Annotated in this window: 33 protein-coding genes and 1 pseudogene (1 of these 34 only partly in view); 28 read left to right on the forward strand and 6 right to left on the reverse strand. The window is 60.5% G+C overall.

Features of this window, described 5'->3' with window-relative positions:
* The 3 genes from DWX63_RS03265 to larD all read left to right on the forward strand — a co-directional run.
* Positions 1-848, forward strand: partial view of a phosphoenolpyruvate carboxylase gene (locus DWX63_RS03265; RefSeq protein WP_370445868.1) — the 3' end only. It extends 1,966 nt beyond the left edge of the window; only the last 848 of its 2,814 coding nucleotides appear in the window; its start codon lies beyond the left edge, outside the window; its stop codon occupies positions 846-848.
* 991 nt (positions 849-1,839) lie between these two features.
* On the forward strand, positions 1,840-3,117 hold the full coding sequence (gene larA / locus DWX63_RS03270) for a nickel-dependent lactate racemase (protein ID WP_117647964.1): 1,278 nt from the start codon (positions 1,840-1,842) through the stop codon (positions 3,115-3,117).
* Between the two features lie 49 nt (positions 3,118-3,166).
* Positions 3,167-3,898 (forward strand): D/L-lactic acid transporter LarD, encoded by a 732-nt coding sequence (larD, locus tag DWX63_RS03275; RefSeq protein ID WP_117758233.1) that lies wholly within the window; start codon positions 3,167-3,169, stop codon positions 3,896-3,898.
* A gap of 301 nt (positions 3,899-4,199) precedes the next feature.
* Here larD and DWX63_RS03280 read toward each other — a convergent pair whose 3' ends face one another.
* The 4 genes from DWX63_RS03280 to serB all read right to left on the reverse strand — a co-directional run bounded on the left by DWX63_RS03280 (position 4,200) and on the right by serB (position 7,202).
* Positions 4,200-4,739 carry a TetR/AcrR family transcriptional regulator gene (locus tag DWX63_RS03280; RefSeq protein ID WP_117842802.1) on the reverse strand — a complete coding sequence of 180 codons (540 nt, stop codon included), beginning with the start codon at positions 4,737-4,739 and terminating at the stop codon, positions 4,200-4,202.
* A gap of 2 nt (positions 4,740-4,741) precedes the next feature.
* The gene (locus DWX63_RS03285; protein WP_117842803.1) at positions 4,742-5,659 is read right to left on the reverse strand and encodes a LarC family nickel insertion protein; all 918 of its coding nucleotides are present in this window, start codon (positions 5,657-5,659) and stop codon (positions 4,742-4,744) included.
* Positions 5,660-5,669: 10 nt separating this feature from the next.
* The gene (larB, locus tag DWX63_RS03290) at positions 5,670-6,452 is read right to left on the reverse strand and encodes a nickel pincer cofactor biosynthesis protein LarB (RefSeq protein WP_117842804.1); all 783 of its coding nucleotides are present in this window, start codon (positions 6,450-6,452) and stop codon (positions 5,670-5,672) included.
* Positions 6,453-6,566: 114 nt separating this feature from the next.
* The gene (gene serB, locus DWX63_RS03295) at positions 6,567-7,202 is read right to left on the reverse strand and encodes a phosphoserine phosphatase SerB (RefSeq protein ID WP_117842805.1); all 636 of its coding nucleotides are present in this window, start codon (positions 7,200-7,202) and stop codon (positions 6,567-6,569) included.
* Between the two features lie 256 nt (positions 7,203-7,458).
* On the opposite strand from serB, the gene aspS reads away from it, so the two are divergent.
* The gene (gene aspS, locus DWX63_RS03300; RefSeq protein WP_117842806.1) at positions 7,459-9,246 is read left to right on the forward strand and encodes an aspartate--tRNA ligase; all 1,788 of its coding nucleotides are present in this window, start codon (positions 7,459-7,461) and stop codon (positions 9,244-9,246) included.
* Between the two features lie 305 nt (positions 9,247-9,551).
* On the opposite strand, the gene DWX63_RS03305 is transcribed toward aspS, so the two are convergent.
* On the reverse strand, positions 9,552-10,568 hold the full coding sequence (locus tag DWX63_RS03305) for a LacI family DNA-binding transcriptional regulator (protein WP_117817674.1): 1,017 nt from the start codon (positions 10,566-10,568) through the stop codon (positions 9,552-9,554).
* Positions 10,569-10,944: 376 nt separating this feature from the next.
* On the opposite strand from DWX63_RS03305, the gene DWX63_RS03310 reads away from it, so the two are divergent.
* The 18 genes from DWX63_RS03310 (at position 10,945) to ligA (ending at position 33,529) form a co-directional block, all read left to right on the forward strand.
* Positions 10,945-13,953: a glycoside hydrolase family 2 TIM barrel-domain containing protein gene (locus DWX63_RS03310; protein ID WP_117842807.1), complete on the forward strand. Its 3,009-nt coding sequence runs from the start codon at positions 10,945-10,947 to the stop codon at positions 13,951-13,953.
* 3 nt (positions 13,954-13,956) lie between these two features.
* Entirely contained in the window at positions 13,957-14,412 is a 456-nt protein-coding gene (locus DWX63_RS03315; RefSeq protein ID WP_117842808.1) for a hypothetical protein, read from the forward strand.
* A gap of 153 nt (positions 14,413-14,565) precedes the next feature.
* A complete protein-coding gene (locus DWX63_RS03320) occupies positions 14,566-16,029 on the forward strand; it encodes an amino acid permease (RefSeq protein ID WP_117842809.1) in 1,464 nt (487 codons plus the stop codon).
* 421 nt (positions 16,030-16,450) lie between these two features.
* Positions 16,451-16,699, forward strand: coding sequence for an HPr family phosphocarrier protein (locus tag DWX63_RS03325; RefSeq protein WP_158559602.1), 249 nt, complete (start codon positions 16,451-16,453; stop codon positions 16,697-16,699).
* A gap of 188 nt (positions 16,700-16,887) precedes the next feature.
* Positions 16,888-17,130 (forward strand): FeoA family protein, encoded by a 243-nt coding sequence (locus tag DWX63_RS03330; protein WP_233514447.1) that lies wholly within the window; start codon positions 16,888-16,890, stop codon positions 17,128-17,130.
* 38 nt (positions 17,131-17,168) lie between these two features.
* The gene (locus DWX63_RS03335) at positions 17,169-17,390 is read left to right on the forward strand and encodes a FeoA family protein (RefSeq protein ID WP_006234774.1); all 222 of its coding nucleotides are present in this window, start codon (positions 17,169-17,171) and stop codon (positions 17,388-17,390) included.
* 123 nt (positions 17,391-17,513) lie between these two features.
* Entirely contained in the window at positions 17,514-19,841 is a 2,328-nt protein-coding gene (locus tag DWX63_RS03340; protein ID WP_117842810.1) for a ferrous iron transporter B, read from the forward strand.
* Positions 19,842-20,016: 175 nt separating this feature from the next.
* A complete protein-coding gene (locus DWX63_RS03345; protein WP_035136858.1) occupies positions 20,017-20,217 on the forward strand; it encodes a hypothetical protein in 201 nt (66 codons plus the stop codon).
* Between the two features lie 135 nt (positions 20,218-20,352).
* Positions 20,353-22,302, forward strand: a complete 1,950-nt coding sequence (locus DWX63_RS03350) for an NAD(P)/FAD-dependent oxidoreductase (protein WP_117842811.1) — start codon at positions 20,353-20,355, stop codon at positions 22,300-22,302.
* Between the two features lie 367 nt (positions 22,303-22,669).
* Positions 22,670-23,923, forward strand: a complete 1,254-nt coding sequence (locus DWX63_RS03355; protein WP_158550928.1) for an ATP-binding protein — start codon at positions 22,670-22,672, stop codon at positions 23,921-23,923.
* Between the two features lie 540 nt (positions 23,924-24,463).
* Positions 24,464-25,156, forward strand: a complete 693-nt coding sequence (locus DWX63_RS03360) for a GntR family transcriptional regulator (protein ID WP_117583366.1) — start codon at positions 24,464-24,466, stop codon at positions 25,154-25,156.
* Positions 25,157-25,280: 124 nt separating this feature from the next.
* Positions 25,281-26,303, forward strand: a complete 1,023-nt coding sequence (locus tag DWX63_RS03365) for a LacI family DNA-binding transcriptional regulator (protein WP_158559603.1) — start codon at positions 25,281-25,283, stop codon at positions 26,301-26,303.
* Between the two features lie 42 nt (positions 26,304-26,345).
* Positions 26,346-26,840, forward strand: a complete 495-nt coding sequence (locus DWX63_RS03370) for a type II toxin-antitoxin system RelB/DinJ family antitoxin (RefSeq protein ID WP_117842813.1) — start codon at positions 26,346-26,348, stop codon at positions 26,838-26,840.
* Complete coding sequence (locus DWX63_RS03375) at positions 26,827-27,198, forward strand: DUF86 domain-containing protein (protein WP_117842814.1); 372 nt, start codon at positions 26,827-26,829, stop codon at positions 27,196-27,198. The genes DWX63_RS03370 and DWX63_RS03375 overlap by 14 nt, the downstream gene beginning before the upstream one ends.
* Positions 27,199-27,331: 133 nt before the next feature.
* Positions 27,332-28,669: a glutamine synthetase family protein gene (locus DWX63_RS03380; RefSeq protein WP_117817726.1), complete on the forward strand. Its 1,338-nt coding sequence runs from the start codon at positions 27,332-27,334 to the stop codon at positions 28,667-28,669.
* Between the two features lie 50 nt (positions 28,670-28,719).
* On the forward strand, positions 28,720-29,382 hold the full coding sequence (locus tag DWX63_RS03385; RefSeq protein ID WP_006234733.1) for a response regulator transcription factor: 663 nt from the start codon (positions 28,720-28,722) through the stop codon (positions 29,380-29,382).
* 208 nt (positions 29,383-29,590) lie between these two features.
* Positions 29,591-31,051 (forward strand): S1C family serine protease, encoded by a 1,461-nt coding sequence (locus tag DWX63_RS03390; RefSeq protein ID WP_117842815.1) that lies wholly within the window; start codon positions 29,591-29,593, stop codon positions 31,049-31,051.
* 249 nt (positions 31,052-31,300) lie between these two features.
* The gene (gene ligA, locus DWX63_RS03395) at positions 31,301-33,529 is read left to right on the forward strand and encodes an NAD-dependent DNA ligase LigA (RefSeq protein WP_117842816.1); all 2,229 of its coding nucleotides are present in this window, start codon (positions 31,301-31,303) and stop codon (positions 33,527-33,529) included.
* A gap of 155 nt (positions 33,530-33,684) precedes the next feature.
* Here ligA and DWX63_RS03400 read toward each other — a convergent pair whose 3' ends face one another.
* Positions 33,685-35,031 (reverse strand): MATE family efflux transporter, encoded by a 1,347-nt coding sequence (locus DWX63_RS03400; RefSeq protein WP_117842817.1) that lies wholly within the window; start codon positions 35,029-35,031, stop codon positions 33,685-33,687.
* Positions 35,032-35,292: 261 nt separating this feature from the next.
* Here DWX63_RS03400 and DWX63_RS03405 point away from each other — a divergent pair, with 261 nt between their 5' ends.
* The 6 genes and pseudogenes from DWX63_RS03405 to DWX63_RS11470 form a co-directional block, all read left to right on the forward strand.
* Positions 35,293-37,122 carry an ABC transporter ATP-binding protein gene (locus tag DWX63_RS03405; RefSeq protein WP_117842818.1) on the forward strand — a complete coding sequence of 610 codons (1,830 nt, stop codon included), beginning with the start codon at positions 35,293-35,295 and terminating at the stop codon, positions 37,120-37,122.
* Positions 37,115-39,013, forward strand: coding sequence for an ABC transporter ATP-binding protein (locus DWX63_RS03410; protein ID WP_117842819.1), 1,899 nt, complete (start codon positions 37,115-37,117; stop codon positions 39,011-39,013). The genes DWX63_RS03405 and DWX63_RS03410 overlap by 8 nt, the downstream gene beginning before the upstream one ends.
* Before the next feature lie 215 nt (positions 39,014-39,228).
* Complete coding sequence (locus tag DWX63_RS03415) at positions 39,229-40,266, forward strand: hypothetical protein (protein ID WP_117842820.1); 1,038 nt, start codon at positions 39,229-39,231, stop codon at positions 40,264-40,266.
* 235 nt (positions 40,267-40,501) lie between these two features.
* Positions 40,502-41,557: a GTP 3',8-cyclase MoaA gene (moaA, locus tag DWX63_RS03420; RefSeq protein WP_233514448.1), complete on the forward strand. Its 1,056-nt coding sequence runs from the start codon at positions 40,502-40,504 to the stop codon at positions 41,555-41,557.
* 4 nt (positions 41,558-41,561) lie between these two features.
* Positions 41,562-42,863, forward strand: coding sequence for a molybdopterin-guanine dinucleotide biosynthesis protein B (mobB, locus tag DWX63_RS11635; protein WP_117842821.1), 1,302 nt, complete (start codon positions 41,562-41,564; stop codon positions 42,861-42,863).
* 262 nt (positions 42,864-43,125) lie between these two features.
* Positions 43,126-43,318, forward strand: a pseudogene (locus tag DWX63_RS11470) (IS110 family transposase); the annotation flags it as partial.

The raw sequence follows: 43,318 nt of genomic DNA on the forward strand, positions 1-43,318 counted from the left end.
AGGGTTCGGTCAACTGCTTCTTTAAGCTCACCGAGCAGGGCGAGGTCATCTTTGCCCGTTACGGTAACCGCACGCTGGCTCAGCGCCATGTTGAGTCCGTTGCCGCCGCAACGCTTTTGCAGTCGGCCCCGAGCGTCGAGAAGACCAACACCGAGACCACGCAGAAGTTTTGGGATATGGCCGAGAAGCTCAACGCAGTAAGCCATGAGCGCTATCTGGACCTGCTGAACACCGAGGACTTTACACCGTGGTTCTCGACTGTGACGCCGCTGACCGAGGTCGGTCTGCTGCCGATCGGCTCGCGTCCCGCCAAGCGCGGCCTGGGCGCCAAGTCGCTCGACGACCTGCGTACCATTCCGTGGATCTTCAGCTGGAGCCAGGCGCGCATCAACCTGGCCGCTTGGTACGGCCTGGGTACTGCCTGCGAGCAGCTGGGCGACCTTGATCAGCTCAAGGCTGCCTACCAGGAGTGGCCGTTCTTCCGCACCTTTATCGACAACATCGAGATGTCGATCGCCAAGACCGACCAGCGCATCGCCAAGATGTATCTGCACCTGGGCGATCGCCAGGATCTGTCCGAGAAGGTCTTTACCGAGATGCAGCTCACCCGTAAGTGGGTCCTTGCCATCGTCGGTGACGAGTGGCCGCTGCAGCGCCGTCGCGTGCTTGGCTGCGCTGTCCGCGTGCGCAACCCCTACGTCGACGCCCTGTCCATCGCCCAGGTTCGCGCCCTTCGCGAGGTGCGTATGAACCAGGACGAGATGGCCGAGGAGAAGAAGGCCGAGTACATGAGCCTGATTCTTTCGACTGTGACCGGCGTCTCGGCAGGTTTGCAGAACACGGGGTAATCGATAGCCCTGTGGCTCTCACCGGGACCCGATGGGATTCCCTCTGAATGCGTCCTCGCACTTGAAGCCCCCTTATCCTGCTCCTTCGGAGCTGCGGATAAGGGGGCTTCGTGCTGCGGAATGCATTCAGAGGGAAACCCATCGGGTCCCTTCGTCCTCGGTCTTCGGGGATTACAGCTGAGGGGAGAATGGCGCGCTTCGCGCTTAATGTGGGGTGCGGCGAGGGCTTCTTGCGTCCTGCGGAGTGTGCCTAAAAGTAAACTGATGGCGGGCCCTGCGATGTCCGGTCTTCGGCGGATTACTGGCTGGTGGAATAATGGCGCGCTCCGCGCACTTTGATGGGGCTTCGTGCTGCGGAATGCATTCAGAGGGAAACCCGTCGGGTCCCTTCGTCCTAGGTCTTCGGTGAATCAGCCGCTGGGTGAGGGTGGTGCTTGGGGTGACGTGCAAAAAACGGAGTTTTCAGCAGCTAAAGATTGATGCATAGGACCATAGGTGACGTTCGCGGTCCCTGTTGATGCTTTTGCACGACAATTGGGCCTTGGCGATGCTCATATATGACTGGTTTCTTGCCGCATGCTGCCTAGAAGGCAAGAGCCATGGAGGCTTCCTAGCTTTCGATAGGCTTTTAGCCCTATAGACTTATCTCGCGATGCTGAATACTCCCAAAAATGCACGCTCCGGATGGGGCTACCCTGTTACGGTTCGAAACCCGTGCGTCATTCTATGCATTATATTGACGTATTTATGCAAGATAGCTTACGCGCGCATGCCACAGGATTGATGTGTGTCTCTGCGCTGTGTAAGCCATCCTGTCCATAGTGCCATTGACAGGCGGCCGCGGTCCCGTTTGGGATCGCGGCCGTTTTGGTGTGGGTCAAATATGAACGTTGTGTTAATGAGTCGGTGGACGGTGGTGTTTTTCGGTGAGCGGCGTATCCTTCCAACGGTTTATCTAGTGTGTCAGTTGAAAGGAAGAGGGCGCTCGTCATTGTTTGAATGTGAACTGCCGTTTGACCACAAGACGTTGCATCTGGAACTCGAGGATAAGAACTTCGCGGGTGTGATGGAAGGTCATCAAAACGAGTTTAAGACCACGAAATCGCAGGAAGAGCTGGTGGAGGAGTCGCTTGCCAACCCTTACGGCTCGCCTTCGCTCGAGGAGCTTTGTGCTGGCAAGAAGGATATTGTCATCATTAGCTCAGATCATACGCGTCCCGTTCCCTCGCGTGTGACGATGCCTATTCTGCTGCATCACATCCACTCCGCTGCGCCTGAGGCGCGCGTTCGCATTCTGGTTGCTACGGGTATGCATCGTCCGTCGACGCACGAGGAGCTCGTCAACAAGTACGGCGAGGAGATCGTTGCCAACGAGGAAATCGTTATGCACGTCGCGACTGACGACAGCATGATGAAAAAGATCGGCACCCTGCCTTCTGGTGGCGAGTGCATCATCAACAAGATTGCGGCCGATTGCGATCTGCTGCTTGCCGAGGGCTTTATTGAGCCGCACTTCTTTGCCGGTTTCTCTGGTAGCCGCAAGTCCGTCCTGCCTGGCATCGCCAGCTACAAGACCATCATGTACAACCACAACGGTCAGTTTGTGAACGATTCCCACTCGCGTGCCGGCAACCTGTGCCACAACCACGTGAGCGAGGACATGTTTGCCGCCGCCGAGATGGCTCACCTTGCCTTTGTGCTCAACGTGGTGCTCAACGGCAAGCACGAGGTCATTGGCTCCTTTGCCGGCGACATCCACAAGGCGCACGAGGCTGGCTGCGAGTTCGTGAAGAGCCTTGCCGGCGTTGAGCCCGTCGAGTGCGAGATCGCCATTACCACTAACGGCGGCTACCCCCTCGATCAGAACATCTATCAGGCTGTGAAGGGCATGTGCGCTGCCGAGGCCACGCTTCCCGAGGGCGGTGTGATCATCGACGTCGCCGGTTGTGCCGACGGTCACGGCGGCGAGGGCTTCTATCACAACATCGCCGACAACGATCCGGCAGAGTTTGAGCGCGCCTGCATCGATCGTCCTAAGGACGAGACCCTGCCCGATCAGTGGACGAGCCAGATCTTTGCCCGCATCCTGGCGCATCACCCTGTGATCATGGTTACCGACCTGTGCGATCACCAGATGCTCAAGGATATGCACATGACGCCGGTCAACACTATCGAGGAAGCGCTCAAGCTCGCCTTTGAGATGAAGGGTGCCGATGCCAAGGTCGCCGTCATCCCCGATGGCCTGGGTGTTGTTGTCGCACAGCACTAGTGCGCGGCTTAAACGAATCGTTTATAACCGACAAGAAAGATAAGGTTTTATGCTTACCAAACTCCTCTGCGAATTCGGCGCAACGGCCCTCATGATCGTCTTTGGCGTGGGCGTTCACTGCGATACCGTGCTCAAGGGCACCAAGTATCAGGGCTCCGGCCATATGTTTGCCATCACCACCTGGTCCTTTGGCATCTCGGTCTGCCTGTTTGTCTTTGGTGGCGCTGTGTGCATGAACCCCGCCATGGTGCTTGCCCAGTGCATCGTCGGCCTGGTGCCGTGGGGCAACTGCATCCCCTTCATGCTTGCCGATATGCTCGGCGGCTTTGTGGGTGCCGTGATCGCTTGGTTTATGTATGCCGATGAGTTCAAGGCTTCCGAGGGCGTCGTCGACCCCATTGCCCAGCGCAACATCTTCTCGACCAACCCCACCACCGAGGGCACGAACTATGCTCGTAACTTCTTCTGCGAGGCTATCTGCACCTTCGTGTTCATCAGCGCCATCCTTGCTGCCGCTAGCCGCGCCGGCGAGAACGTTCTGTTGCTCGCCATCTGCGTCGGCCTGATTGTCTGGGCCGTTGGCATGGGCATGGGCGGCATCACCGGCTTCGCCATGAACCAGGCACGTGACCTTGGTCCTCGCATGGCCTATCAGGTGCTGCCGATTAAGAACAAGGCTGACAACAACTGGAAGTATGGTCTGCTTGTTCCTGGCATCGCGCCGTTTGTCGGTGCTATTGTCGCCGCGCTGTTTGTGCATGGCTTCTTGGGCATGTTCTAGTCGAAGGCTACATAGTTGTCCGCTGGCCGCATGGGGCAACTTCCCAGCGCGTCCTCGGACATGAAAGAACCCCCGCTGCGCACTTCGTGCGGCGGGGGTTCTTTCGTCCTGCGGAATGCGCTGGGAAGTTACCCCAAGCGGCCAGCTGCGGGATCTTAGTCGCGTTGGAAAAGCAACCCAACATATATATCTGAATATGGATGGGAGGGGCTTGTTGCTGGTAGGGGCGTTGGGCTGTTGTTGACACTTTGGGATGCGTGGCGCCCTGGGTTGGGGTGATGCTTTGGGATGGGCTTCTTACTTAGCCGAAGAGGGGTTTTATGGCTGATAGGTAGTCTTTGGCTACTTCGGCCTTATCTGCTTGGAAGTTGTGCCAGGCCCACCATTGGACCATTCCTACGAAGCTTGAAGCTATGTGGTGTAGTAGGAAGCTTCGGTCCATGGTGGCTGCTGGGCCTGCGGGGTCGACGGGGACGGTTTCGGCTGCTCGTGACATGATGGTCTTGCGTAAGCAGTCGGCGAAGACGCGTGAGCCGGCGCCGGCTACGAGGGCTCGTACGCCCTGGCGGCGTTCCCAGAGGTTGTTGAGGATATGCTCGACTTGTACGAGCGGATCATCGAGCGGTGTGCCATCGTCGTCGAGGACGTGGGTGCAGATGTCGCTCACGAGTTCGGACAGTAGGTCATCTTTGCTTTTGAAGAGGCCGTAGAACGTGGCCCGACCCACATGGGCGCGAGCGATAATGTCGCCGACGGTGATCTTGCCGTAGTCCTCTTCGCGCAGCAGCTCGGAGAACGCCGCAACGATGGCAGCGCGGCTTTTTGCCTTGCGGGCATCCATGGCTATGCGTCCGCGTGAACGAGCAGGCAGCGGAGCGTACCGGAGCAGCCCTCGTAGGGGCGCTTACCGGCGCCGTAGCCGACGGCCTCGATGCGGTAGCGGGCCGGCAGGTGCTCGGACGTGCGCAGCGCGGCGATGATGGCGGCACCCGTGGGCGTGACGAGCTCGCCGGCGACCGGTGCGGGCGTGAGGGCGATATTGCCCGCCTGGCACAGGTTGACGACAGCGGGGACGGGAATGGGCATGAGACCGTGGGCACAACGGATGGTACCGTGACCCTCGGAGAGCGACTCGACCACGATGTCCTCAATACCCAGGGCATCGAGGCAGATGGCGACAGAGCAGACGTCGACGATGGAATCGACGGCGCCCACCTCGTGGAACATGACGGTCTCGGGCGTTTTGCCGTGGGCCTTGGCCTCGGCGGCGGCGAGCGCGGTAAAGATGGCGAGCGCGCGACGCTTGGCGCCATCGCTTAGCTGCGAGCCATCTATGATGGCGGTGACGTCCGCCAAAGAACGGTGGTGATGGTGGTGGGCGTGATGGTGACCCTCGTGGCCATGACCGTGGCCCTCATGGTCATGCTCGTGGCAGTGCTCGTGTTCGTGCTCGCCATGATCATGATGGTGGTGCTCATGCTCGTGCGTGTGCTCGGCAGCTGCTTCGTTGCCGTAGAGCCAGGCCATATCGTGATCGTGGTTCTCGAGCTCCTCTGCAAGCTGGACGTCGAAATCGCAGGCGTTGATGCCATGCTTGCTTACGCGTGTGACGGCGATCGTAAAGCCGTCGACCGGCAGCGTGGCGAGCTGCTCGCGCAGGTGCTCCTCGCTGGCGCCTAGGTCGAGCAGGGCCGCGACGGTCATATCGCCGCTGATGCCCGAGGTGCCGTCGATGATAAGCGTGTGCTGATGATTGGACATGGAATGCTCCTTAACGGGCGCAGGGCGTGCCGGCGCTCAGATGATTGATAAGACTTGCCTGGTAGGCGGCACCAAAGCCGTTGTCGATGTTGACGACCGAAACGCCGCTGGCACAGGAGTTGAGCATGGCGAGCAGCGCGGCTACGCCACCAAAGCTCGCGCCGTAACCCACGCTGGTGGGAACGGCGATGACCGGACAGCTCACCAGGCCGCCGATAACGCTCGCCAACGCGCCCTCCATGCCGGCAATGGCGATGACCACCTGTGCCTGGGCAAGTTCCTCGGCATGCGCGAGCAGACGGTGCAGACCGGCGACACCCACGTCGTAGAGGCGGTCGACCTCGTTGCCATAGAACTCAGCCGTCAACGCGGCTTCCTCGGCGACGGGCAGGTCGCTCGTGCCGGCGCAGGCGACAACGATGCGTCCGTTGCCGGTAGGGGAGGGCTTGCCGCCCACGAGGGCGAGCTGTGCGTCCGGGACATATCCCAGGTCGATGCCGTTGTCGAGGAGCTCCGAGGTGCGGATTGCCTTCTCGGCATCCAGGCGCGTGACCAGGATACGTTCCTGGCCGGCATCGCGCAGCGCTTCGATAATGGCGGCAATCTGCTCGGCGGTTTTACCGGCACCGTAGACAACCTCGCCGGCTCCCTGGCGTACCCCGCGTGAAAGATCGAGCTGTGCAAAACCCAGATCAGCGGTTGGTGCCGTCTGGATGCGCGTGAGGGCGACGGCCGGGGTGACTGCTCCGTCGGCAACATCGCTCAGCAATTGCTCAAGATCTCGCTTATCCATATATGTTCCCTTCGACGGCGCAAAGTCTAGCACTCAAAGGGTATGTTTCCGAACACTAAGACAAAATTGTTCGGAAACTATAGGACAGACTGATTCAATTGTTAGACGGATCGGCTAGTCACGCAGGATGATGTCCATGGCGAGCATCAGGTTGCGCTCGTCGATGGCAAACGGGGCGGCCTCGCGCGTCTTGGGCTTGGCGCAAAATGCGATGCCCGTGCCCGCGGCCTGAATCATGGGGATGTCGTTGGCGCCGTCGCCGATCGCGACGGTATGGGCCATGTCGACACCGCACTCGACTGCCCAGTCCAGCAGCTGAACGAGCTTGGACTCCTTGGTCACAATGTCTGCCGCCAGCTTGCCGGTGAGCTTGCCGTCCACGACCTCCAGACGATTGGCCAGGCAAAAATCGATGCCCGCAGCGGCCACGATCTTGTCGGCGACCTCGTGGAAGCCGCCGCTCACCACGCCGACCTTCCAGCCCTTGCTGTGCGCCGAGCGCACAAGCTCCAACGCGCCGGAGGTAAATGACACGCGCTCAAAGGTGCGCTCGAACACGCTCTCGTCCAGGCCGGCGAGCAGCCCCACGCGCTCCTCGAGCGCCTGCTTAAAGTCAAGCTCGCCGCGCATGGCACGTTCGGTGATCTGTGCCACCTGCTCGCCCACGCCGGCCTCTTCGCCCAACAGGTCGATGACCTCCTGGTTGATGAGCGTGGAGTCGATATCCATAACGATGAGGCGTGCAGTCATGGCGGGCCTTTCCGAGTGCTGTTTTATTGGGGCATATTGTCGCACGTGACGAGCGCGGGCGGGTGCCGCGGCGCGTCAATTGTTTCGTCTCCGTCAAGTCTTTGGGCAGGAGCCACTTTTTCGCGGCACATCGACATAGGTGCGATAAGATAGAACGCCATGTCTGGCTGCGCGGTTTACGCAGGCTGGGCAAATCTGTACGACGCCGCCCGGAACGACACGGGGCGGCACAGATCCATAAAGGAGGATCACTGGTATGAGCCAGACCCGTCCCATCGACGAGCATTCCATGCACACCCGTACCTGCGGCGAGCTTCGCCGCGAGAACGTGGGCGAAGAGGTCACCCTCACCGGTTGGGTGAGCCGTCGCCGCGATCACGGCGGCCTTATTTTCTGCGACCTTCGCGACCGCGAGGGTATCACGCAGCTCACCTTCGACCCCGAGCACTCCGACGGCGACGCCTTTAAGATCGCCGAGACCATGCGTCCCGAGTGGCCCATCAAGATTCACGGCGTCGTGCGCGCCCGTGGCGAGGAGACCACCAACACCAAGCTCGCGACTGGCGAGATCGAGGTCCTGACCGACCACGCCGAGGTGCTCAACACGTCCGTCACCCCGCCGTTCCAGATCGAGGACGGCATCGAGACCAGCGAGGACACCCGCCTGCGCTATCGCTATTTGGACCTCCGTCGTCCCGAGATGATGGCCAACCTCAGGCTGCGCTCCGACTTTACCTTTGCCATTCGCGAGGCGCTGCACAACCGTGAGTTCATGGAGGTCGAGACGCCCTCCCTGTTCAAGTCTACGCCCGAGGGCGCCCGCGACTTCATCGTCCCCAGCCGCATCCAGCCGGGCAACTTCTACGCCCTGCCGCAGTCCCCGCAGCTCCTGAAGCAGCTGCTCATGGTCGGTGGCGTCGAGCGCTACTACCAGGTTGCCAAGTGCTTCCGCGACGAGGACCTGCGCGCCGACCGTCAGCCCGAGTTCACCCAGGTCGATATCGAGATGTCCTTCGTGGACCAGAACGACGTTATGAGCGCCCTCGAAGAGGTTCTTGCCGATGCCTTCGGCCGCATGGGTGTCGAGATGCCCACGCCGCTGCGTCGCATGGACTACTGGGAGGCCATGGACACCTATGGCTCCGACAAGCCCGATACCCGCTATGGCATGCACCTGGTCGACCTGACCGACATCTTCGCCAACTCCAAGTTCAAGGTCTTTGCGACTGCCGCGAACGAGGAGGGCTCTGTCGTCAAGGCCATCAACGCCAAGGGCGCCGGTGCCTGGGCTCGCGCCAAGATCGACAAGCTCGCCGGCGTTGCCTCCACGTTTGGCGCCAAGGGCCTTGCCTGGATCGCCTTCCGCGAGGACGGCTCCATCAACAGCCCCATCGTCAAGTTCTTCTCGGACGAGGAGATGGCTGCCCTGCGCGAGCGCATGGACGTCGAGCCCGGCGACCTTGTGATGTTCGCCGCCGGCCCGCGCCTGCTCTCCGACGAGATCCTGGGCGGCATGCGTTCCCACATGGCCAATGCGCTCGAGGTCAAGCGCGAGGGCCACGACTTCCTGTGGGTCATCAACTTCCCGCTGTTCCACTGGGACGAGGATCGCAAGGCCTATGCTGCCGAGCACCAGCCCTTTACCCTGCCGACCGAGACCGACATCGCCAAGATCGAGGCCGACCCGCTGGCAGCCGGTTCCTGCACCTACGACTTTGTCATGGACGGCTTTGAGGCCGGCGGCGGCGGTATGCGTATCCACAACGCCGAAATGCAGATGTCCATGCTCAAGCTCCTGGGCTTTACCGAGGAGCGCGCCGAGTCGCAGTTCGGCTTCCTCATGGAGGCTCTCAAGTTTGGTGCGCCCCCGATGGGCGGCTTCGCCCTGGGCCTGGACCGCGTGTGCATGCTGCTCACCGGCTCCGACTCCATCCGCGACGTCATGGCGTTCCCCAAGACGGCCAGCGGCTCCGACCTCATGTCGGGCGCCCCGAGTGCCGTTTCCGGCGCCCAGCTCAAGGACGTCAGCCTGCGCTTGATGTAGGCAAGCGGCTACATATTGCCCGCAACGAGGGAAGGACGCGTGCCTTCCCTCGTTTTTTATGCGCCGAGATTGTGAGGGCATGGGATGACCGGGCGTCGCGGAAAGTGCGTCCCGGAATCTGCGTCCAGAACGGGTCGCGCTTTCCCAAAGGGGGTCCTCTGGGAAAGCGCGACCCAGAATTCGGCAAAATAATGGGACACAGTTTCCGGTTGAGCTGTCTAACGGAAACTGTGCCCCAGAATGAGCGCTCAAAACGGGCCGGGCTTTCCACAGCAACTGTCTGGCGGAAAGCCCGGCCCAGTTTCCTACAGCGAGTCTCTCTGAACGAGCTGCATGTGCATGACGGTGGTGGTGGGCTCGGCACCCTTGATCATGTCGAGCGCAATGTTGGCGGCCATGTGGCCTTCTTCGCGCAGGGGCTGGCGGACGGTCGTGAGTGCGGGGACGCAGCGCGTCGCAATCTCGTGATCGTCGAAGCCGACGACAGAAACTTCCGCCGGAACAGATAGGCCTGCCTCGTTGAGTGCGGTGATGACGCCAGCCGCGATACGGTCCGATCCGCAGAGCACGCCATCGAAAGCAATCTTGCGCGCGAGGATCTGGCGCATGGCCTGATAGCCGTCTCCGCTGTTCCAGCCGGTATAGATAACGTTTGCGTCTGGGAGGTCTTCGCCCAAGACGGCGCGGTAGCCGCGCAGGCGGTCGACAACAGCGGGGTTGTCTTGCGGTCCCAACACGGCGACGATATCTTTGCGCCCGCGCTCCTTCATGGCGTGTGCCGCAAAGCGTCCGCCCTCTTCGTCGTCAGAGTAGACCGTCGAGAACACATCGCGATAGGGGTGGCCCTCGAGCTGGCCGCACAACACGGTGGGTACGCCCAGCTCGCGCAGCACCTCGAGCAGCTCGCTGCCCTTGTAGGGGGAGACGTCGATCACGGCGTCGAACGAGCGGCGCTCAAAGTGCTCGCGTGCGCGGTTGCGCTCATGCGTAGAAGACGCCTGCAAGATAACGGGCAGATAGGACGACTCCGACAGTTCCTCGGTAATACCGCTCAAAAACTCGCTATAGGTGGGGTCGCTGAAGAGTTCACTCAGGGGCTCGGTCACGAGCACGGCGATGATTTCCGTGCGCCCGACAGCGAGCGCTCGGCCACGGGCATTGGGGACAAAATTGACTTTCTTGGCCGCCGCACGGACGCGCTTTTTGGTTTCCTCGCTAATGCGGGGCGAATCGTTGAGGGCGCGCGATGCCGTGGAGCGCGACACGCCGGCAGCTGCGGCAACCTCGGCAAGCGTAGGTGCGGTGCGAACTGGTTGGGTCATGGCGTCTCCTGGAAAATGCGGTCGATGTTGTCACTGATACGGGCTGGTGCGGATACAGCTTACTATAGTGCACCTGAACAGCGTTCATGATATCCGGTGACAGGTGTCGTTTTGCAACCAAGCCGCAATCGAATACGTCTCGTGTGGGTGAGATATCAGCGGGCGTGGCGGTTGCCTACGAGCTTAAGAACGATGTTTTGCGCTGAGTTTCGATACTCAGGGTGACATAAGTGTCGCAGCTGTACAACCGGTTGCACCGTTAATCCGACCAAATCGACCGTTCAGCGGACAACCGGTTGCACAATTTTTTGCATCGCCCGTAAGATAAGGACAACCGGTTGCACAAGAATCACTACGATGACGAAGGAGCATCACCATGGACGCCATTAACGATTGGGAAAACCAAGCGCTCACCCACAGGAGCCGCCTGGCACCCCATGCGTACTTTATGGGTTACGAGACCGCCGATCTCGCCGCTACGTACAGCCGCGAGCTGTCGCGCGGGTTTGTCCAGCTGTCCGGCTCGTGGCAGTTCCGCCTCTTTGAGGGGCCTGCTGCCGTTTCCAACGAGGAGCTCTCCACGTACGAGCCCGAGTGGGATCACGTGGAGGTTCCGCACCTGTGGCAGGTGGATGGCTATGGCAACCTTGCCTACACCGACGAGGGTTTCCCGTTCCCGGTGGATCAGCCGTTCGTTCCCTCCGACGACCCCACGGGCGTCTACCAGCGCATCGTCAACCTTCCCGCCGTGCCTGCCGGCGCTCGCGAGATCATTCGCTTTGACGGCATCGAGAGCTATGGTGAGCTGTACGTCAACGGTCAGTTTATCGGCATGACCAAGGGTTCGCGCCTGTCTGCCGAGTTTGACGTGACCGACGCGCTCGTCGAGGGCGACAACCTGTTTGCGGTCAAGGCTCTGCAGTACAGTGATGGCAGCTATATCGAGGATCAGGACATGTGGTGGGCCTCGGGCATCTTCCGCGATGTGTACCTTATGCAGCGTCCCGCCGCGCACCTGGTCGACTTTAGGTTCCGCACGCACCGCGAGGGCGATGCCGCTCTGATCACGCTCGATACGGTGGCCGAGGGCGCTACCCGCGTTGTGTATACGCTCAGCGATGGCGGAAACGTGGTGGCTACGGGTGAGTGCGTCGACGGCCATGCCGAGTGCAGCGTTGCCGATGCCCACTTCTGGAATCCCGAGGACCCCTTCCTCTATGACCTTACGTTTGAGGTCTACGATGGCGACGAGGCCAGCGAGTACGTTCCGCATCGCCAGGGTCTTGCCGAGGTGACGGTCGAGGGCAATCATATCTACCTCAACGGCACCTACTTTAAGATGCATGGCGTCAACCGCCACGATCACGACGATCACAAGGGCCGCGCCGTGGGCCTCGATCGCATGCGCCGCGACCTGGAGCTCATGAAGCGGCACAACATCAACGCGGTGCGCACCTCTCACTATGCCAATGACCCGCGCTTCTACGAGCTGTGTGATGAGTATGGCATCATGCTGGTCGCCGAGACCGATATGGAGAGCCACGGCTTCGAGAATATCGGCAACATCGCCCTGGTCACCGACGATCCGGCATGGGAGCCGGCCTACGTCGACCGCATTGAGCGCCTGGTGATGCAGGAGCGCAACCACGCCTGCATCATTATGTGGTCGATGGGCAACGAGAGCGGCTATGGCTGCAACATCCGCGCGATGTACGCCAAGGCTCACGAGCTCGATGATCGTCCGGTCCATTATGAGGAGGACCGCAACGCCGATACCGTCGACGTTATCTCCACGATGTACTCCCGTGTTTCGCAGATGAACGACTTTGGCGAGCACCCATTCCCCAAGCCGCGCATCAACTGTGAGTACGGTCACTCCATGGGCAATGGTCCCGGAGGCCTGTCCGAGTACCAGGAGGTCTTCGATCGTTGGGATTGCATCCAGGGCCAGTTCATTTGGGAATGGTGCGACCACGGTTTGGCTGCTGTGACCGAGGACGGCGTTGCCTACGATATGTATGGTGGCGACAACGGCGATTACCCCAACAACAGCAACTTCTGCATCGATGGCATGGTGTTCCCCTGGCAGCAGCCGAGTCCGGGCCTTACCGAGTACGGCCAGGTTATCTGCCCGGTCCGCATGGCTTATGACGCCGAGGCAGGCGAGCTGACCGTCACCAACAAGCGTTGGTTCACCACCCTCGAGGATGTCTGCCTGTCGGCCGAGACCCTGGTGGACGGCGACGTGGTCTGCCGCAAGACGCTCATGCCCGGCGCGGTTGCCCCCGGCGAGTCCGTCCAGCTGCCACTGGTGATTCGCGAGGCCGCAGTGGGCGAGACCCTGCTGACCGTGCGCGCCTACACCATGGCCGCTCACGTCTGGTGCGAGCCGATGTTCCAGCTGGGCGCTAGCCAGTTTGCCATCGCAAACCATCCGGCGCCGACCATCGTGGCCCCCGCTCGTCCTGAGCTTACGGTTGAGGAGACCGAGCAGGAGATCCGCATCCACTCCCTCAACGGCGAGCTGACCTTCAGCAAAGTCAACGGTACCGTGAGCGAGTGGAAGGCATCCGGCCGCGACGTCATGGCCTCTGGTCCCCAGGTTGGTTTTTGGCATCCGCTCGTCGATAACCATGCCCAGGAGTATGACTCACTGTGGAAGGACAACTTCATCGATGTGATGCAGACGTCTACCCGCAAGGTTTCTTGGAAGCAGGATGGCAATGCGGTCGTCGTTACCGTGAGCCAGCGTATCGCTCCTCCCGTCCGCGCGTTCGGCATGCGCGTCGAGCTCGTCTACACCGTGCTTCCGAGCGGTCGCGTCGACCTCAAGGTTTCCGGCGAGCCCTACGGCGATTACTCGGATATCATCCCGCGCATCGGCATCTCCTTCGAGGTCCCCGGTTGCGATCGTGCCGTCGAGTGGTATGGCCACGGCCCGGGCGAGAACTATCCGGACTCGCTGCGCGCCAACCCGGTCGGTCATTACCGCACTACGGTCGACGACATGTTCACGCCCTACGTTATGCCTCAGGATTGTGCTAACCGCGAGGGCACCCGTTGGGTCGCCCTGCGCTCTAGCCACGGTGACGGTCTGGTCGTGACGCGTCCGAGCGACGCCGCCTCCAACCCGTTCTCGTTCTCGGCATGGCCCTATAGCTGCGAGGCTATAGATAACGCCAAGCACGTCTACGACCTTGTCAAGGGCGACGCGGTTACGGTCAATATCAACGACCAGCTGCTCGGCCTTGGTTCGAACTCTTGGGGTTCCGAGGTGCTCGATTCCTACCGCACCCGTTTTGAGAGCTTCAGCTTTGAGGTGTCCCTGCGACCGCTGACGTCTGCCGATCTGGCTCAGGCGCTGGCACCCATTAAGGAGGCATAAGTCATGCATGTCTTTAACTCGCGCGCCGATTTCGACGCTCAGATGAAGTCCGTCAAGAAGTGGATGCGCACCGGTCAGGCGCTCGATGGCGTTGCCGACCTGCAGCACGACGTGGCTTACTCCATCGGCGACTCGTTGGTGTACTGGTGGGTCTATGCCCGCGAGGCCGCTACCGCCGATCTGGTCGGTCACCGTCGCTACCATGCCGTGCTCGCTCCGCTCGACGGCGACCTGACCGTCGAGGTGGCTTCCAAGGCGGATCTTACCTGCACGCGCACTTACAGCGATATCGACGATCGCGAGCGCTTTGAGGGTATGGGGGAGACCGTGACGATTCCCGCCGGCGGCGTTGCCGTCGTCGAAATTGACGAGGCCTACCGTGTCGTGGCCGATGTCGCGGATTCCCGCGTCGTGGTACTGCACGTGACGGTTGAAGGTTATTCCTTCCCCAACAAGTAGTATTCGTCCGTTTGGGCGTTTGCTTAGCGCCGTTAAGGGGGATGGCTTTGTTGACTCCCTTTTCCCCATTCCCCTTAGCAGGTGCGCCGTCCACGATTGCGCTTGCAGTCCGGACGGTTTTAGATGAGATATAACGGATGATTGGGAGGGCTTATGAGCTCTGAAAAACGAGGAACGATTGGTTCGTTCGCTCTGCTGGGCATGACGGTCGCCGCCGTGTTCGGTATCAAGAACATCATCAACAACAACGCGGCCATCGGCTTGGCAGCTGCGCCGTCGTTCTTCTTCGCCACGCTTTTGTACTTTGTCCCCTATACCCTGGTTACCGCCGAGTTCGTCGGCCTTAACAAGGACTCCGAGTCGGGCGTGTACGCCTGGGTCAAGACCTCGATGGGCGGCCGCTGGGCATTCCTGACGGCGTTTAGCTACTGGTTCGTTAACCTGTTCTACTTTGCGTCCGTCCTGCCTAACGTCATCATTTACGCGAGCTACGTGTTCTTTGGTGCCAATGCCGAGCTCTCGCAGCTGTGGATCACCATTATCGAGATCGTCGTCTTTGCTATCGCCACGTGGGTTTCGACCAAGGGCGCTAAGTGGATCGGCTCCATTTCCTCCTTCGGCTCGACCGCGGCTCTCGGCCTGACTGCCGTGTTCATCTTGCTGTCCCTGGCTGCTGCCTTTGGCGGCGTCGAGTTCGCTACGGCTCCTACCCCCGCTAACATGGCTCCCGACACGACCAACTTCGCAACTATGTGGGGCTTCTTCGGTACGCTTGCCTGGATCATCCAGGGCGTTGGCGGCGCTGAGTCTGTCGGCGTGTTCCTTAACGACCTTAAGGGTGGCGTCAAGGCCTTCGTGCGCACCGTCGTTATCGCCGGCCTGACCATCGGCCTTCTGTATGCAGGCGCTTCGCTGCTGGTCAACCTGTTCATTCCCGAGGGCGGCGTTGCCATCTCCACCGGTATCTTCGACGTATTCGGCGCTGTCTTTGCCCACTTTGGCATTCCCATGGAAGTGTCCACGCGCGTCATTGGCCTGATCCTTCTCGCTGCCACGCTGGGCTCCCTCATGATGTGGACCTCTGCTCCCATCAAGGTCTTCTTCACCGAGATCCCCAAGGGCGTCTTTGGTAGCAAGATCGTCGAGCTCAACGAGCACGGCATTCCTGCCCGCGCTGCCTGGCTGCAGTTTGCCATCGTCGTCCCCATCCTGATCATCCCGGCCCTGGGCTCCGGCAACCTAGACGACCTGCTCATGATCGTCACCAACATGACGGCTGCCACCGCTCTGCTCCCGCCGCTGCTAATCCTGCTTGCCTACTTTATGCTGCGCAAGAACTTCGATGCTGCTCCCCGTGGCTTCCGCATGGGTTCGCGTACCTTTGGCCTGGCCATTGCTGCATTCCTGCTTGTGGTCTTCTGCTTCGTGCTTATCTGCGGCACCATCCCGCTCGATCAGCCTCTGTGGCTGACACTGGTCTACAACGTTGGCGGTGTAGTTATCTTCCTGGGCCTTGCCGTGATGTGGTACAACCGCTACATCAACCGCCTGCGCGAGACCGATCCCGAGGCTGCCGAGAGCGAGCTTCGCCCCTCCGTCCTCGACATGATGGAGTAGCGGCTAGGATTAATCTGCGGCTGTGGAATAAATCGATTCCCTTTCCTAAGGAGGGGCCTTACGAGGCCCCTCCTTTTGTGTTTTGGGACATGGTTTTGGACCCCGTGGTCAAAAAATGCCAAATATGAGTACTGTTGCAAAAGAGGTGTCATATTTTTCGGCCCGTTCTGAGCGAAAATGGGCTCAAAATCAATTTATCTAACCCCCTTTAAAGGGCGTTTGACGGCTTTCAACCTCTTCGAATCGCTCAAAGTAGGCACTTTGCTCTCGATTTTGCTGCTACTAAATTGGTGACAGTACTCATATTTGCCACTTTTTGCCCACGAGGTGTTCAGAGGAGCTCTCGACAAGCATCTAACGCTACAATAACTACCACGTGGCTGGGTTTGCCGGCCGAATGTGCGATGCCGCGGGAGGGGACATGGTCGAGTTTACAAAGACGATTAAAGATCCGTTGGGACTGCATGCCCGCCCGGTTGCGCTGCTTTACGACATCATTGCCAAGCATCGTAGCAACGTATCGGTCAGTATCGGCGATCGCCATACCGACGGCCGCGATGTAATGGGGCTCATGGCTCTCTACGGCGAGTGCGGCGAGGACATCATCTTCCGCGTTTCGGGCGTAGACGAGGCTTCCTGCGTCACGTCGATCAGAAACCTCTCGCTCTAAGCATGACAGGGCGCGGCAAAGGACAGCTCTTTGCCGCGCCTTTTTGTTTCGTATAGGAAACTTTTTCGGAATCTAAATGGGGACCCTTTCCAAAAAGTTAACCACGTGCTAGTTTACTAAAGCGAACATAGATGTGGTTAACTTTTACCGCGTCGATGTTGAGGACGAACTGACGTTAGGAGCCACTCATGTCTTGCGGACCGCAGATGCCGGCAATGCCGCTTTCGATGGTAAAAGCGGGCGAAACCGTGCGCGTGTCTCGTGTAAAGGGCAATGAGGATATGAAGCACCACCTCAAGGACCTCGGCTTTGTCGAGGGCAGCGAAATTCACGTGGTGAGCTCGAGTGGCGCCAATATCATCGTCACGGTGCTGGGCGCACGCTTTGGTATCGATTCCAAGGTTGCCATGCACATCATGACCGTCAGTTAGTCCGCAGCATTTAAAAAAACCGAAAGGGGGACAAGTAAATGAAGACGTTGGGTGACGTTAAGGTGGGCGAGAGCTCCACCATCGTCAAGCTTCACGGTGAGGGTGCGCTTCGCCGCCACCTTATGGACCTGGGGCTCATCAAGGGCACTTCGTTCAAGGTCGTAAAGGTTGCACCGCTCGGAGATCCGGTCGAGATCAACGTGCGTGGCTACGAGCTCTCCATCCGCAAGGAGGAGGCTGCCGTCGTCGAGGTCCAGTAAAGGCCGGCGGCACATATTTCTGCAGATAAAGTTAGGTTTTTCTAACTTAATGCAGCATCTTTGAAGCACATTATCCAGCCTGCGCGGAGAAAGCAGCGCGGGCACACAAGGAAGAAGGATTGAATGGCGGATTCTCAGATCCATGTCGCGCTGGCGGGTAACCCCAACTGCGGCAAGACCACGCTTTTCAACCTGATCACCGGCGCCAACGGCTACGTTGGCAACTGGCCCGGCGTCACGGTTGAGAAAAAGGAAGCCAAGCTCCTAAGCGACAAGAACGTCACGATTACGGACCTCCCCGGCATCTACTCGCTTTCCCCCTACAGCCCCGAGGAGCAGTGCTCGCGCGACTACCTCATGAGCGGCGAGCCCGATGTCGTCGTCCAGGTGGTCGATGCCACCAACCTCGAGCGCAACCTGTACCTGGCGCTTCAGGTTATCGAGACCGGCCTGCCCGTGGTCGTCGCCCTCAACATGGCCGACTTGGTCGAGAAGAACGGCGATAAGATCGACACGGACAAGCTCTCCAAGAAGCTCGGCTGCCCGGTCATGATGATCTCGGCTCTTAAGAACAAGGGCATCACGGAGCTGTTCGAGCAGGTCAAGAAGTCCGCTGCTTCCAAGGGCCAGGTGCCGGAGCACAAGTTCGATTCCTCCATCGAGGACGTTCTGGACCACATCGAGAACAATCTGCCGGCGAGCGTTCCCGCCAACAAGCGTCGCTACTACGCCGTCAAGCTGTTCGAGCGCGACGCGGACGCCTGCAAGCTCATCAACCTCACCAAGGAGAAGGCCGCTCGCGTCGAGCAGCTGGTCGCCCAGTGCGAGCAGGATTGCGACGACGACGCCGAGTCCATCATCACCGGCGAGCGCTACGGCGTGATCGCCCACATCATCGACGAGTGCCTCACCAAGGCTCCGACCAAGATGAGCACCTCCGAGAAGATCGACCGTGTGGTTACCAACCGTATCTTGGGCCTGCCGATCTTTGTGGTCATCATGTTCTGCGTGTACTACATTGCCGTCTCTACCTTGGGCGGCACGGTGACCGACTTCACCAACGACCAGCTCTTCGGCACCGACGGTTGGTATGTGCTCGGCCAGGGCCGCGACGCCTACGACGCAGCTGTCGAGGCTGCGGGTGACGCCGCCGACTCGGTCGACCCGGCACAGTACGGCCCCTATGTTCCGGGTATCACCACCGTGGTGCACGATGCCCTTGTGGCGGGCGGCACCGAGGACGGTGGCCTGGTCGATTCGCTGGTCTGTGACGGTATCGTCGGCGGTCTGGGCGCCATCTTCGGCTTCGTGCCGCAGATGTTCCTGCTGTTCGTGATGCTGTCTTTCCTGGAGGACTGCGGCTACATGGCCCGTGTCGCCTTCATCATGGACCGCGTGTTCCGCCGGTTTGGCCTGTCCGGTAAGTCGTTCATCCCGATGCTCGTGTCCTCGGGTTGCGGCGTCCCCGGCGTCATGGCCACCAAGACCATCGAGAACGAGAAGGACCGCCGTATGACGGTCATGACCACCACGTTTATTCCCTGTGGCGCTAAGCTGCCGATCATTGCCCTGCTCATGGGTTCCATCATCGGCGATTCTTCCACCACCGCCGCGTGGATCAGCCCGCTCTTCTACTTCCTGGGCGTCTTTGCCGTCATTGCTTCGGGCCTCATGCTCAAGAAGACCAAGCTCTTCGCCGGCCGCCCGACGCCGTTTGTTATGGAGCTTCCTGCCTACCACTTCCCGGCGATCCGTTCTTGGGCGCTGCACGTGTGGGAGCGCTGCTGGGCCTTTATCAAGAAGGCCGGTACGGTCATCTTCGCGTCCACCGTCGTCGTTTGGTTCCTCTCCAACTTTGGCAGCTACAACGGTTCCTTTGGCTTCCTGCCTGCGATGGACGGCATCCCCGAGGAGTTCATGGATTACTCCGTGCTCGCCATGCTCGGCAACCTGGTCGCTTGGATCTTCGCCCCGCTCGGCTTTAGCACCTGGCAGGCCACCGCGCTGACCGTCTCCGGCCTCGTGGCTAAGGAGAATGTCGTCGCTACCGCCGGCTCGCTGCTCTCCGTCGCCGATGCTGGCGAGACCGACCCGAGCCTGTGGACCGCGTTTGCGGGCATGTTCCCCACCATGGGTGCTTGCGTGGCCTTTGGTGCCTTCAACCTGCTGTGCGCTCCGTGCTTTGCCGCCATGGGCACTATCCGCAACCAGATGGACTCCGGCAAGTGGACCGCGATTGCCATCGGCTACGAGTGCGCCTTCGCTTGGGTCATCGGCCTGTTCATCAACCAGTTCTACAACCTGTTTGTGTTGGGCCAGTTTGGTATTTGGACGATTGTAGCCATCGTGCTGCTGGTTGCGATGCTCTTCCAGATCTTCCGTCCCATGCCCAAGCATGCATGGACCGACGAGGACGAGACCAACACTGCTTCCGCCGCAGTTTCCGCTTAAGTCCGAATAAGGATTAGCCCCTTTCTACGAGCCCGGGTGTCCCAGCGACACTCGGGCTTTTTGGTGAGGGAGATGTGGCGTTTCCGCAGATAAAACCGACCAAAATATACCTGTCCCTTTTTGGCAGGTGGAGAATGGGGTAAAGTAAGTGGTGGTTAACTAGAGGAGGCTTGCTATGGCACCTATCGATATTGTTGTACTGGCTGTTATCGGCATTGCGTTTGTCGCCGTGTGCGTGCGCATTTATCGCAAGGGCACCTGCGCCGACTGCGCTCAAGGTGGCGTTTGCACAGGACATTGCTCCAATAAAAAGACCTGCGCCGCACTTAAGGGCGTAGACAAAATCGCCGAAGACTTGGGCCGCGGTATCAAATAAGGTGAACGGGGACGTCTCTGTTTCTCCTTTTGACGAGTGCCGTGCAATCTGCGATCTGTCGGGTGCTGCGCAGTTACTGCTACGATAGGTACGTCAGTAACTGCCGCCGAGCGGCTCAATCGAAAGGAAACCTGCATGGAGTCCTCCGCCTACCCGATGCTCTTTAGCCCGATCAAGGTCGGTACGACCGAGGTCAAGAACCGCGTCTTTATGCCGCCGGTATCTACCAACCTGGCCGATCATGGCTATGTGACCGACGACTTGGTCGATCATTACCGTGCCCGCGCCAAGGGCGGCGTGGGCCTCATCATTACCGAGGTCGTGACGGTCGAGCCCACCTATACCTATCTGCCGGGTGACATGTGCTGCTACGACGACACGTTTATCCCCGGCTGGGAAAAGCTCGCCGCGGCCGTCCACGAGTATGGCTGCAAGATCATGCCGCAGCTCTTCCACCCCGCCTACATGGCCTTTAACGTTCCGGGCACGCCTCGCCTGATCGCTCCGTCCTTTGTGGGCCCGTCTTACGCCCGCGAGGCACCGCGCCCCATCACGGTTGACGAGATCCACGAGCTCACGCACCAGTTTGGCGACGCCGCCGTGCGTATGCAAAAGGCTGGCGTCGATGGCGTCGAGGTCCACGCGGCGCACGCCCACGGCATGCTCGGCGGCTTTTTGACCCCGCTCTACAACAAGCGCACCGACGAGTACGGCGGCTCGCTCGACGCCCGCATGCGCTTTTTGCTCGAGGTCATCGCCGAGATTCGCGAGCGCTGCGGCAAGGACTTTATCATCGACGTCCGCATCTCGGGTGACGAGTACACCGATGGTGGCCTGACCCTCAACGACATGATCTACGTCTCGCGTCGCCTGGAGAAGGCCGGCGTCGACATGATTCACGTGTCGGGCGGCACCACCATCAAGCGCGGCTCTGCGATTCCCGCCGCCGGCACGCAGCAGGCCTCGCACGCCGCCTGCTCGCGCGAGATCAAAAAGCACGTCAACATTCCCGTCGCCACCGTCGGACGTATCAACGAGGCTTGGATCGCCGAGGAGCTGATCGAGGACGGTGCTGCCGATATCTGCATGATGGGTCGCGCCAATCTGTGTGATGCCGAGTTCTGCAACAAAGCCGCTGCCGGCAACGCCGACGACATCCGCCCCTGCATTGGCTGTCTGCGCTGCCTGAACGGCATTATGTTTGGCAAGCGCATCTCCTGCACCGTCAACCCGGACGTGGAGCGCGATGAGGCCGGCTACGAGCCTGCCGCCGAGGCCAAGAACGTACTGGTTGTGGGCGCTGGTCCTGCGGGCATGGAGGCAGCCTACATTGCCGCCAAGCGCGGTCACAATGTGGTGCTCGTGGATAAACAGGACGAACCGGGCGGCGAGATGCGCATCGCGGCCGTTCCGCCGGCAAAGCAGGAACTCACCCGCGTGATCAAGTACCAGTATCGCCGTCTTGCTAAGGCGGGCGTGAAGTGCGTCTTTGGTACCGAGCTTTCGGCCGAGGACATTCAGCGTGACTACGCGGGCTACGAGGTTGTCCTGGCTTATGGCGCCGAGCCCATCGCCCCGGCCTTCATGCAGGGATTTAAGCAGGTCATGACGGCCGACGACCTGCTGGGTGGCAAGGCCTTCCCGGGCAAGAAGATTGTCATCGTGGGCGGCGGCACCGTCGGTTGCGAGACGGCCGACTACCTGGCCCCACTGGTCAACGATCTGTCGCCGGCCAATCGCGACGTCACCGTTATCGAGATGACCAAGACGCTCGCCGCCAACGAGGGTGGTGCCGGTCGCGCGGTGCTCATCACGCGCATGCTCTCCAAGGGCGTTCACGTGCTGACCGAGGCCAAGGTGACCGAGATCACCGAGGATGCCATCAGCTACGAAAAGGATGGCGAGGCCCACACCATCGCCGATGCCGATACGCTGGTGCTCGCCATGGGCTATCGTCCCAATACCAAGTTGGCCGACGACCTTGCCGCTGCCGGTGTTGCCACCCACGTGCTGGGCGATGCCAACAAGTGCGGCAACATCCGCGATGCCATCGGCGATGGCTACAAGGTTGCCTGCGAGCTCTAGTCAACCCCTTGTTGCGTGGGGGCAGGTTACTTTGCACCAACTTGGTGCATGTAAATCTGGCCCCATTGCACCATTGCGGCTTCATGGAGTAGCGCCCGTACGCATCGAATTTCTCCTCTCATAGATGTGCGGCACAAAGAGCCCCGAGTTCATACGAGCTCGGGGCTCTTTTCGTTTGGATTGCAGGCGTATTGACAGACGAAAACAGTCTGTGTCCGGTATTGAGCCATACGAAAGCGAAATTATGCGTCTTAATTCCGTACGCAAATAAAGACGAAAACCGTTTGCGTCTTTGATAAATCAGTACGCAAACGGTTTTCGTCTTATAATACGGTTATGAATGGTACGAAACGAGAGGGTTGTGCATATGGTTGTTAGAGAGAACCCTACAGTCGAATACAAGGAAAGCGTTACGCCGACGTTTCTTAAAACGGTGAGCGCCTATGCAAACTACGGGACGGGCAAGATTGAGTTTGGCGTTGATGACGAGGGCGTGGCTGTCGGCCTTGCAGATCCGGTCGCAGAGTGTCTCCGCATCGAGAACATGATTAATGACAGCTTGGATCCCGCTCCCCGTTACACGCTCGAGCGCGATGAGAAACACGGGACCGTAATCCTTACGGTTTATGAGGGCCAGGACAAACCCTATCGAAGCAAGGGAAAGGCCTACAGGCGAAACGATTCGGCAACGGTGGAGGTCGACCGGTTTGAGTATGGCAGGCTGACGCTCGAAGGCAGCAACGTAACGTTCGACGCGCTCACGTCGGCTCGCCAGGACTTGAGTTTTCACACGCTCGAGCATAAGTGTGTTGAACATCTCGGCATTTCCGAGCTAACGCCGGATATTATGCGCACGCTTCGCTTGCTCGGCAAAGATGGCTATACCAACGCTGCGGCGATTTTGGCGGATAAGAATGATTCTCCGGGCATCGACTGCGTCCGTTTTGGCGATACCGAGGATGTGATCTTGGACCGTGAGACGACGACAAATGTATCCGCAATTGAGCAGGTGGACAGGGCGGTGGCTATGTTTGCACGCTACTACCGTTTTGAGCGTATCGAAGGGATGGAGCGCGTCCAAACCGATCGAATTTCTCTTGAGGCATTCCGCGAAGCTGTTGCAAACGCTTTGGTGCATCGGACGTGGGACGTTCGAGCGAATGTTCAAATTGCCTTGTACGACGATCGTGTTGTTGTGACTTCGCCCGGATCACTGCCCGCCGGTTTGACGACGGAACAATACCTGTATGGGCAGATATCCGTGCTCAGAAACCCAATTGTCGCCGAGGTCTTTTTAAAGCTGGATTACATCGAGAAATTTGGCACGGGAATCGCGCGCATTAGACGTGCCTATCGCGATTCGATCAATCAACCAATTTTTGATGTTCGCGGCGGCATGGTGGCCGTCACATTGCCCGCTACCGATGCCTTTGAAGGGTCCGAGGAAGAGATCCAGGTTCTCAATGCCTTGTCGGGCGGGCGAATTATGTCGCGAAGCGAGATTGAAAAACAGACGGGGCTGAGCCGCATGCGGACGTTGGCGGCACTCGAATCTCTGCTTGAACGGAATGCAATCGTAAGGCAGGGAACCGGGCGGGCCACGAAATACGAGCGCTCATAGTCCAAAAGAGCCATGGTACAAGACGGACCCCAAGCCAGCGTTGGCTTGGGGTCCGTTATATCCCGGATGGTAACGGGCCGATTATTGTCAAGTTATAGCAAAGTATAGCGACGTACAGCAAAGTATAGTGAAATATAGCAAGCCGTATAGCGCGCCTTGACTATCAACCCTTGATTATCACCGTCCGTATTTCACAGCAACTTATAACAGGCTCGGGGTGCCAATTTGGGGTGCGGTAGTACTGCGTCACGAAAAGGGCCTATCTACTACGTTTAAGCCGCAGGGGTCAACCATAGTCGGCTTTTTCGAAAATCGACAAGCTGTCTACCTGCGGTTTTGTTTTCACGGTTTTCGGTATGGCCGAGGCTATCCGTGTTAACGTAATAGATGGGCCACTTTTGTGGCAAGGGGGGCCGATCTGCGGGCCAGGGTAGCTAAAAGAGCCCCGTCCCAAAAAGACTGATTGGGAGCTGGGGCGTGTCGATGCGATAGTATTACGTGGTGAAATTCGACAAACCGTGAGCTTCATCCGAGGGCTTTATGGAACAACACCAGCATAATCAGAGCCTGCAAGATCAGGCATACAACGCATTGCGCTCCAAGATCATCTATGCCGAGCTCAAGCCCGGCACGCGCCTTTCGGCGATTGGTCTGGAAAAGGAGACGGGAATCGGGCGCACGCCCATTCGCGAGTCTTTTGTGCGCTTGCGTGAGCAGGAGCTGGTGGAAACGCGTCCCAAAAGCGGCACCTATGTCTCAAAAATCAGCATGGAGCGCGCCGAGAACGCCTGTTTCTTGCGCGAGAAACTCGAGAGAAGCGTGCTCATTAAATGCTGCTCTGCCGTCACGCCCGAGCAAAAGCAGCGGCTCGAGCGGATTCTTGCCGAGTCCGAGTCGCTCGACCATAGCGAAACGCGTCGCTTTTTCGATCTGGACAACCTGTTCCATGAGACGTGTTTTGAGATTGCCGGCCGCCACATGTTGTGGGATTGGATGAAGAGCGTCAACACACATTTTGAGCGATACAACTGGTTGCGTATGGTGTCGCAGGATCTGGATTGGGAGCCGATTCGTCGGCAGCATCGCCGAATTCTCGAGGCCATTAAGAAGGGCGATACCGACGCGGCGAGCTACCTGGCAGAGACGCACCTGCATCTGATGCCCGAGGAACAGGGCCCGGTTATCGCCTTGCATCCCGACTACTTTGAGCTGTCGAAAGACTCGTCAATCTAGCCCATCGCCGCATCTGCTCGAGACACAAAAACGATGCTGCTCACCTACAGCGTTTTGCAACCGAGATTTTTAAAAAATGCCTAAAATGGCTCAGACTGCCGACAATTGGGAAACGGGGTGCGCTATGGCGCAGATGAGAATCAAGGACATTGCCGCCGAGGCGGGCGTGAGCCCGGCCACGGTTTCGCGCTATCTCAACAACCGCCCCGGGCAGATGACCGAGGAAACTCGCGCGCGCATCGCGGCGGTTATCGATCGCACCGGCTATCGCCCACGTGCCGCCGCGCGCAATCTGCGCAGCTCGCGTACCAACCTCATCGGCGTGATCCTGGCCGACATCGCTAACCCGTTCTCCAGCGCCATGCTCGAAGGGCTTTCCGCCAGTGCCGCCGCGCGCGGCTGCTCGCTTATGACTGCCATTAGCGGCAATGATTCCGCCAAGGAAGCAGAGTCGCTCACCAGACTTATCGATGCCGGCGTGGACGGCCTGGTCGTCAACACCTGTGGCGGCAATGACGAGGCAATCGCCGCGGCAGCGGGACGCTTGCCCGTCGTGCTGCTCGACCGCGATATTGCCGCCGGCGGTGTCGATCTGGTGACCTCCAACAACCGTGAGCTGGTCGCCGGCCTGGTAGACGCCTTGGCTGTCGCGGGCAGCGAGCGCCTGTGCCTGCTCACCGAGGCAAGCGACGACAGCCCTGTGCGTCGCGAGCGTGCCGAGGCCTTTGTCGACGAACTTTCGCGCCGCGGCCTTGCGGGTGAGGTCGTCACCCTGGCCGATGGTGGCGTCGAGGGTGTCAGTCGCCTGGACGAGACCATCCGTGACTATGCGGGAAAAAAGCTCGGCCTCATTGCCGTCAACGGTCTGGTCTTTCTGCGTCTGACCGAGGCACTGGCACAGTTGGGACCCTCGTTGCCGGCTGGCCTCAAGATTGCGACGTTTGACGACTATCCCTGGAACCACGTGCTCTTTGGCGGTGTGACCACGGCCGCGCAAGACACCCTTACCATTGCCGAGCGCGTAGTCGAGCGCCTGTCCGAGCGCATCGACGTCGTTACCACTACGGTGGGCGATGCCGCAAAGCTCGCCCCCAAGCGCATCGAGATCCCCGGCCACATCGAACACCGCGCTTCGACCTCGTGCTAGTTTGTGTGATAATATATAGACAATGTCATACAGGAGGTATCCATGGCTGCGTCTGTACTGAGTGTACGAGTGGACTCGTCAATTAAAGATTCATTTGCCGAGCTATGCGAAGAACTCGGCATGACTTCGTCTGTAGCGGTCAATATGTTTATGAGGCAGATGCTGCGCGAGCGCTCGCTGCCGTTTGTTCCTTCACTTGGCAAAAACTCTGCGAGCGAAAACGTCGCCGCAGACATTTTGGATACTGCTCAGATTGAGTCAGCCGTCCGTGAGGCGGCCAGCTCGATTCCCGCCATCAAAACCGTGATTCTTTTTGGCTCGTATGCCCGTGGCGAGGCACGCGCCGATAGTGATATTGACTTGCGTCTCGAAGTCGATCGCGATCAGGGCTTTGGCCTTTTCGCGTTGTCGGCGTTTGGTGAGGCGGTGCGCAAAGAAACCGGGAGGCAGGTTGACCTCGTCTCGAGTGATCATCTTGATGACGATCTTGCCGCGGTAATCGAGCGCGAAGGAGTGATCCTTTATGATCGCGCGTAAGTCAGACTGTCTCCGCGCCCAAGAGGTCTTGGAGGCCATCGCTGAAACGAACGAGCGCATCAAGGCTTTTGGTATCACCGAGGACCAGTTTCTGCATGCGAATGACGTGCGGACGAGGGCGTTGGCGGACTCCCTTTTGATGTGCGCGCTTAGGGTGACGGAAGAAGCGGGCAAGTTGTCGGAACGCTCGCAGCGGCTTCATCCCGAAATTGAGTGGCGTGGAATTATCGGCATGAGAAATTACCTCGCGCATGATTACGGCAATGTCGACCGATCGGTTGTTTGGGATGCGGTGACGATGGAGTTCCCGGCGCTGGAACGAGCGTGTAGGCAAATTGTTTCCGAATCCGAGCGATAATCACTTGTCATACCAGCCTGTTCGCACACGTTTTTTGAGCGCTTGATACGCTTTAACCCTGCGGAAACATTTTTCTGCGATAGTATCTGCGATATAGACCAGTCGAAACCCGCCCGAAAGAAAGGGGAGCGACATGAACCAGCAGAACATCGATTACGTACTCCGCTCTGTAGAGCAGCGTGACATCCGCTTTGTGCGTCTGTGGTTTGTCGACATTCTCGGCCGCCTCAAGAACTTTGCCATTAGCCCTGAGGACCTCGAGGTCGCTTTTGAGGAGGGTATTGGCTTTGACGGCTCGGCCATCGAGGGCTTTGCCACGCCCGAGGAAGCCGACATGCTGGCGTTCCCCGATGCTTCGACCTTCCAGATCCTGCCGTGGCGCCCGAGCCACAACGGCGTCGCCCGCGTGTTCTGCGATGTGTGCACTCCCGATCGCAAGCCGTTTGCCGGCGACCCGCGCGATGCCCTGCGCCGCATGTTCCGCAAGGCCGAGAAGGCTGGCTATCTGCTCAACGTGGGTGCCGAGCTGGAGTATTACTACTTCCCCGACGAGCACACCCCCGAGCCGCTCGACAACGTGGGCTACTTCGATCTTTCGGTGAGCGATGCCGCCCGCGACCTGCGTCGCAACACGGTCCTCACGCTCGAGAAGATGTCCGTGCCCGTGGAGTACACCTTCCACGCCGCCGGCCGCTCGCAGCACGGCATGAGCTTGCGTCACGCCGAGGCCCTGAGCATGTCCGACGCCGTCACCACGGCCAAGCTCATCATTAAGCAGCAGGCCTACGAGAGCGGTTGCCACGCTTCCTTTATGCCCAAGCCGTTGGCGGGCGAGGACGGCAGCGCCATGTTTTTGCATCAGTCGCTGTTCGACCACGACGGCAACAACGTCTTTTGGGGCGAGGACGACGAGAAGTACCACCTCTCCGAAATCGCCAAGCACTACATGGCCGGCATCTTAGCGCACGCGCGCGAGATCAGCGCCATCACCAACCCCACGGTCAACTCGTACAAGCGCATCACCACGGGTGGCGACTCCGTGCCGCAGTACGCCACGTGGGGCCTGCGCAACCGCGCGAGTATGGTCCGCATCCCGGTCTACAAGCCCGGCAAGCCGCTGTCCACGCGCATCGAGCTGCGCAGTCCCGACCCCATGGCCAACCCGTACCTGGTCAACGCCGTCACGCTGGCGGCTGGTCTGGACGGCATCGAGCGCAAGCTGGAACTCCCGCCCGAGGCCACGGCCGAGACGCTCAAGCTTACCGACCGTCAGATGGTCGAGGCCGGCTACGCGCCGCTGCCGCGCTCGCTCAAAGAGGCGCTTGACGTGTTTGAGGACTCGCAGTTTATGAAGGATGCCCTCGGCGAGCACATCCACAGCTTCTTCCTCAAAAAGAAGCGCGACGAGTGGCATAAGTTTGAGTCTACGATCACCGAGTGGGAGATCAAGCACTACCTGGCGAACTCCTAATCGCGCTGGCTTGTTCCAGTACGATTGAGCTCATTTCTTTGGAGGCCGATATGTCCGAAAAGAGTGCCCTGTTCATGGCGCGCACGACGCGCTTCCACGAGTTTGCCCGCAGCCTGACGACCACCCTGGGTGTCGAGGTGAGCCTGGCCACTCCCGATTCGCCAACTGCGGCGCATGACTTTGACCTGCTGATCCTCGATTCCGATGGCATCCGCAGCGACCGCATCGACCAGATTGCCAAGTGGCTTGACGATCGCGGCGGTGTCCCCATGCTGGTGATCGTCGACGACGAGGCGCTCGGCACCCTGCGCCTGCCGAATCACGCGCATGCCGACTTTGTATGCCCCACGGCGACGCCCAATGAGCTCAAGGCTCGCGCGCAGCGCCTGATGGGCGAGGAGGAGACCGTCACCGCCGACGATGTGCTCAATATCGATAACCTCGAGATTAACCTGGCTACCTACCAGGTGACACTCGATAACGAGCCCATCGACCTGACGCTGATGGAGTACTCGCTGCTGAGCTTTTTGGCGACGCACCCCAACCGCGCCTACAGCCGCGAGGTGCTGCTGCACCGCGTGTGGGGCTTTGAGTACTGCGGCGGCACGCGTACCGTCGACGTGCACATTCGACGCATCCGCTCCAAGGTGGGCCCGCAGATCGCGGCACACATCACCACCGTCCGCGGCGTGGGATATCTGTTTAAGGACTAGATTTCCACCACAAAGGGGACAGGCACCTTTGTGGTGGTTTTGCCGCAGGTGCGGGTTCCCTTCGAGTTTGCAGCAGAACTTAAGCCTTCCTAAAAGATTGCGTTCTCGTACACGTACGCCCGCATATTGGGGTACAACTCAACGTGAACAATGATGGCCCGCCACATGTTTGGCGGGCCTTTGGTTATTTGACGAAAGGATCGCAGCTATGAGCGAGAACGATTCCCAGCGTCCCCAGGATGCGGGCAACGCCGGCGAGACCCAACAGCAGCCGCGTGTGCAGGTAGAGTCGACGCCTGCCGACAGCAACATTCCCTACGTGCAGGCCTACGACACGCAGACCGGAAAGCCGCTGGGCAGCCAGCGGGTTGTAAACAAGCACACAGTGGTCAAGACTAAGACCAAAAAGCTGCCGATCTTTATTACGGCGCTTGCCGGTTGTGCCTGCGGCGCCCTGCTGGTCATTGCGCTCATTATGAGCGGCACGCTCAACATTGGCGGCGGAAAGAATGCCGTGACGGCGGGTGCTTCGGGTTCATCGACGCAAAAGATTACGATTGATTCCGAGGACACCACGCTGGCCGAGGCCGTTTCTGCCAAGGCCCTGCCCTCCGTGGTTTCCATTACCGCCACTTCGAGCGGCGGCCAGAATGGCTCGCTTTCGCAGTCTGCCGACGAGTCGAACAACTCGGGCAGCGTCGGTTCGGGCGTTGTGCTCGATACCGAGGGCCACATTCTCACCAACAACCACGTGGTCGATGGCTACGATCAGTACGTGGTGACCATGGATGACGGCACTACGTACGAGGCCGAGTTCGTGGGCAACGATGCCTCGAGCGACCTGGCCGTCATCAAGCTCAAGGACGCCGACGCCTCCAAGCTCACCCCGATCGAGATCGGCGATTCCTCCAAGCTCAACGTGGGCGAGTGGGTCATGGCGATCGGCTCGCCGTTCGGCAACGAGCAGTCTGTCTCCACGGGCATTGTGTCGGCGCTGTATCGCTCAACGGCCATGAGCTCTACCAACGGTAACACCATCTATGCCAACATGATCCAGACCGATGCCGCCATCAACCCGGGCAACTCCGGCGGTGCGCTCGTCAACGACAACGGTGAGCTTGTGGGTATCAACTCGCTTATCGAGAGCTACTCGGGCTCCAGCTCGGGCGTGGGTTTTGCCATTCCGGTTAACTACGCCAAGAACATTGCCGACCAGATCATCGACGGTAAGACGCCGGTGCATCCGTACCTGGGCGCCACGCTTTCGAGCGTCAATGCGCTTAACGCCCGCACCAACAAGTTGAGCACCGATAGCGGCGCGTATGTGGCGAGCGTCGTTGAGGATGGTCCTGCCGCCAAGGCCGGCATTCAGGAGGGCGACGTCATCACCAAGCTGGGCGACGATGAGATTTCGAGCGCCGACGGCCTGATCATCGCGCTGCGCAGCCACGAGGTGGGCGAGAAGGTCGAGATCACGCTCATGCGCGGCAAGGAAGAGAAGAAGGTCACGGTTGAGCTGGGCTCCGACGAGGAGCTGCAGAACCAGCAGCAGAACGACAGCGCGACCGATACCGGCAACGGCGGTATTACCGACGAGCAGCTGCGCCAGTATCTGGAGGAGCTGCTTGGCCAGCAGGGCCAGGGTCAGGGCAACGGCCAGGGTTTCTAACGAGCTGTATCGCACATATCGAGGCCAGAGGGGGCTGTTCCGCCAGCGCGGGACAGCCCCTCTTTTCGTAGTGATCCATTGGGGATGGAGGAAAACGGATCATTTAGAAACGGCAAGGGCATGGTTTGAACGCGCGATCCACTCCAGTTTGACGGCTGCCGATTCGGTGCGGTTTGAGACCGCTATTCGGCCCCATCGTGACCGGTGGTACTCTTGTATCCGTTTGAAATCGAGCGAAGGAGTGCCGCTATGGAGCAATCGAGCCTGTTTGGTGACGGTGTGGACATCGATACCGAAACGCCCGCGAGCGCGGATGCCGCCGCACCGACCGACGCCCGTGCCCAGGCGGCAGCGCGCGCGGCCGAGCTGCGCCACGAGCTCGATTACCACGCGTACCGCTACTACATGCTCGACGCGCCCGAGATCACGGACGCTGCCTTTGACAAAATGCTCGTTGAGCTGCAGGAAATCGAGGCGGCCTACCCCGATCTGGTGACGCCCGACAGCTATACCCAGCGCGTGGGCGGCTACGTGAGCGAGCAGTTTACGCCGGTCACGCATATGGCACGCATGTATTCCATGGACGATGCCATGGATCTGGACGAACTCGACGCGTGGCTCCAGCGTACCGAGGATGCGCTCGGTGCCGGTAGCGTCACCTATACCTGCGAGCTTAAGATCGACGGCCTGGGCGTGGCGCTTACCTACCAAAACGGAACCTTCGTGCGCGCCGCCACACGTGGCGATGGCACAACGGGCGAGGACGTGTCGCTCAACGTGCGTACCATCAAGGATGTGCCCATGCACCTGTCCGAGCCGGCGCTCGCCCACATGGGCGCCGACCGCGAGCGTACCATTGAGGTACGCGGCGAGGTGTACATGCCCAAGGGCAGCTTTGTTCGTCTGAATGAAGAGTCCGATGCCGAGGGCCGCGACCCCTTTGCCAACCCGCGCAACGCCGCCGCCGGCAGCCTGCGCCAAAAGGACCCCAAGGTCACGGCGCGTCGCGACTTGGCCACCTTTATCTATGCCATTGCCGATACCGACCCACTGCACGTCCACAGCCAGCGCGAGTTTCTGGACTGGCTGCGTAGCGCCGGCTTTAGCGTCAACCCCAACGTGGCCCGCTGCGCCACGCCGGCCGAGGTCCACGAGTTCTGCGCCCAGGCCCTCGAGCATCGCGGCGACTTGGACTACGACATCGACGGCGTGGTCGTAAAGGTCGACAGCTTCCAGCAGCAGCTCGACCTGGGCTTTACCGCCCGCGCACCGCGCTGGGCCATTGCCTTTAAGTTCCCGCCCGAGGAAAAGCAGACCATCCTGCGCGAGATTCGCATCCAGGTGGGCCGCACTGGTGTGCTCACGCCGGTCGCCGAGTTCGACCCGGTGACGGTCGCCGGCTCCACCATCGCGCGCGCCACGCTGCACAACATCGACGAGATCCGCCGCAAAAACGTGCGCGAGGGCGATACCATCATCGTGCACAAGGCGGGCGACGTGATTCCCGAGGTCGTGGGCCCGGTGCTCGACAAGCGCCCGGCCGATTCGGTCGACTGGCACATGCCCGAGGTCTGCCCCGTGTGCGGTAGCCCCGTGGTTCACGAGGATGGCGAGGTTGCCTACCGCTGCGTGTCCATCGACTGCCCCGCACAGCTCAAGGAGCGTTTGCTCCACTGGGTGAGCCGCGGCTGCATGGACGTCGATGGCCTGGGCGACGAGATCGTCGACAAGATGATCGCTGCCGGCCTGATCCACGATGTCGCGGACTTCTACCAGCTCACGGTCGACGACATCGCAGGCCTGGACACGGGCCGCACCTATGCCAGCTCCAACAGCAAAAAGGGCGTCAAGAAGGGCGATCCCATCCCGGTGGGCCTCAAGACGGCCGAGAAAATCATCGCCGAGCTCAACAAGTCCAAGAGCCAGCCACTCGGTCGCGTGCTGTTTGCCCTGGGCATCCGCCACGTGGGCAAGAGCGTGGGCGAGGTCATCGCCGAGCGATTCCTGTCGATTGACAAGCTCATCTTGGCGAGCGAAGAGGACATCGCCGAGTGCGAGGGCATCGGCCCCAAGATTGCGGCGAGCGTCAAGCAGTTCCTGGCTGTGCCCGAGAACCTTGCCGTGCTGGAGCGCCTACGCCAGGCGGGCCTGTCGCTCGAGGTTGACTTGGGCGCCGCACACGCGCAAGCCGCGGCCGATGCAGGCGTGGCCGGCGAGCTCGCCGACGCTCAACCGCTCGCGGGTCTGACCTTTGTGCTCACGGGCACGCTCGTCAACCGCACGCGCGACGAGGCGGGCGCGGCGCTCAAGGTGCTCGGCGCCAAGGTCTCGGGCAGTGTTTCAAAGAAGACGAGCTATCTGGTCGCCGGCCCCAAAGCGGGCTCCAAGCTCACCAAGGCCGAGCAGCTGGGTGTGCCCGTGTTGGATGAGGACACACTCGAGCAGATCTTGGCTACTGGTCAGGTGCCCCAGGCTTAGCGCATCAATAGCCTAATTGAAGAACCGCCCGGAAGCACGATGCCTTCCGGGCGGTTTTTACTTTACTGGGGCAACGGGCACCGTGATCTGCGTTACGTAGGTCGCGGGGTCGTCGCTGATGATGTCGTCGATGAGGGCGATCTCGCGTCGCCCCGCTACGCTGCCAATTTGTCAAAAGCTCCGCGGCGGTTGAGCACGGTAAACGCGACAACACAAATGACCGCCGACAGAATCGACCCGCACGGCGAGGCGATGCCCATGGGAAACAGCGTGTCGGAATAGGCATTCGACAGCAGCCACGCACCGGGCACGCGAATGAGCGCCACGGCCAGCACGTTGTGCGCAAAGCCGATGTAGCTCTTGCCGTATGCAGCGAAAAAGCCGCTAAAGCAAATGTGGATGCCGGCAAAGATCGCGTCGAAAATATAGCTGCGCATATAGCCGGTGCCGGCGGCGACCACCGCGGGGTCCTTGGCAAAAAAGCCGATAAACGCCGGCGCCACCAGCCACATCAGCACCGTGATCAGGCAGCCGTACACCACCGAGATGGTCATGGCGTCCCTGAGTACCTGACGCGCGCGGTCGCCCTTGCCCGCACCGGCGTTTTGCGCCGTGAGCGCGCTGACGGTAGCGCCCATGGAACTCGGCACGATAAACAAAAAGCTGATCATCTTCTCGACTAGGCCCACGGCGGCGGCGTCGACCAGGCCGCGGTGGTTGGCGATGACGGTGATGAACATAAATGCCACCTGGATGCAGCCGTCCTGCACGGCCACGGGCACGCCGATCTTAAGAATGCTGCCGAGCACCTCGGGCTGGGGGCGCAGGTCGCTGCGCTTAACGTGGATGTTTGTGCGACGGCTCTTGAGCCACACGAGCGCGAGAGCCACGCTCGCCGTCTGCGCGATGACTGTGCCGAGTGCCGCGCCTACGGGGCCGAGCCCCATGTGGCCGATAAACAGAAAGTCGAGCGCGATGTTGATGATGCACGCCACGCCAATCACGTACATGGGCGAGCGCGAATCGCCTAGGCCGCGAAAGATGGCCGAGAGGATGTTGTACGCGGCGATAAAGGGAATGCCCATAAAGCAGATACGCAGGTAGGCGGCGGTTCCTTCGACCGCTTCGGCCGGCGTGCCAATGAGTGCCACAATCTGCGGACACAGTGCGAGCAGGACAGCGGCCAGCACCACCGAGACACCCATAAACAGCGTGATGGTATTGCCGATGGCGGTCTCGGCACGATCGAAGCGGCGCGAGCCCACGGCGTGGCCGACGATGACCGTCGTTCCCATGGCCAGACCCACGAGCGTCACGGTAATGATATAGAGCGTCTGCGCGCCGTTGCCCACAGCGGTGATGCCGGCAGCGCCGCTAAACTGCCCCATCATGTACAGATCGGCCATGCCGTAGAGCATCTGCAAAAAGTACGAGAGCATATAGGGCAGGGCAAAGACCGCGATGGTCTTGAGGACATTGCCGCGTGTGAGGTCGTGTTCCATGGGCGGGGCACTTTCTGGCTTGGGTCGTTTACGTACCAGTGTAGTGAAAACCCTACAACGATTGTAGAGTCAAGGTTTGTGTTGGCGGCGAGGCGAAAAAGTCACGCTCGCGTTCATTTCTAATTGAATACGGACGTGCGCCCTGTGAGCATGGCGTCTGCACTAGCCTTGCAGAAATCGATTTCGCATCACTTGACACCGCCGCACGGCGCGCCATAATACGTGGGTTTGCGAACAACGTTTGATGGGGGATGAATCTGCGTGCGCAATCTCAAGATTTTGTTTTCCTATCTGGGGACATACCGCCGCGATGCCATACTCGGCGTGCTCTTTGTGACGGCCGAGACGGCGCTCGAGCTGTTTATCCCGGTCATCATGGCAAATATCATCGATGTGGGCGTGCCCGCGGGCGACATCAACTACATGCTGTTGCAGGGCACGTATATGTTGGTATGCGCCGCATGTTCGCTGGTACTTGGCTTGGGCTATGCACGCACGTCTGCTCGCGTCGCCTCGGGGCTGGGCGCTAACCTGCGCGAGGCGGAGTATCGCAAGATCCAGACGCTCGCTTTTGGCAATCTGGACAACTACGACGCCAGCTCGCTTGTCACTCGCATGACCACCGACATCACCGTGATTCAAAACGCTGTAGGTAACGGCTTCCGCCCCATGGTGCGTGGTCCTGTGACGCTTATCGTCGGCTTGGTCTATGCGTTGGTGCTGTCGCGTCCGCTCGCTACGGTATTCGCGATTATTCTGCCGGTGCTAGCGATCGTGCTGGGCGTTATCACCTACCGCGTCAGCCCGCTCTATCGCCAGTTACAGACTTCGATGGACCATCTCAACGGCGTGGTGCAGGAGGACCTCACCGCCGTGCGCGCCGTCAAGGCGTACGTGCGCGCCGAGCACGAGGAGGCCAAGTTCGACGCCGTCAATACCGAGCTTGCGCATACGGCGACGAAGACCTTTGGCAACGCTGTGCTCAACTTGCCGGTGTTTCAGCTGTCGATGTACGTGGCGGCGCTTTCCATTCTGTGGATCGGCGGTCGCATGATTCTTGCCGGCGAGCTCGGCGTGGGCTCGCTCACGGGCTTTATGAGCTACGTGCTGCTGATCATGAACTCGCTCATGATGATTTCCAACGTGTTTTTGCTGCTCACGCGCGCTCTCACGAGTGTGGGCCGTATCGCAGAGGTGCTCGATGAAGAGCCCTTTATCGCCAACCCTGCGGGAGACCTCGCGACTGCGGCACCAGCGGACGGCAGTATCGAGTTTCGCGACGTTTCCTTTAAATACCGCGCGGATGCAGCCGAGGATGTGCTCGAGCATATCGACCTTCGCATTGAGAGCGGCTCGACGGTGGGTATCCTCGGCGGTACGGGTTCGGGCAAGAGCTCGCTTGTGCAGCTGATTGCGCGCCTGTACGACGCCACCGAGGGCGCCGTGCTTGTGGGCGGACATGACGTGCGTGACTACGACCTGGCTACCTTGCGCGACGCGGTGGGCATTGTGCTGCAAAAGAATGTGCTGTTCACGGGCACCGTGCGTGAGAACCTGCAGTGGGGCAATCCGCAGGCGTCGGACGATGAGCTCCTCGCGGCTTGCCGCGCGGCGTGCGTGGACGAGTTCCTTGATCGCATCGGCGGGCTGGACGGCGAGTTAGGCCAAGGCGGCGCCGGTGTTTCGGGTGGCCAGAAGCAACGCCTGTGCATCGCGCGCACGCTGCTCAAGCATCCGCGCGTGCTCATTTTTGATGACTCCACCAGTGCGGTCGATATGGCGACCGACGCTAAGATTCGCGAGCACATCGCTCAGATTCCCGATACGACCGTGCTCATCATCGCCCAGCGCATCGCGAGCGTCATGGATGCCGATCGCATTGTGGTGTTGGACGACGGTCGTGTCCACGGCGTGGGCACGCACGAGGAACTGCTGGCGGGCGACAACATCTACCAGGAGATTTACGCCTCGCAGATGGAGTTTGCGGGGAACGCGGACGCCGCCGGAGGCAGCGACGATGGCTGCGCGAATGATCCGTTTTCCTCCGTCCCCAGCGGTTCGCTCTTGGAAGGGGGTGAGCGCCATGCCTAAGACCGCAGCCCAAGCACGCCCGGCCGACCTCGAGCGCACGGTGCGCCGCCTGCTCTCCTACATGGGTCACGCCAAGTTCTCGTTGCTTGCGGTGGGTGTGCTCGCCTCCGTCGCCGCCATCGCGAGCCTCGCCGGCACCTACATGGTGCGCCCCATCGTTAACGGTTTGGCCACGGGCGGGGAGGAACTGCTCGCCAAGCAGGTCATCCTGACGGCGATCATCTACGCCGCGGGCGTGCTTTCGGCCCTGGGCTACTCACAGATCATGGTGCGCGCGGCCCAGCGCGTGGTGTCCGATATTCGCCGCGACCTGTTCGCGCACATCCAGACGCTGCCGCTCAGTTATTTTGACAGCACGCGCTCGGGTGACATCATGAGCTTTTTCGCCAACGACGTCGACACCGTCTCCGAGGCGCTCAACAACAGCTTTGCCAACGTGATTCAGGCCGCCATTCAGGTTGTGGGCACCACGGCCATGCTCATCATCCTTAACTGGCAGCTCACGATTATCACGCTCGTGTGCGATGCGGCCATTGTGCTGTACGCGCGCTACTCGGGCACGCGCTCTAAGCGCTTCTTTGCCGCCCAGCAGGCATCGCTTGGCGACCTGGACGGATATATCGAAGAGATGGTCTCGGGCCAAAAGGTCATCAAGGTCTTTAATCACGAGGCAGCGAATGTCGCCGGCTTCGCCTGCCGCAACGATGAGCTTCGCCGCACCGGCACCGCCGCCGTGAGCTATGCCAACTCCATGGTGCCCATGACCGTCGTGATTGGCTACGTCAACTATGCCATCGTCGCCGTGGCGGGCGGCATGCTCTGCATCAAGGGGCTCGCCGATGTAGGTGCGCTCGCGAGCTATCTGGTCTTTGTACGCCAGGCGGCCATGCCCATCAACCAGTTTACGCAGCTTGGCAACTTCTTGCTCAACGCGTTGGCCGGCGCCGAGCGCTTGTTTGCCGCCATGGACCTTAAGCCCGAGGTGGACGAGGGCTGCGTGGAGCTGGTGCAGACGGGCGATGCCGCGTGGGCATGGAAGATTCCCGAGGGCCAGGGCGTGGGCGCGTACGGGCACCTGCATGACGTGGCAGCCGTTGATGAGTCGGGTCGCGCGGTGGCCGCCGACGGTACCGAGCTCACGTGCGGCTTGGTCCTGCTTGCCGGCGACGTGCGCTTCCATGCCGTGGACTTTTCCTACGTGCCGGGCACCCGTGTGCTCACGGACCTCAACCTGTTTGCCAAGCCGGGGCAAAAGATCGCGTTTGTGGGCTCGACGGGCGCCGGAAAGACGACCATCACCAACCTCATCAACCGCTTCTACGAGGTCGATGACGGCGAGATCACGTACGACGGCATCGACGTCAAGCACATTGCCAAGGCCAGCCTGCGCGGGTCGCTCGGCATTGTGCTGCAGGACACGCACCTGTTTAGCGGCACCATTGCGCAGAACATCCGCTTTGGCAAGCTCGATGCGACCGACGAGGAGGTGCGCGCCGCTGCCGAGGCAGCCTGCGCCGACTCGTTTATCCGCCGCCTGCCTAGAGGGTACGACACGCCGGTCACGGCCGACGGCGCCAACCTGTCGCAGGGCCAACGCCAGCTGCTCGCCATCGCGCGCGTGGCCGTTGCCGACCCGCCGGTGCTCATCCTGGATGAGGCCACGAGTTCCATCGACACGCGTACCGAAAAGCTTATCGAGCGCGGCATGGACCGCATCATGCGCGGACGCACCACCTTTATGATCGCGCACCGCCTGTCCACCGTCCGCGACGCCGACGCCATCATGGTCCTCGAACACGGCCGCATCATCGAGCGCGGCACCCACGAAGAGCTGCTCGCCCAGCACGGCGAGTACTGGCAGCTGGCGCATGGCTTAAAAGAGTTGGATTAACCCGTTCGAGCACGATGCTTTGACCTCTCCGTGCTCTTCACCTCGCCTCAAACCATCACAACATTCGACGTTTTTTGCCAAAAACGGGAAAAGCATCGAATGTTGTGATGGTTTTTCTGCCACTCGGCCGGGTGGAATCGCTTTCTTGTGCACGAAGGTGTGCGGACCCGTGGGCAGGGGAATAAGGTTGGTTATCCGACTCCATTGGAGGGCTCATGGACCTGCCGATCGTCTTGTCCCATAAGACTGCCTGGCTGTACCACAACGTGGCGCGCCCGTCCGAGCCGCTCTCGCGAGCAAGCAGCCTATACGATGAGGACTCGCTTGCTAGCGAGGCGGAGCCGACTGCGAGCCTGCCCAAATTGGGACTCGATGCCAAGGGACTGAGGGCTTCAACGGCAGTTGGGATCGTTACCGACTATCTGGTTTCGCTTGGTATTCCACGAGAAGAGCTCGATCATATCGACACGCTCGTCAACTTCGATTTTGAGCGCTCGACGCCGGCTGGATTTAGGTGCCACGTGTTTGGGGCGCCGGTACCTCCAGGCCATCTTATCGAGGTGGCAGAGGGCCTTCTGGTGGTTGATGAGGCCATGTGCTTTGTCCAGGCGGGTTCGTGGATGAGTGAGCCCGAGCAGCTGGAATATGGCTACGAAATCTGCGCCCGATACCATTTGAATCATCTGTCGACAGGCGATTATATCGAGATGGGGCAGAGGTATACCGTTGCCGACTTGATTGCCTATTGCAATGAGAACCGATCTCGTCAGGGGGCTATACGCGCGGCCGCCGTGCTCAAGCGCGTGCACGATGGCGCGCGGTCGCCCATGGAGACGGCCACCGCAATCATGGTCGTAGCAAAACGTTTCCAGGGCGGGCTGGGATACGCCAAAATCGAGCTCAACCATAGGGTCGATGTTCCCAACGAGTTCAAGTGTCTCGCAAAGGCCGGGTATTTCGAGATTGACGTATATGCGCCTGCGAGCGGTACGGGGATTGAATACAACGGCTCGGACCATCTTGATAAACAGCGCAGCGCGTCGGATGCGGAGCGTATGACCGTGCTGAGCGCGCTGGGCTTTAGGATGATCGTCCTCACCGGGACTCAGTTTGCCCATCAGCTGCAATTGCACCGGGCGATGAACGCCATCGCACTCGCGATAGGCCTTAAGTGCGACCGAAGCGAAGCGTTCCAAAAGCGGCAGAACGACCTGCGAGAATTCGTGATTCGGCACTGGGACAGCGGTCTTTAGGGGCGCTTTGGTCCTTCTGCGGGGCGCTGCGGGTAGGCGTACCATCACAACATTCGACGTTTTTTGCCAAAATCGGGAAAAGCATCGAATGTTGTGATGGTTTGCGTGCTGAGGATGGGCTTGGGAAGCCGGTCTTGCTCGAAGCGACCTGTCCTGTCGTACGGGTGTCGGCAGGATTCTCCCGTGGGGTATTATGTTTTCCGAAGAATAAAACGCCGCGTGAGGGGAGGGCTGCGTGGACGGGCACGTGCAACATGACGGCTTTGGCCGCGATATCAACTACCTGCGCATTGCCGTTACCGACAAGTGCAATTTCCGTTGCATTTACTGCATGCCGGCCGATGGCGTGGCATCCCGCGCACACGATGAGCTTCTCAGCGCCGAGGAGATTGCCCGCTTTGTGCGCTTGGTGGCGGGGGAGGGCATTCGCCGCGTGCGCCTGACGGGCGGCGAGCCGCTGGTCAGCCGCCGTATCATCCCGCTTATTCGCGACATCCGCGCGATCCCGCAGATCGAGGACATCTCGCTTACCACCAACGGCGCCTTGCTGCCCAAGCTGGCGCCGCAGCTCAAAGACGCGGGGCTTAACCGCGTCAACATCTCGCTCGACACGCTCGACCCTACGCTTTTTGGAAAGATCACGCGCCTGGGTCGACTCGAGCAGACCGTGGCTGGCATCGACGCGGCGCTGGCTTGGGGCTTTGAGCCCGTTAAGGTCAACTGCGTTGTGGTGCGCCGACTCAACCAGGATGTGGCGGCTCTCGCGCGTCTGACTATCGACCGTCCCATTCACCTGCGCTTTATCGAATACATGCCTATTGGCGACGAGCACACGAGCTCGCATTGCACTGTGGACCCGCATGCGCCCGCGCTCAATCCCGAGCTGTGGGACGCGAGCGATACCGTGCCGAGCGACGAGCTGCGGGCGCGCATCAATGCCGGGGTCGCCGCGACGGGACTGGGCGAGCTCGAGCCGCTCGACATCAGCGACGCTCCTGCCGGCGCGGGCCCTGCGCGCTATTGGCGCTTTCCGGGCGCGGCGGGAACGGTCGGCTTCATCAGCGCCATGTCCAACCATTTTTGCGCGAATTGCAACCGTCTGCGCCTGACGGCCGATGGCAACGTGCGTCCGTGCCTATTCAGCGATGCCGAGTATTCGGTGCATGAGGCGCTGCGCCGTGGTGATGATATGCAGGTACTTTCGATTTGGCGCGATGCCGTGGCCCACAAACCGCAGGAACACGCGATAATTGAGGGCACGCAACGATTTATGTCCCAAATCGGAGGATGATCATATGGCCAAGAGCAGGTACGCCGATGCCACCAAGGCCGCTCGCAGGGCCGCGATGTCTGCCCACAAAGTCACGGCCGCGGCGAATGCTGGCAACGCCGACGCGTCCGCACAGCCGACTGCCAGCGCTGCCACCGAACCCGCCCGTGACGCCCGCCGCGACGAGCTGACGCACGTGGACGCCAAGGGCGAGGTGCGCATGGTCGACGTGTCCGACAAGGCCGAGACCCATCGCATTGCCATCGCCGAGGGCACCATCCTCATGCATCCCGAGACGCAGGCCATGGTACTGCAGGACCGCGCCAAAAAGGGCGACGTGCTTGCCTGCGCGCGCGTGGCGGGCATTATGGCCATCAAACGCACGAGCGACATCATCCCCATGTGCCATCCGTTGCTCATTACCAAGAGCAAGTGCGATATTGCGCCCATCGCTGCGGCGGGGACGCCGGCCGAGGACGTGCCCGAGGGCTGGGCGCCGGCGCGCGCGGACGGGCAGGTTGGCTTTCACGTACTGGTTACGGCCGGCGTAACGGGCAAGACCGGCATTGAGATGGAGGCTCTGACCGGCGCGAGTGCCGCGTGCCTGACCATCTATGACATGTGCAAGGCGGTCGATCGCGGCATGGAGATCGTTGACGTTCGCCTGCTGCACAAGGAGGGCGGCCGCTCGGGCGTGTGGGACCGCGCAGAGCGTCAGGCCGCTGCCGTTGAGTCCGTGGCCGCTGACGGTGCCGCGCCCGCGAGCGCACCCGTCGCCGTTGCACCCGCAGCTCCCGCCCCGGCCGTCCCCGCGATCGCGTTTATCGGCTACCAAAACTCGGGCAAGACCACGCTCGTCGAGAAGGTCATTGCCGAGCTCACCCGCCGCGGTCTGCGCGTGGGTTCGCTCAAGCATCATGGGCATCACGGTTTTGATATCGATGTGCCCGCTAAGGACACCTGGCGCCATCACCAGGCCGGATCCAAGCACGTGGGCCTCATCTGCGCCACGCGCTGGGCGGAGTACGCCGACACGCGCGAGGAGGACGAGATGCCCGCGCGCGAGCTGCTGTCGCGCTACAACGATGTCGACGTGGTGATCATCGAGGGCTACAAGACCGAGGGCTTCGACAACATCGTGGTCGCGCGCTCCGGTGTCGACCGTCTGCGCGGCAAGAGCTCGCTCGACCTGGTCGATGGCCACACGCTGGCCCTTGCCTGCAACGAGGCCCTGGCGCGTCAGGCCTTCGACGCCGGCTTTGCGACCCGAGCCATCAACATCAACGACGCCCGAGCCATCTGCGATCTCATCCAAGACCACCTTTAAGGCTTGACGCTGCGCCGGCCCCAAGCACCCCATCTCGTCCCTCAAGCCGTCGTCCGCGTACCAAAGTACGCGTCGCTCCTCTTTCGGGGCGACCTGGGGCACTTGGAACCGGCTCGCTGCGCTGCCATAACCAGACAGACGATATGAGCAGGACATAAAACATTGAGAGCCCCTGCTGCATGAAAGACCGCGGATTAGGCCGACAATGGTGAGTGTCTAATTCAGCCGCGGCGGCCACGCCGCATTCATGGAAGGGGCTCCCATGCTCGATACTACCACCTTCATCGGCCTCGACGTCCACGCCCGCTCGATAAAGGCCGTCTCCCTCGACGTCATGACCGGGGAGGTGCGCGCCGCGACCTTCGGCTACGACGCCGGCGCCGTCGCGGAGTGGGTCCGTTCCATGGACCCCAGGGCCAGGTGCGTGTACGAGTCCGGGGTCACGGGCTTCGACC

Source organism: Collinsella sp. AF20-14LB (assembly GCF_003459505.1).
Taxonomy (GTDB): Bacteria; Actinomycetota; Coriobacteriia; order Coriobacteriales; family Coriobacteriaceae; genus Collinsella.

Bases quoted from the DNA above. Each gene is read 5' to 3' on its own strand.
- DWX63_RS03320 (WP_117842809.1), top strand. From the start codon at position 14,566: ATGAGCTCTGAAAAACGAGGAACGATTGGTTCGTTCGCTCTGCTGGGC.
- larD (WP_117758233.1), top strand. From the start codon at position 3,167: ATGCTTACCAAACTCCTCTGCGAATTCGGCGCAACGGCCCTCATGATC.
- DWX63_RS03325 (WP_158559602.1), top strand. From the start codon at position 16,451: ATGGTCGAGTTTACAAAGACGATTAAAGATCCGTTGGGACTGCATGCC.
- DWX63_RS03375 (WP_117842814.1), top strand. From the start codon at position 26,827: ATGATCGCGCGTAAGTCAGACTGTCTCCGCGCCCAAGAGGTCTTGGAG.
- DWX63_RS03335 (WP_006234774.1), top strand. From the start codon at position 17,169: ATGAAGACGTTGGGTGACGTTAAGGTGGGCGAGAGCTCCACCATCGTC.
- DWX63_RS03350 (WP_117842811.1), top strand. From the start codon at position 20,353: ATGGAGTCCTCCGCCTACCCGATGCTCTTTAGCCCGATCAAGGTCGGT.
- DWX63_RS03315 (WP_117842808.1), top strand. From the start codon at position 13,957: ATGCATGTCTTTAACTCGCGCGCCGATTTCGACGCTCAGATGAAGTCC.
- serB (WP_117842805.1), bottom strand. From the start codon at position 7,202: ATGACTGCACGCCTCATCGTTATGGATATCGACTCCACGCTCATCAAC.
- DWX63_RS03310 (WP_117842807.1), top strand. From the start codon at position 10,945: ATGGACGCCATTAACGATTGGGAAAACCAAGCGCTCACCCACAGGAGC.
- aspS (WP_117842806.1), top strand. From the start codon at position 7,459: ATGAGCCAGACCCGTCCCATCGACGAGCATTCCATGCACACCCGTACC.
- DWX63_RS03380 (WP_117817726.1), top strand. From the start codon at position 27,332: ATGAACCAGCAGAACATCGATTACGTACTCCGCTCTGTAGAGCAGCGT.
- DWX63_RS03400 (WP_117842817.1), bottom strand. From the start codon at position 35,031: ATGGAACACGACCTCACACGCGGCAATGTCCTCAAGACCATCGCGGTC.
- DWX63_RS03365 (WP_158559603.1), top strand. From the start codon at position 25,281: ATGGCGCAGATGAGAATCAAGGACATTGCCGCCGAGGCGGGCGTGAGC.
- DWX63_RS03330 (WP_233514447.1), top strand. From the start codon at position 16,888: ATGTCTTGCGGACCGCAGATGCCGGCAATGCCGCTTTCGATGGTAAAA.
- DWX63_RS03345 (WP_035136858.1), top strand. From the start codon at position 20,017: ATGGCACCTATCGATATTGTTGTACTGGCTGTTATCGGCATTGCGTTT.
- DWX63_RS03385 (WP_006234733.1), top strand. From the start codon at position 28,720: ATGTCCGAAAAGAGTGCCCTGTTCATGGCGCGCACGACGCGCTTCCAC.
- DWX63_RS03280 (WP_117842802.1), bottom strand. From the start codon at position 4,739: ATGGATGCCCGCAAGGCAAAAAGCCGCGCTGCCATCGTTGCGGCGTTC.
- DWX63_RS03410 (WP_117842819.1), top strand. From the start codon at position 37,115: ATGCCTAAGACCGCAGCCCAAGCACGCCCGGCCGACCTCGAGCGCACG.
- ligA (WP_117842816.1), top strand. From the start codon at position 31,301: ATGGAGCAATCGAGCCTGTTTGGTGACGGTGTGGACATCGATACCGAA.
- DWX63_RS03285 (WP_117842803.1), bottom strand. From the start codon at position 5,659: ATGTCCAATCATCAGCACACGCTTATCATCGACGGCACCTCGGGCATC.
- DWX63_RS03305 (WP_117817674.1), bottom strand. From the start codon at position 10,568: ATGACCCAACCAGTTCGCACCGCACCTACGCTTGCCGAGGTTGCCGCA.
- mobB (WP_117842821.1), top strand. From the start codon at position 41,562: ATGGCCAAGAGCAGGTACGCCGATGCCACCAAGGCCGCTCGCAGGGCC.
- DWX63_RS03370 (WP_117842813.1), top strand. From the start codon at position 26,346: ATGGCTGCGTCTGTACTGAGTGTACGAGTGGACTCGTCAATTAAAGAT.
- DWX63_RS03340 (WP_117842810.1), top strand. From the start codon at position 17,514: ATGGCGGATTCTCAGATCCATGTCGCGCTGGCGGGTAACCCCAACTGC.
- DWX63_RS03360 (WP_117583366.1), top strand. From the start codon at position 24,464: ATGGAACAACACCAGCATAATCAGAGCCTGCAAGATCAGGCATACAAC.
- larB (WP_117842804.1), bottom strand. From the start codon at position 6,452: ATGGATAAGCGAGATCTTGAGCAATTGCTGAGCGATGTTGCCGACGGA.
- DWX63_RS03415 (WP_117842820.1), top strand. From the start codon at position 39,229: ATGGACCTGCCGATCGTCTTGTCCCATAAGACTGCCTGGCTGTACCAC.
- DWX63_RS03390 (WP_117842815.1), top strand. From the start codon at position 29,591: ATGAGCGAGAACGATTCCCAGCGTCCCCAGGATGCGGGCAACGCCGGC.
- DWX63_RS03355 (WP_158550928.1), top strand. From the start codon at position 22,670: ATGGTTGTTAGAGAGAACCCTACAGTCGAATACAAGGAAAGCGTTACG.